Below are 57671 nucleotides of genomic sequence, written 5' to 3'. Positions count from 1 at the left end.
ACTCTAATTGCCAACCGTGCTCTTTAGCAGCAATAGCCATTAGCTGGAAGCCTTGCGCATAAGCACAAATTTTAGAGCAGTATAAGGCTTGCTCTAATTTATTGATGATGTCTTCTTTTTGCTCATCAGAATGAACCACAGGTTCGGGGCCTGAAAGCACTTTACTTGCTGCCACACGCTCATCTTTCAAGCTAGAAATGCTGCGCGCAAATACGGCGGACGTAATGGTTTGCGCTGGGCTACCGACTTGTAATGCACTCACCGCAGTCCAAAGGCCAGTTCCTTTTTGCCCTGCTCTATCTAAAATCACGTCAACAAGAGGCTGCTTGGTGTCTGGGTCAAGTTGGTCGAGCACTTCGGCGCTGATTTCCATTAAGTAGCTGTTTAGCTTACCTTCATTCCAACGTTTAAATACCGCTGCAATGTCAGAAGGCGACATTTGCAATGCTTCACGCATCACGTGATAGGTTTCACAAATTAGCTGCATATCAGCGTATTCAATACCATTGTGCACCATTTTTACGTAATGGCCTGCGCCAACAGGGCCAATATAGGTAGCACATGGCTCACCTTCTAAAATAGGCTTTCCTGGCACGAAACTCTCCAGAGGTTTACCTGTTTCAGGATCTACCTTAGCGGCAATTGCTTTAAGTACAGGCTCAATACGGGTCCATGCATAAGGGTTGCCCGATGGCATTAACGATGGCCCGAAGCGTGCCCCTACTTCACCACCCGACACGGCGGTAGAAAAGAAAATAAACTTGCCTTTGTATTGCTCTTCGCGTGCAACTGAGTCCGTCCATAAGCTATTACCGGTATCAACGACGATATCGTCGGCATGAATACCCGCATCAATAAGATGATTACATACATGGTCGACAGGGTCGCCGGCAGGAACAGAAAGAATAATAAGATGAGGGGCTTTTAGTTTGCTGAGTAATTCGGTGTAAGAGCTACAACCTTCAACACGAGGTTCAGCGTTGGCATCACGCTCACTGGCGTCTTTTGCAAGAATAGCATCGACCTTTTGCTGATCTAAATCGAAACATGCTACTCGATAACCGTGGTCTACCAAGTTCATTGTAAGGTTATTACCCATTACGCCTAAACCGATAAAACCAATATCACACGCTGTTGTGGCGTGCTTATTTCCACCTTCATTTTGCATAGAAAAACCCTCACATTCAGATGGGAGAGCATAATACCACCTGTAACAATAAAGAACAGCATACCGTGCCGATATCCGTTCGGTATGCTATTTTTTTCGTCAGAGGTAAAGCTTACGAGGTAAATTCGTTAAAACTAAACAAGGTAAGGGACTTACCCGCTTGTAAAAATACCTTTTGAATACAAATTTTAGGTTGCTCGCTTAATGAAGCGTAACGAGTATCTAAATGCAAAGTCCACCCCCCGTTCGGTGATAAACTTGGTAAATTGAACCTCACGTCGTTGTCACTGGCATTGACACACAAAAACCAATGTTCTGGGGTTTGCTCACCCACCGCACACCCTCTAATTTCTACACCAAAGGCTTTATTGTGTGCCACGTTCCAATCTTCAGAGGCTTTATCGGTGCCGTCAGGTTTGAACCAATTAATTTGGCTGACATTTTTCGATAAGGAGTAAGGGTCGTCCTCTAGTTTTATCTCGCTTAACAAGGTTGAGCCTTGTTTAAGGCGAATAACATACTGACAAAAACTAAGAAAATCCTGTTGACGCTTGTTCATTTCCCATTGCGTCCAACTGATTGGATTATCTTGGCAATAGGCGTTGTTATTCCCGTTTTGAGTGCGACTTAGTTCGTCGCCTCCTAAAATATGCGGCGTGCCTTGAGAGAAAATAAGCGTGGCAAATAAATTGCGCTTTTGCCGTTCACGCAAGGCCAATATGTTTTTATCCTGAGTTTCACCTTCAGCGCCGTAATTAGCCGATAAGTTATGCCCGTGACCATCACGATTTTCTTCTAGGTTAGCTAGGTTATGGCGATCGGCATAACTCACTAAATCATGCAGGGTAAAACCATCGTGGTAAGTGATGTTATTCACCGATGTGGAAATATGACGATAGCCTTTGTGAAATAAGTCGCGAGACCCCATAAAGCGAGTAGCGAAATCGGCCGCTAAACCTTCGTCACCGCGCCAAAACGCCCGCGCCGTGTCTCGGTACTTATCGTTCACTTCTAGCCAAGGCGTGGGGAAGTTACCCACTTGATACCCACCAAGCCCGATGTCCCAGGGTTCGGCCAGCAAAACCGTTTGCTTTAATACCGGATCTTGTCCGATGGCGCGAATTAGCCCAGCATATTTATTGTACGCTTGAGGCTCGCGCCCTAGGGTTACCGCTAAGTCAAAACGAAAGCCATCTACGCCGATAGTGGTCGCCCAAAAACGCATGGCGTCTAAGATGAGCGTCATCATGTAAGGATGAGACGTGTGTACTGTATTACCGCAGCCAGAGTGATTCGAATAAACCAACTCTCCCCGCTTAGTTTGTTCTAACAGATACGCTTGATAAGGGCAGAAACCTTTATATGACAAAATAGGGCCGCCTTTACCGCCCTCTGCCGTGTGGTTGTATACCACATCTATAATCACCTCAAGCCCCGCTTTATGGTATTCATCAACCATATGCTTAATTTCAGACAACGCATCTTTGCTGGCATAGCGAGGTTCAGGCGCGAAAAAGTTAACAGGGTTATACCCCCAGTAGTTAGTTAATCCTTTTTCCGTAATGTAAGGCTCTGGCATAAATGAGCACATTGGCATGAACTGAACCGTGGTAATGCCTAGCGCTTTTAGGTGGGCAATAACCGCGGGGTGGCTCGCACCAAGGTACTTACCTCTGTGTTCTTTTGGCACATCGGGGTGTAACTTTGTTAACCCTTTCACGTGCGCTTCATAAACAATACGTTTATGTTTTGGAATATCGACCTTGCGGATTGCGCTTTGAGGGTAATCGGCATCTGCCACCACTACACACTTAGGCACCATAAATTGCGAGTCAAATTTATATTGCCTTGCATCCCAATGAATGGGTCTGCTTAGTTTTTTCGCATAAGGGTCGATAAGTAGTTTATCGGTGGGCACGCCGTGAAGCTGCCCTTCGCCGCGTTCTACTCTATAGCCATATAAATGGCCTGCTTTTACATTGGGAAAGAAACCATGCCAGACATCGCCGCTTTTTTCAGGCAGCAATATTTCGTCCATAGGCTCTTCGGTATCGTTGTGAAAGAGGCATAACGCCACCGCTTTCGCATCTGGCGCATAAACGGCGAAGTTACAGCCATCATCATAGGGCGTAGCACCTAATGGAAACGCTTCACCCAATAAAACATGGCTTGCCTTTGTGACGTTCTGTTTCGCGTCCAACGTAATTCCTATTTCGTGATGTAAAATACAGTAGATAAAGGGGGTAAATTAATACTAATCGAGTGATCTCGGTTATTCCATGCTACCGGCGTAGGCGTGACATGGCTGTCCACCGGATAATCGCTGCCCCAAAATACCTGACTATCAGTATTTAGTGCAAGCGACAGCTCACCCGCCCCATCAACACCTACGCGGTAATGTTCTCTGGGGATAGGCGTAAAGTTACAAATGACATATACCTTTTGCTTACCATCTAAAGACGTGCGAACAAAAGACACCACGCTTTGGTCGGCATTTTCATGGTCAATCCATGCAAAACCGGTGTGAGTATGATCTTGTTCGTACATCGCAGGGGTATGGGTATAAAACTGATTTAAGGCTTTATACAAACTTTGAATACCCTTGTGCTTTTTATGCTCCAAAAGGTGCCAATTGAGGCTTGTGTCATGGTTCCATTCTTTGCTTTGAGCAAATTCATTGCCCATGAAGCTTAATTTCTTACCTGGGTGACCGAACATAAAGCCAGTATAACAACGTAAATTAGCGGCCTGCTGCCATTCATCACCAGGCATTTTGTGTAATAAGCTGCCTTTACCGTGTACTACTTCATCGTGAGATATTGGCAAAACAAAGTTTTCATCAAAAGCGTAAACCATACTGAAGGTAATTTCGCCGTGATGATAATTACGGTAAGCAGGGTCTTTTGCGATATAGGTTAAAGAATCGTGCATCCACCCCATATTCCACTTAAAACCAAAACCTAACCCACCTTCAAACACTGGCCGTGATACTTTCGGAAAAGACGTGGATTCTTCGGCGATTGTCATTACGTCAGGATAGTGCTTATACACTTCTTCATTCATCCAACGCAGCAAGCTGATGGCTTCGTAATTCTCGTTTCCACCGTCAATATTCGGTATCCACTCGCCTTCATTGCGGGAGTAATCGAGATAAAGCATAGAAGCAACCGCATCGACTCGTAATCCATCCACATGAAACTTGTCTAACCAGAATAATGCATTGGCAACCAGAAACTGGCGAACGGTTTGTTTGCCAAAATCATAGATGCACGAATTCCAATCTGGATGCCAGCCTCGTCTTGGATCTTCATATTCATAAACATGGCTTCCATCGAAGCGCGCAAGACCATGGCCGTCTTCTGGGAAGTGTGCGGGTACCCAATCAATAATTACCCCTAAACCTGCTTGGTGGCACTTATCGACAAAGTATTTAAATGCATCAGGGTTACCAAAACGGCTCGTTGGCGCAAACATGCCCACTGGCTGATATCCCCACGACCCATCAAACGGAAATTCTGAAACTGGTAATAGCTCAAGGTGGGTATAGCCCATCTCCTTTGCGTAAGGAATTAGGTCGTCGGCCAATTCTTCGTAAGTTAAATAACGCTGCCCACTGTCTGCATCAGGACGCTTCCACGAGCCTAAGTGCACTTCGTAAATACTCATAGCATTCGCGTATTTATTTTGTTTACGGGATGCAAGCCACGCATCGTCGTGCCACTGGTACTTATCGTGGTTAAATATTTTTGACGCATGAGAAGGATACTGCTCAGCGCTAAAACCTAAAGGGTCTGTTTTATGCGGTAACTCATGCCCGTGGGCATCTTTTACTTGGTATTTGTAACGTTCGCCTTCGCCCAAGTCAGGGACAACTAACACCCAGTACCCCAATGAGGTTTTTTCCATTGGATGTAAGCGTCCGTCCCATTGATTAAAGTCACCAATTAATGAAACTGACGAAGCGTTTGGCGCGTAAACGCAAAAACGGGTGGCAGCCAGTGCCTCACCCTCTTCAGGCGTAACGGTAATGAGTTGAGCACCGGCTTGGTGATACAAATTCTCTGGTTTGCTGTCTATATAGTGCACAGCGTGGTAAGCATTATCAGCGAATTGATACGGGTCGCAATAGGTATAGCTACCAGCTTTATTGGTGATAGTCACCGAATAAATCTGTGTGCATTGTGCTTTTGTGATTTCGCCTTCAAATAAACCAGCTTCAATGAGCGGTTTTAGCATAACCTTTTGTAATGCGGTATCTGGCCAACTTATTTCGATAGATGAAGCGTCTGGACGCCATACTCGAATCTTAGTTTTACTTCCTATTTCAATTGGCCCAAGAACGGAAAACGGCTGAGAACATGTTGCATGTTCTAATTGCTGCGCTATCTGTTTTATCCGCGTTACCTGCATCTGCTACTCCTATTAAAAACCCGCAAGAAAACGCGGGTTTACTGCCCTTATATTAGGCAAAGGCGTGCATAATTGCACGCCAACATGTTCACGTTAGAAAATGAAAATTATAATTTAAGCACTGGCTTGTTTGCGTGCTTGCGTTAATTGTGCTGCCAACTCTGTTATATCATGAGTCTCGAAAATAGCCTCAACATTCCTGGTCAGCTTTCTACGCCAGTTAGGGTACTCATTAAACGTACCTGGAATATTCACGGGCTTGTCCATTTGTAACCAATCTTCTAACTGCAAACTTAGCAACGCACTAGAACCGCCAGCCATGTGCACTTGCATACCTTGGCTAAGTTCTGCTGTCATGCCTGTAGAGTTCACATCTCTACCTACATTATCCGCTACCGAGAGATGTCCATGTAGTGAGTCCAATATAGACTGCTTATTCGCGTGACGGTCAGTATAAAGGGTTTGCAGAATTTCATCTGTAGGATAAAGGCCAATGTCTTTACCTAGCGCCAAGTCTAAACAATGCCAGTAACCTATAAGCGTAGGCATGTCGTGTGTAGTAAGCGTAGACATAGACTGCACGGGGTAATGGCTTGGCGAGAAGAAACCGCCGTCCTCTGCTTGTTCAAAGAAAAATACACGGTATGAATACACACCATTGTCTGCCAACTTGCTACGAATTTCTTCTGGTACAGTACCTAAATCTTCGCCTATGACGAGGCTTTGGTTACGATGGCTTTCAAGGGCTAAGATGCCCAACAAATCATCAACAGGGTAATACACGTACCCCCCCTCTTTCGCGTCATCACCTTTGACAACCCACCACAATCGTAGCAATGCCATTACGTGATCAATACGGAGGGAGCCCGACGACGCCATATTGGCTGCAAATAAGTCAATGATTGGCTGGTAAGCCTGTTCGTAGAGCTTACGAGGATCCATCGGAGGAAGCCCCCAGTTCTGCCCCAAAGGCCCTAAGATATCAGGTGGAGCACCCACGCTGGCATCGGTGCAGTACAAATCTTTGTTACCCCAAATTTCAGCGCTACCTTCACTCACCCCAACCGCAAGGTCTCGATATAAACCAATTGTCATACCGCAGTCAGAGGCTTTGCTACTTGCCGCTTCTAACTGTTGCGCCGCTACCCATTGTAAGAACAAATAGAACTTTACTTCGCTGGCATTGGCTTTTTTGAATTTCGCAACAGCAGGGTTATGGTAGTCTTTGTATTCTTCAGGAAATACAGGCCATCCCCAACAGTCTTTTCCTTTCGCTTTTAAATGAGATTGAAGCGCATCGTATACCGCCAGCATGTCTAAGCTTTCGCCACCTTGTGCAATAAACGCCTTGAATGCTTTATTTTGCTTGGTATTTTTTCTGAGGTGGCGAGCATCGTAGACATCAAATACCGCTTTTAACGCCGCCAATTTAATATGTGCGACAGCTTCATAATCTACATGCTCAGTTGCACGAGCATGACTCAGCGTTTTTTGAAAATCTTCAGCATTCACCACGGCTTGAACACTGTCATCATCAAAACCTTCAACAGCAGAAGCATCAATATACAAGTAATTTAGCCAACGACGAGAGCTCGGCCCATAAGGAGAACACGCGTCAGGATTTGCTGGATAAAGTGCATGAATAGGGTTAAGGCCGATAAAATCAGCTCCTACCCCTGCGGCTTTTTCAATTAGTGTTGCAAGATCGGAGAAATCACCTATCCCCCAGTTCTTTTCACTACGTACACAATAAAGCTGCACACTTAATCCCCAAATCTTTTTACCGGCCGCTATAGGCTCAGGGGTGTAGCAGGCTTTAGGCGCAACAATGATGCGAGACTCGGCAAACTGATCGTCGTCAGCACTTAACGCTATAGTGTGATAACCAAGCGGTAAGGTAAGTGGCAACGACACCATGTATTCATGGAACTCCACCTCATCGATGTGTGCCATCGTCGTCATTTCTTGGTCTACCGGTGTAAACGTATGTTTTTCAATTTCTCCGTTTTCACACTGAACTGTAATGACATGTTCATCGTTTACAAGTTCTATAGGTAGGCGCACAACGACAACAATAGCTTCATCGTTACGAACCACTTGAACAGGGTTCAGAGGAGATAACCACACTGAGCTAATGTCGTCTATAATTTGCGACTGAATCTTTTCTTCACTGGCGGTGTCATAACCCAGCACGTTAAGTAATTTGGCTTTACTTGACTCTGCGATGGTTGCTGGTTTGCCCCATGCGTCGACATATTGAGTCTCTATTCCACGCATTTCAACCAGTTGTTGCAGAAGATCTTGTGTCATCGTAACTTGTTCCTGTATTCCTGTGAGAGGCACGCTTAATTTGCACAAAGCAAATTTGCTTATACGTACAAAATATTAACATTATTCTAGAAACAGTCGCGCTATGAAAACTGAATACGATTGCATAAGCTGTTGTTCGTAACTTTCCAACAGTTTAGCGTTTTTGTTTTGCCAATTATGGCATTTTGATCCATACTTTACGTAATTTATTTTCATATTCAAAAATAATCGAGGTACGTCATGACAATTCGCATCGGTATTAACGGTTTTGGTCGCATTGGTCGCTTAGTAATGCGCGCGGCTGCTGCCCGTGAAGACATCGAAGTAGTTGCTATTAACGACTTATTAGATACAGATTACATTGCCTACTTGTTAAAATACGATTCAACGCACGGTTTATTCGACGGTGAAGTTAAAGTAGACAACAACGCCTTAGTTGTAAACGGCAAAACCATTCGCATCACCTCTGAAAGAGATCCTTCAGACCTTAAATGGAATGAAGTAGATGTAGACGTGGTAGTTGAATCGACTGGTTTGTTCCTTACTAAAGAAACTGCTGCTAAGCACATCGAGGCAGGTGCTAAGAAAGTGGTTATGTCTGCACCTTCTAAAGACGACACGCCTATGTTCGTTATGGGTGTTAACGATGAAAGCTACGCGGGTGAAACTATTGTCTCAAACGCATCGTGCACCACTAACTGTCTAGCGCCTCTAGCAAAAGTACTTAACGATAAGTTCGGTATTGTAGATGGCCTAATGACCACAGTACACGCGACTACAGCTACACAGAAAACCGTTGACGGTCCTTCTATGAAAGACTGGCGTGGCGGTCGTGGTGCTGGCCAAAACATCATTCCTTCGTCTACTGGTGCCGCTAAAGCAGTAGGTAAAGTTATTCCTGCGCTTAACGGAAAACTAACAGGTATGGCTTTCCGCGTACCTACACCAAACGTTTCAGTGGTTGACCTTACTGTTAACCTAGCCACACCAACTAGCTACGACGCTATTTGTGCGGCAATGAAAGAAGCGTCTGAAGGCGAGCTTAAAGGTATCATGAGCTATACTGAAGACGCGGTAGTATCAAATGACTTTATCGGCAACGCCAATACGTCAATTTTTGATGCAACAGCAGGTATTGCACTTACTGACACATTCGTAAAAGTTATCTCTTGGTACGACAACGAATGGGGCTATTCAAACAAAGTTCTAGACTTGGTTGCTCACATTTCTAAGTAATCACGTTTATCAATAACGGCAACACTATTGGTCAGTTATTGAAGACATTGTTAATAGACTGAAAAAAGGTGCGAATAATATTCGCACCTTTTTTGTTTTCATTGCACAATGAGCCATTATTAAATGGTAATGCGGGACCTTGTGGAAATCTCGACAACGGTACAATCAACACGTTGCTTCATGGAGGATTTATGTCAACAGAATCATTGCAAGTAAGCGAATCAAACGGATTGACGTTTTTAGAGGTAGATAACCACCTCGCTTCAGCAAAAATCAGTTTATTTGGTGGACATGTTTTATCTTTTATTCCCAAAAAAGATGAACAAGAACGCTTATGGGTGAGCCCCCATGCCTACCTTAACGGTGAACGCCCCATTCGTGGCGGAATACCTGTCTGCTGGCCATGGTTTAGTGATGACCATGGTAAAGCGAAAGGTGAGCTACCTTCCCATGGTTTTTTGCGCACACAAGTGTGGCAATTAACATCATCTAGTGAAGATGAAACTGGCACGCATATTACGCTTACCCCTTCCTTCACAAGAGCAGAAGGGTTTGAACATGACTGTGCGGTTACCCTATCAATTACGATAGGTGATACCCTCACCGTGTCGTTAATAACGGAAAACACAGGCGTAGTGCCATTTACCTACAACTGTGCGTTACACAGTTACTTCCATGTTGATCATATTCAAGCGGTTCGCCTTTTAGGCTTAACCGGCGACTATAAAGATAAACTGGATGACTGGACGATAAAACCCACACCTGAGAACTATACCTTTACGGCAGAGACTGACCGTATTCATATGAGTGCGGTAGAGAAAGCGTCTATTGTGGTAAAAGATACACCATTTACCGATGTAGGTTCAAAAGGCCACGACTCATTGGTGGTTTGGAACCCATGGCAGGGCGCTGCGTCAATTTCTGATATGGATCCGTTTGGCTACAAACATATGCTTTGTGTAGAGTCGTCTATCACGCAGGGCAAGACACTACAGCCAAGTGAGTCTCACGCCATGGTGCAAACGATAACGCCTGTATAATGCTTTAGCGCGCCGTCTAACGGCATACTGCGTGCTTATTGGTAAATACAAATGTATACAAGTATGAACTCGCCAGCACAAGTGCTTCCCACTAATGCCGCATTTAGCCCGATTTATTCGTCATAACAGGTAAATCGTCTTTAATAAAAAAGCCCCGATAATAAGTGACATCATACCAGTCATTATTATCGGGGCTTTTATAAAGCATTTTTATTAGCTGATGTTGGCACCCGCAACGGCTTCTTTGGCAAGTTGCGTAATACGATCCCAATCACCAGACTCAATGGCATCGTCTGGCGCTAACCACGAGCCACCAACACAAACAACATTCTTAAGGGCAAGGTAATCATTGTAGTTACCTGGGCCAATGCCACCTGTTGGGCAGAACGTAAACTCGGGGAATGGGCCACTGATCGCTTTTATCGCTTTCACTCCACCAGACGCTTCAGCTGGGAAGAATTTCATATGGGTGTAACCCGCGTCTTTCCCTTTCATTAGTTCAGACGTTGATGAAATACCTGGGATAAGTGGAATTTCTGCTTCCATACCCGCTTTTAGCAAATCAGCTGTCATGCCAGGGCTAATTGCAAATTTAGCACCCGCTTCAATAACCGCTTTAAGCTGCTGTGCATTTGTTACTGTTCCAGCACCGATAAGCGAATCAGGCACTTCGTCAGCAATACGTTTAATTACGTCAATGGCAGCTGGCGTACGAAGGGTTACTTCCAATACTTTAATACCGCCGGCCATTAGCGCTTTTGCTAGCGGAACTGCTTTTTCCACATCGTTGATAACCAATACAGGTACAACAGGGCCAGCAGCAAAGATATCAGCTGGCGAATATTTCCATTTACTTGTCATAAATCAGCTCGCAGTATGTTGTTGAAGATAAGCAGCTGCACCTAATAAGCCGTGATCAGGCTCTGCTATCAAATAAGTAGGAATATCTTTCACATAGTGCTTCATTTGCCCTTTCGCTTCGAAACGAGCTCTAAAGTCACTATTTTGAATGAATTTAGGGAAACGGTTAGCTATACCACCGCCGATAAAAACGCCACCTGTTGTGGCCATATTTAACGCCAAATTACCGGCAAAGCTGCCCATAATTCTGCAGAACTGCGTTAACGTGGCAGCAGCAATATCACAGGTACCTGCTAATGCGGCTTCGGTAATTTGAGCAGGTTCAGCGAATGTAGCCTCTTTACCTGCATCTTGTGCTAGTGCGGTATAGATATTATGTAATCCCCTGCCTGACATTACTTCTTCGGCAGAAGCGCGGCCAAAACTCTTTTGCAGGTGACGCCACACCACAACATCGGTTTCATCAACGGGAGAGAAGTCAACATGACCACCCTCGCCGTCTAGGGTTTGCCACCCAGAAGAGGTCATAGTGATATGCTCTACACCCAAGCCAGTACCCGGGCCAAATACCGCAATATTGCCACCGGCTTTCGCCGTGCCATCACCAATTTGGACAACCTGTGACTCATTCAATACCGGTAATGAATGTGCTACTGCGGTAAAGTCGTTGATCACAAACAGTGAGTCTAATTTTAACTGTGAGCGTAGCGCATTTTGCGAAAACGCCCAGCTATGGTTAGTCATCACCACTTGGTCGCCCAAGACTGGGCAGGCAATACCAATGCACCCTTCGGTGAATTGGTATTCAGGCATATCGGTAAAATACTGTGAAATTGCCAAGTCGATACTGGCAAAATCATTACACATATATTTCTTTATATCGGCTACGCCTGTTTCGGTAACCCGAGCAACGCGAATGTTAGTGCCCCCTACATCGGCCACAAACTTCTGGCTCATAGCGCCTGCTCCTGGTTGTAGAACAACGAGCATGCACCTTCTTCAGCACCGGTAAGGATGGCACGCATGCCGCCGAACATTTCACGGCCCATACCAATATGGTGGTGACCAATATCGGCAGGTTTCGCTTCACGGGCTTCAAGGGTAGCTTCATCAACGTGCAACGTTAATGCGCCTGTTTCTGTATTAAGCTCAATCAAGTCACCCGCTTCTACTTTTGCAAGTAAGCCGCCTTTATAGGCTTCTGGGGTAACATGGATTGCGGCTGGAACTTTACCTGAGGCACCAGACATACGCCCGTCAGTAACCAAGGCCACTTTGAAGCCTTTGTCTTGTAACACGCCAAGAGGTGGTGTTAAGCGGTGCAGTTCTGGCATACCAATAGCCGAAGGCCCTTGGAAACGAACGACTACAATGCAATCTTTGTCTAAGTCGCCCGCTTTAAATGCTGCGTCTAAGTCAAACTGATCTTCAAACACAACTGCTGGCGCCTTGATAGTGCAATGTGGGGTGCGAAGCGCTGATGTTTTAATGACACCGCGACCAAGGTTACCCTCTAGTACACTTAATCCACCATCTGGTTTAAACGGCGTTTCTACCGTGGCAAGTACTTCTTTGTCTAAAGACTCAGTAGGACCATCACGCCATTCAAGCTCACCGTCTTTCAACATTGGCTCTTTGGTGTAGAAGTCTAGCCCTTCACCACAAATTGTATTAACGTCGTTATGTAACAACCCGGCATCTAGCAGTTGCTTGATAAGCAATGACATACCGCCAGCAGCAACAAAGTGGTTAATGTCAGCAGAGCCATTAGGGTAAATACGAGTAAGCAATGGCACAGCATTAGAAATGTCTGAGAAATCATCCCAGTTAATGATGTAACCCGCTGAACGTGCAACGGCGATTAAGTGCATGGTGTGGTTCGTTGAACCACCGGTTGCTAGCAAGCCTACTAAACCGTTAACAATGGCTTTTGCGTCAACGATATTTCCGATTGGGCGGTATGTATCGCCTAAATCAGTAATACGTGTCGCTTGGATAGAAGCCGCTTTCGTTAGGGCATCACGAAGCTCTGTACCTGGGTTTACAAACGAAGAACCTGGTAAGTGGAGGCCCATCATCTCTACCACTAACTGGTTAGAGTTTGCCGTACCATAGAAAGTACATGTACCCGCAGAATGATAAGACTGAGATTCAGCTTCAAGTAGCGCATCACGCCCTACTTTACCTTCTGCGTATTCTTGGCGAACACGCGCTTTTTCTTTATTCGGTAAGCCAGAAGGCATAGGACCCGCGGGCACAAAGACCGTTGGCAAGTGACCAAAGCTTAACGCACCCATTAATAATCCAGGTACGATTTTATCGCAAATACCTAGCATAAGGTTTGAGTCGAACATATTGTGCGAAAGCGCAATAGCAGCCCCTTGGGCAATGTTGTCACGGCTCATTAAGCTCAAATCCATACCGGTTTGACCTTGAGTCACACCATCACACATAGCGGGAACACCGCCAGCAAACTGAGCCACGCTACCTACGCTTTTTACTGCATCGCGAATTATCGCTGGATAAGTTTCGTATGGCTGGTGCGCCGAAAGCATGTCGTTGTAAGCAGATACAATCGCCACGTTCGCTTTGGTCATCGAGCGCAGATCAGATTTTTCTTCTGTTCCACAGGCTGCAAAACCGTGCGCTAGGTTACCGCAAGAAAGCACACCACGGTGAGGGCCTTGGCGGCGCGCGTGTTCAATTTTTTCTAAGTAGGCCTTACGGCTGTCTTTGCTACGCTCTATAATACGCTGCGTAACTTCTGCAATTCTTGAATCCATCATTGTCTCCTATGGCGCCCACATCAAGGTTACCGGGGCTCTGTTTACCACGGCCGTGATGGGCTTTTGCGCTTCGGTAGCATTATCCAGTGCATCAAGCAGTACGTGCTTTTTCTTATCACCGGTTAAATGCAGAAAAATATGTCGACTATTTAGCAACGCCGGCAACGTAAGTGAAATACGTTGATGGGGTGCAGTTGTAGGTTGTACAGCAATACACGTGCGACCGCTGTTCATGCTCAAGCCATCGTTGACTTGCTCAGAACAAGGGAATAGCGACGCAGTATGACCGTCTTCACCCATGCCTAAAATAAGCGCATCAAAAGGCTGGGACATACTAGCAATCGCGGTTTCAGCAGCATTTACGCCTTCACTGGCATCGTCGACATCACTTTTTAATTCAACGAAATGTGCTGCACTTGCTTTATTTTGAATAAGGTTCGCTTTTACTAAGCTGGTATTACTGGCTTCATGGCCTTCTTCCACCCAACGTTCGTCGGCAAGGGTAATGTCTACCTTGTCCCACTCTATGTCGGTTTCGCTCAATTGCTTGAACAAAGCAAGCGGCGTTCTGCCACCGCTCACCACGAGTGATGCACGTCCGCGGGTTTTAATGCCCGTGTTAAGAATACTCACTAGGTCTTCAGCAAATGCTGAGGTAAGTGCATCGGGTGTTTCGAATGAAAGGGTTGTTAATGCCATATTATTTCTTCTTCCTTGCCGTTTTACTCTCGTACCAACTGCGATTGGCTCGAGCCAATAGGCCAATTGAATCTACCGGTCCCCACGTGCCCGCTTGATAAGGCTCTGGTGGTTCATTAGACGATTTCCATGCTTCTAGAATTGAATCAACCCATGTCCAGGCTTGTTCTATTTCATCGCGGCGAACAAACAGCGCCTGATTACCTAACATCACTTCAAGAAGTAGCTTTTCGTAAGCATCAGGGATGCGATCGTCGGCAAAGGCTTCAGAGAAGCTCAAGTTCAATTTAGATTTTTGTAAATCCATAGAACCAGAACTGGTTAAGCCAGGCACTTTGTTCATTACCGTAATTTCAACGCCTTCATCTGGCTGAAGACGAATAACCAATTTATTCGGCGGTAAGTTCTTGAAGCTATCGCCAAACAGGTTGTGAGGCTGACGCTTGAAGTAAATAACGACTTCACTGACTTTCGACGGCATACGCTTACCGGTGCGAAGGTAGAAAGGAACCCCTGCCCAGCGCCAGTTGTCTATTTCAGCCTTAATCGCAATAAAGGTTTCCGTTCTACTTTGGGTGTTTGCACCCTCTTCTTCCAAGTAGCCTGGTACTTCTTCACCTTTGACGAAACCTGCGGTGTACTGACCACGAACCGTGCTTTCGCTAATATTGCTTGAGTTGATCGGACGTAATGCTTTAAGTACTTTAAGCTTTTCATCACGAATGCTATCTGCATCAAGCGTGGTAGGCGGTTCCATGGCCACTAGGCTTAAAATTTGAAGTAAGTGGTTTTGCACCATATCGCGCATTTGACCAGCATCATCAAAATATCCCCAACGCCCTTCAATACCGACCGATTCTGCTACTGATATCTGGACATGATCAATACAGTTATGATCCCAATTAGTCGCGAAAATAGAGTTAGCGAAACGAAGTGCAACGAGGTTAAGTACCGTTTCTTTACCTAAGTAATGGTCGATACGGTAAATTTGTTTCTCGTCGAAGTATTCGGCAACTTGTTCGTTGATTACCTTTGAAGATTCAAGGTCGTGACCAATCGGCTTTTCAAGCACCACACGCACACTTGAATCAATAATTTTGCAGCCGTGCAAACCACGACAGATATCGCCATAGATAGAAGGTGGTGTTGCTAAGTAACACACCATAGTACGAGTCGGATCAACATGGTCTTCTAAAACGCAGTAGCTAGCGATATCTTTCATATCGACACACGCATAATGAAGACGCGCTTTCATACGCTCCCACGTTTCTTCACAAAGCGCTTTATCACCAAACTTCACTAAGTTGGCATGCACTTCGGCGATATAGTCTTCTAACTCCATTGCATGGCGGGCTACACCTACAATCGTAGTGTCTGGGTGGATGAGCTCTGCTTTCTCAAGCTGATATAATGACGGCAGTAATTTGCGTCGTGAAAGATCACCCAATGTGCCAAATAGCACGAAATCACAGGGTTCGTAGGAATTTTCCAATACCATTTTCGTCGACCTTTTAAATGTATGTGTGAAACTAACGTGAGGTAGACGTACCTTCTAACGCCATCCACGTGTTATTAGCATATAGTTAACACTAAATGTAGTAAAATTACAACTTTTGGGAGCTATTGAATCTCATTTCTGTATATTAAAGGGTTAGTCCCCTATCTTGACCCCTTTTGTTACCTGTCAGCGATAAAAAATGTCAAAAAATTACATTTTTCTTGTCACTTCCGTCACATTGGGTACTATGAGTCGGGTAACCTACATCAATTTTCCCTTACTAATTGCTATTTCTGTATGAATATTTTAGAAAAAATTACACAAAATAAAGCGTCATTCAGCAAATCAGAACGAAAAGTGGCTGATGTGATCCTTGCGAATCCGCAGACAGCTATTCACTCGAGTATAGCAACCTTGGCTAAAATGTCGGATGTAAGTGAGCCGACTGTTAATCGCTTTTGTCGACGGTTAGATACCAAAGGCTTCCCAGACTTTAAACTTCACTTAGCACAAAGTCTCGCAAATGGAACGCCGTACGTAAACCGTCATGTTGATGAAAACGATGGGCCAGAGGATTATACCAACAAAATCTTCGAATCGACCATGGCTTCTCTTGAAGTTGCGCGACAGTCTGTAGACGTGCAAGTGGTTAATCGCGTTGTAGATTTGTTAACCCAAGCACAGAAAATTTCGTTTTTCGGACTTGGCGCATCTGCCTCTGTGGCACACGATGCACTAAACAAATTTTTCCGCTTCAACGTGCCTGTTGTCTACTTTGAGGATATTTTGATGCAGCGTATGAGTTGCATGAACTGTTCTACGGGTGATGTTGTGGTGCTTATCTCACATACCGGCCGTACAAAAAGCTTGGTAGAAATTGCACAGATTGCCCGCATGAACGATGCAACAGTAGTAGGTATAACATCAGCCGACAGCCCATTGTCACATGAGTGTACGTACGTTTTGTCGCTTGAAGTACCAGAAGACACCGATATGTATATGCCTATGGCGTCTCGAATTGCACAACTTACGCTTATTGACGTGCTGGCCACCGGGTTCACACTACGCCGCGGAAACAAATTCAGAGAGAATTTAAAGCGGGTGAAAGACACCTTACGCGGTTCACGCTACGAAAAGCGCAACGAATAGATACTTCTTGTTATTGCATTCGAGTTAGCGCCTGCACATTCTGCGCAGCCTAACTCGGATGGCTACATTTGTCGTGATTTGTTAAACGACTAGCGCCCTACCCTATACGGTAATTAACCACATTTTCTCACCATACCTGCTACCCTAGTTAAGTGAAACAAGCTTAACTATTGATTATTTAAAATACAGAAAAGGCAGTGAATGGCATTAGTACTCTTTATTGAGATGAATGACGTAACTGGTCGGCTCAGTTCTCATTTCTTCATCTTTCATTCACATTTATGTCAGATTCATCTACTATTCTGTAATAAAATTACGTAAAGCGATTACAGGTCAACCTTTGTACAATATGCATAGGCTAGCCATATATCTATTTGTGCTTCATCACTTAAAAATTGCGACGGACTCCTAATGACCAGAAGAACGAAAATTCTTGCTACGCTTGGCCCTGCCACTGATTCACTCGAAAAAATTCAAGAACTGATTGCCGCCGGTGCAAACACGGTTCGCATGAACTTTTCACACGGACAAGCAGAAGATCATATCGAGCGTGCGAAGCGCGTAAGAGAAGCAGCTAAAAACTTAGGTAAGTACGTTGCCATTTTAGGCGATTTGCAAGGGCCAAAAATTCGTGTTGCACGTTTTGCTGAAGGCGCGGTTCAGTTGTCTATTGGCGATAGTTTCACTCTTGATGCTGAATTAGATCGCGATGCCGGTGATGCTAAGCAAGTTGGTATCGACTATAAAGCACTACCTGATGATGTAAGTGCTGGCGACATTTTGTTACTCGATGATGGTCGTATTCAACTTAAAGTAACCGGCGTAGAAGGCCGCAAAGTGTTAACAGAAGTGACTGTTGGCGGTAAATTATCAAACAATAAAGGCATCAACCGTCAAGGCGGTGGTTTGTCTGCTGAAGCCCTTACAGAAAAAGATAAGAAAGATATTATTACTGCTGCTGAGATTGGTGTTGATTACCTTGCGGTTTCATTCCCTCGCAGTGGTGAAGATCTTAATTACGCAAGAAAGCTGGCCGAAGAAGCGGGTTGTTTTGCGAAAATCTGCGCCAAAGTTGAGCGTGCAGAAACCGTAGCCACTGATGAAGCCATTACTGACATTATCAGTGCGTCAGATGCTGTAATGGTTGCGCGTGGTGATTTAGGTGTAGAGATTGGTGATGCCGAGCTAGTGGGCGTTCAGAAGAAGCTTATTGCCCGTTCACGCCAACTTAATAAAATCGTTATTACTGCAACGCAAATGATGGAATCGATGATTGATAGCCCTATGCCTACGCGCGCAGAGGTTATGGACGTTGCTAACGCAGTACTAGATGGTACTGACGCGGTTATGCTTTCAGCTGAAACAGCGGCGGGTAGCTTTCCAATTGAAACTGTACAAGCAATGGCGCGGGTTTGTGAAGGTGCTGAGACGCACCCTAGCGTTAAAATTTCTAAGCATCGTATGGATGAGCTTTTCTCATCTACCAGCGAATCAATTGCTTTATCAGCAGTATACGCAGCAAACCACTTACCTAGCGTAAAAGCTATCGTAGGATTAACCGAAAGCGGCAATACGCCTAAGTTAATGTCGCGTATTACTACTTCTTTGCCTATTATCGCGATGTCTCGTCATGAAGGCACATTAAATACTATGGCATTGTTCCGAGGTGTTAAGCCGGTTTATTTCGATTCATCGAAAAGCGAGCCTGGTCAGTTGAAATATGACGTAGTTGCAGCACTAAAAGCCAAAGGTTTAGTGCAAAGCGGCGACAACATCATTTTAACTTATGGTGATGAAATGGAAAAAATTGGTGCAACCAATACGCTTAAGATTGTTGAAGTAGAATAAGCGTTATTCCTACTTAGCACTTTTTAAAAGGCAGCCAGGGGCTGCCTTTTTTATGCGCATCCTACACTCTGCATTCCCCCTCACTTACTGTCTATTCACATTGTAATTCACATAACGAACTGGTAGAAATGAAAGGCGCTTTTACTCGCAGTTTACTTACTCTTCTTACTTTAAACGGAATAACAATGAAAATAACCGCTCCACTTTTTTCCGCGTTTTTTGCGCTACTTTGCTTTAACAGCATGGCTGAATCTTCCATGAAGAGCGTAACCGTAACCTCTTCTGAAACCCCATTAGCGCCAATCATGATTCAAGGCCCAATGCCTATTGAAGCAGAATATTTCGCATCATTATTAACCGACGTACGAGTTGAACATTCAGGTAACGCCACATTCTATTTAGGGACGCTAAACGGTCACCCTATCGTAGTGGCTAAAACAGGAAAAGGTTTAGAGAACACTGCTGCGGCAACGGCCATAGGCATAAGTCGTTATCAGCCCAGAATTATTATTAACCAGGGCACATCGGGCGGACACGATCCTAAGCTTAAAGTCGGTGATATCGTATTGGGCGAAAAAAGCGTAAACGCGAGTAATTTCAAGACCCCTAAGCTAGAAGCGGGCGAAGGTTCGCGCCCTCTTACGTGGATCCCAATGGATTTAATGGCTTCAGAAGGCAGTGCAGGCGAAGGTGACAGTGCATCAGATGCTGAAAAGATTCGTTTTTATGCAGGTGATGAAATCTTACTTGAGCTCGCGATGTCCTTAAGCAAGGAACACAAAAGTGGAAACGTTGTGAAAGGCACCATCGGCAGCGGTAATTTTTGGAATAACGAAATTGACCGCATTGCATGGCTTCACAAAAATCTAGGTACCAGCGTAGAAGAAATGGAATCTGCGTCGGCAGCGCAAATTGCTCATGCTTATGGCGTACCTTTTCTTGGTATTCGTATTCTGTCGAACAACATTACCAATCATGGCGAGTATAACCCTAACACGGCAGAGGCTTGCCAAGTGTTCGTCAAAACCGTTGTTGAAGCATATATCGCGTCGTTGCAAAAGCCTTTATAAAAACCTTAGCGAGCGCATTTGAAAGATTAACCCCATTATTTGCCGCCACGTTATTTTACTTTTACGACGAATAACGTGGCACTCCCCCCTTAAGACAGATTGGCATTTATTTTATGAAATTAACCATGCTTCGTAAGCTTATACTCGTGCTCACCCTCGTTACACCATCGCTGATAGCAAAGGCTGTAAACACCAACGTCTCATCAAGTGACTTAACGGTTGTAAACCGTTTTGCGCAACTCGCTTTAGCCTGCGTTCATAAAGAGTACCCAAACATTATTAAACACATGATGACAGGGACAGAACATGTTAAGCCGCCTAAACAGCTGTACCCTGCGTTTTACGGCTGCTTTGATTGGCACTCTTCTGTACATGGCCATTGGTTATTAACCCGAATCGCCAGCCAATATCCAGAAACGCCACACTACCAAGACATTGTAAAACACCTCGATATCAGTTTTACCAAAGAAAACATTACTGGGGAAGTCGCCTACTTTAGCCGTGAGGGTACAGGCACAAGTTTTGAGCGTCCTTATGGGCTTGCATGGTTTTTACAACTAACTAGTGAACTACGTGAGTGGAATTCGCCCGAAGCTAAACAATGGTTAACCACCCTACTGCCACTTGAGCAAAAAATCGTGGCCAATGTAACAGATTGGCTCCCTAAACTTTCGTTTCCTATTCGTGTGGGCGAACATAGCCAAACTGCGTTTGCATTCGGCCTTATGTTAGATTGGAGCCGCACTGCTGGCGACGTTGCATTTGAAAATTTGCTCACCAAAACCATCACGCGATTATACGCAAATGATGTGAATTGCCCTTTGACTTATGAACCTTCAGGACAAGATTTCTTATCTCCGTGTATTGCAGAAGCTGACTTGATGCGCCGAGTGTATTCAACTGAAAATTACGCCAAGTGGCTATCTGCTTTTTTACCCAGCATTCCCATTGATGGCGAAGCTTCATGGATAAACGTAGCCACTGTAGTGGATAAAAGTGACGGTAAACTTGCGCACCTCGATGGCTTAAATTTAAGTCGTGCATGGATGCTTGAAGGTATCGCTTCTGCGCTACCTTCGGGTGATAAGCGTGTAGCAGCAATAAATAGTGCGGCACAAGCACATAAAGTTGCAGGAGTAGATGCGGTGATAAACGATATGCATTATATGGGAAGTCACTGGCTTGGTAGCTTTGCCACCTACTTAGAAACCCAACGTGGACTTTGAAAACTAATGTATGCCAACAGCATTGGATGAAGCCATTAGCGTGGGGGTGAACACCGTTAGCGCTTAATGAAGGCCTCAAGACTCCGACCTTATGGGTAACTTTTGCCTATTAAATAATAGTAGTGAGGATAGGGTTTAGAATAAGGATAAAATTAAGGGCACAAACCTTGAACCGTTAAAAAATAGAAAAATGAACGGCACAGAGTTGGCGAGCTTAGATGCTCGCAAACTCACTAGTCGCGACAGCATACTGTGTTTGATGGTGAACTAAAATATTCTTTGCGCGGCCAATTAAGTCATCACGCTTAAATGTCCAATTTCGTAGGTCTGCCTGCTTCGCCTCTGCAAGATAAAACTCGATACGAGTTTTACGTAATAAATCACGCTTTTGAGATACATCGAACTCGGTTTGAGCAAGTATGCGCTCTATTTTTACAATAGAGGCGTGATGGGATTTGTTTGAATCATCAGCGTTAGCTTTACCTACATAAGCCATGTTATTCGTTAACACACCTGCAAGCACAACCAGCAGAGAAATTAAGACACCTGAAACTAACCAATTTAATACTTTCATCATTCACTTCCTTTTACATCTAACTTGCGATTATCCATGTAAGAACGCGATGGTTCTAAATGACTACTGCACGTTGTAATTTAAAAAAATCAATTACAAGTTGTATTGCACATTGTGTTCCAAATTTCTTACTGCCACCTAATTACGGCGAGGAGTATACGCAGCAACGGATAGGAAGAAAACCCGACAAAGGTTGTAAGACAAAAGTTGTAAAGTAGATGGGAAAATACTACATATTGCCGCGAAAAAACGGGATATTCAAAAAAGACGTTAAATTCACTTCTTCACTCAATACAGAGTGTTATTGTAAAAATATAGCATTTACTAGACGTAAAAAAGGGGCCAATTGGCCCCTTTCACTTTACCGATAACGGCTTAGTTTTTCATTGCTGTTTCAGTAATGACCTGCAAATTATCTTCAACATTTTTCACATCTGACGCGTTTTTCGCTATTTCGACAGCTAGCTGACGCTCGGCATCTGAATCTACGTTACCTGTTAGCGTAACGTTGCCAGCTTCAACATCTACATCGATATCAAAACCAGAGATGTCGCTATCCATCAGCAGACGGGTTTTAATTACGGTAGCAATTTTGGCATCAGTAAGTGTACCTGTTTGCCCATCGTATTCTGACTCAGCGTCATCTGACATGTTGCTTGCCATTTCGTCCATGTCTTTCTCTTCAATAACAGAAAGCTGGTTATCTACTGACATAACACCGTCGATATTTGATACTAGCTCTTCCGCTAATTTCTTATCAACTGAATGATCTACTTTACCTGTTAGAACAACGTTTCCGTTGTTTACATCTGTATTGATATCGAATGAATCAAGGTTGCCGTTGAATAGTAACGTTGCTTCGGCTTTGCCGTCTATCCACGCATCCTTAGCGCCTTTTTCCCATTTGTTATCTGTCTCCATGTCACCAGCAAATGCTGCAGTTGTCATCGAGGTCGCTACAAGTATAGAAAGTAATGTACGTTTCATAACAGTTCTCCTTTGTTGAAACTCGTAGTAGGTAATGCGAAACCCGAGCCAACATAGCAAGCAACTGATTAATATAGATTTATATGAATTTTGTTCGAAAAACACTTATCAACATTCCTGCAAACTTTTCGGTCTATGAGCATTTTTTACCTACATCTTGCCTAACCGGAACGAAAATTGAATATTCATTAACCAATATACATATTATTAATCGAGCAATAGCTATGCTTGTCTTGTTTTAAGGGTTTGTGGGCAAGTCAATAACGCGAAAAACAAATTAGTCAGGAACGACAATGAATATTTTACTGAACACCATGGCGATATTTCTTATTGCTGTCACTTTAGCGCCATCACTACCATCGAAACATTGGCTCGTGAGGGTATGGGAATTTCCACGGCTTCAATTGCTAGGCTTGATGGTGATGGTAATAATTGCTCGAGGCGTTATGTATCCATCTGAGCTTTCTGGATTTAACACACTTATTACCGCCGTGCTTTATATCGGATTAATAGCCTGCGCTATTTACCAGGCTATTTGGATCTTGCCTTATACGCTCTTTTACAAAAAGGAAGTGGTTAAAGCATCTTCTCAAGATGCCGGTGAGAGTATCAGTATTTTGTCGAGCAATGTCTTTATGCCTAATGAAGATTACGACAAGCTACTGAAGCATGTACGTGACACCAATCCAGACTTTGTCGTTACCCTTGAATCTAATAAACGCTGGGAAATCGCTTTGTCTGCGTTAAACGAAACTCACCCTCACCAGCAGCATTGCCCGTTGGAAAACTTATATGGCATGCACCTTTACAGTAAATACCCACTGAAAACCGCCAAGCTGAACTACTTAGTTGAAGATGATGTGCCCTCCATGCTTGTCACCATCGATATGAAGGGACAAGATGTGATACTTTACTTTTTACATCCGAAGCCACCTAGCCCCACAGAAAACAAATCGGCTAAGCCCAGAGACGTAGAACTCACTATGGTAGGCGATGAAATAGCTAAAAAGCACGGGCCTATTATTGTTGCTGGAGACTTGAACGATGTGGCATGGTCGCCTACTACCCGAAAATTCAAAAAAATAAGCGGTATGCTGGACCCAAGAATTGGTCGCGCATTTTTCAATACGTTTCACGCCCATTACCCGCTGATTAAATGGCCACTGGATCACGTGTTTCATTCAAGTCACTTTATGCTGGAAGATATTAGAAAGCTGCCTGATATTGGCTCAGATCACTACCCGCTACTAACGCGATTGAAATTGAAGCCAAAAGCCTGATCACAGAAAGTAAAAAGCCGCTATAAAGCGGCTTAATATTGAAAAGCACTAGGCAAATACACGACTAGGTGGGCACATGATGTGCGGGAGCTGACCTCACCGCTTTCGTATTATGATTGACACACCACATTACGCTTTCACACGCCTCTTCACGACGTTTAAAGTGAGCGAGCCCAATAAGCTTATCTTCCCGCGGCCACACCGCTTGTTTCAAAATAGCGGTGTCAGTTTCGCTAAGTGCGCTGGTATCTAAACTCATTTCAACCGCTTTTTTATTGGGTTTGATCAGCGACGGTTGCGCATCGGTGATAATGCTTTTTTTGACGCACACATATTCACGCAGCACGGGATCTCTAACCACACCAATATATTCATCATCACAAATAATGGCCGGCCACCCTTCAGAGATTCGGCTTTGCCAGAACATAACCACAGTGAAGGCAACTAAAACAAACAAGGTTAAACCAATAAACTGACTGTCTAAATCCGGCGCAACAGACACAATTATTCCTACTAATGCAGCAAACAATATCCATCCACCAAATACCCTTCGCATGGCATTGGGCGAAATACCAGAAATAACACTAACCTGTTTTAACTGGCTTTTGTCATAGTTGCGAAGTTCAACTACCGATTCAGAGTTCACAACTCTCTCCACTTGATTTTTACTCACTTTATAAATATCTAATTACGCTCACAAGTGAACCATAGTTTATTATACTAATTACGATTTACGCTGACTTAGGAAGTTCCGTCGACAATTGACATATTTCAAAGTGCATTGAGTCTGCAAGGTTATCTTGCTGACGACGTAATTTTGCTAAGATTACAGCCGGCTCTGGCTCCCCAAAAAAGAACCATTCCGCAAAGCGCTTTCCAAGTCCCCCACTCCGTAGCTGATAAACATGCACTACATAGCGGTAGCCATTTACATAAGCATCTTGGTAAGCACGGCTTTCATCTACTGATGTCAAACCGCCTCTTGGGTGAATGGCAAAGCTTTTCACCCCCGCTCCTCGTTTCGTTAAAAACGATATTCCTGCTTCAGTCACGCGCTTGACCGCAGCCTGCTTAAGGGTCTCTAGCGAAATATGCAAATAAGGCACATCAATTTTACCAAACAGCCGACATGCATTTGGACACCCAGGCGCTAACCCCACAGAAAAAGCGGTGTGGTTACGTCCTTCCCAAGGGCGGATCCATACGTAAGGGCTAACGTGAACATAAAGTTCAATGCCATCACATTGGATGCTAAATACATCGGGAACCTCTGAATTTCTGGCGTTTACTAGCTCGTTAAGGCGCTCGTCACTGTATTGCATACACGGCCTCCAATAAGATGCTTTAAGCTAATGCGCGGTGAAAAAACGGATAAAAAAGCGCACTGTAAATACTAAGCTTAATAATTGAGGAGTATGACATATTTGGTATTTTTTTGTTAGAGCGTTCTGTAATAATAAAGCAAAAACTGGCGGTGTATATTCACACTGCCAGCTTACATTTTTAGACGGGTATAAAAATAATAGAGTGAGGAATTAACGCTGTTCGCGATGGTTTTCAGGAACCGCTACTAATTGATCCTCAATTAATTCGCAGGTACCTTCCACACTCTCACCACGACGGGTTTCAAAAGAGATTTTATCTCCCTCAGATTTATCTTCACATGCTTCAATAGCTTCGGGTGGTGGACCATTTGGACGCCCCTGTTGGGCGAATGCACTTAAACTTCCTGTGATAAGCGTGGCAACGAATACAAGCTTTAACAATTTCATGAATTTCCTAAGAAGATTAATTAACTCACATTCAGCATACGCGTCAAATGTGCAGATTCTGTGTAAGAAGCATGTAGAAGTAACGGAATTAAAGCAGAAACAATTGCTAGCAAGGCATTAGCATAGATATACTCAACATAATGAAACTATCCCATAAACTGCTTGTTATTCTTGTTGGCTTTACCTGTGTATCTTTGTCGCTTTCGCTAGCACTCGCACGTTGGAGCTTCGAGCAAGGCTTTAATGAATTTATTCAAAATCAGGAGCGAGAGCGTCTGAGGAGTTTGAGTCGCGTACTTATTGCAGAATACAGCAGCAATAATAACAGTTGGGATAACATTCAAATAGAGAGTGTAGCGCCTACTGGCATGCCCCATCGACGCCCTGGAATGCGACCTCGACCTGGTGGCTTCCCTCCCCCTAGACATCAAATTGAAGATGTATCTGTCGGTCCGCCCACACTACTTATTGATGCTTATGGAAACATTATATCAGGGCAAAGTTCGTATGCAGACGAAAACGAACGAAATGAAGTGAACGTAAAACTTGAATTGAACGGCGAGCTCATCGGTCAGCTCACCAGTTACCCGCCTAAGACACCTGATTCTGATGTGGCTCGCGCTTTTTCTGAACAACAGCTGCAAGCCATTATCCTTATAGGCCTACTGTCGCTTATTGCCTCGCTTATACTGGCATTAGGCGTTACGCCGCGCATGCTAAGCCCTTTTAAGGCAATATTACAAAGCGTTAAAGGCCTAACCGCCCATCAGTATAAAACCAACTTGCCAGAAAACCGTCCTGATGAATTTGGCGAGCTGATGCGGCACATAAATACATTGGGAAATACCCTTGAAGCGCACAAAAATACTAAAAGCCAATGGCTAGCTGATATCTCTCACGAACTCCGTACGCCTCTCACCATTTTATCGGGCGAAATTGAATTGATAAAAGCAGGAATTCGACCACTTGATCAGAAACAACTGGCCTCGTTTGACCAAGAGGTCACACGCTTGTCTTTATTGGTTGAAGATTTATACCAATTATCACTGTCTGATATTGGCGGGCTTTCTTATCATTTCTCGTCAGTGGATTTGAGCCAAGTAATCGTGCAACAAAGCGAAAGCCTTGCGCATATTTTTGATACAAAAGGACTTACCTTCACTTGTTCCTGCCCACCCAACATCACCATTAATGCCGACCACCAGCGCTTGAAACAGCTTATGCTCAACTTGTTAGTTAACGCATGTGAGTATACCGATGCACCAGGTACCGTGGAGGTAGTGGTTTCAGAACAACCTTCCTTTATCGTAATTATTGTCCAAGATTCAGCGCCAAGCATCGCGAAAGAAAATGCGGCGGCATTATTTGAACCTTTGTTTAGAGAAGATGCCTCACGTAGACGTCGAACACAAGGTGCTGGCCTTGGTCTATCAATTAGTAAACAAATTATTGAGGCCCATGGTGGCAAAATTAGCGCGTCAGTTTCGTCACTCGGCGGCGTTAAAATTACGGCAGAACTGCCCAAACATTTCACTACGGATAATAACTAATGACACCGCACAAACATGTACTCATTGTTGAAGATGAAGATAAAATTGCGCAAATTTTAGTTGAATTTCTTGCTTTGGAAGGATTCACATCTACCGTATTGAATGAAGGCACACATGTGGTTGATACGGTAAAAAAGGAAGTACCGGCAGCCATTATTTTAGATAGAATGTTGCCCGGAGTGGACGGACTCACCATTTGCAAATCGTTACGTAGTTTTTCTATGGTGCCCATTATCATGTTGACCGCCCGAGTCGATGAAATAGACCGACTTATTGGTTTAGAAGCAGGTGCTGACGACTATGTTTGCAAACCTTTTTCAGCCCGTGAAGTCGTAGCACGGATACAAGCGGTATTGCGGCGAGCCACGCAACAAAACCAAACCGAGTCGTCATCAGAAAAGCTCACTTTTCGCCATATCGAGTTGGATATGTCTCGATTTGAATGTGCCGTGGATGGCAACATTATTGAGCTTACACCGGTAGAATTTCGATTATTGAAAACCATGATGACAAAACCTGGCGTGGTCTACTCTCGAGACCAGCTAATGGAGCTAGGCTACGACGACGGCAGAGTGGTGAGTAACCGCACCATCGACAGCCATATGAAAAACCTTCGTCACAAGTTAGCGACGGCTGAACACACCAGCCCTATTCATGCGGTATACGGCATAGGCTACAAAGTACAGTAGCCTCTGATACATCTTCACTAAAGCCTCTTTAAACCTGCACAGAAACTGCACATTTTAGCGATAGCCTTTGATTTGGTATTTCGATAAGCATTCGAACATAAAACACAATTCTGAGGCTATATATGAAGACGTCATTCTACGCACTGCTCATGCTCGTGCTGCTGGGCGCATCAGCATGCTCTGATAGCGATAACTCCGACAACACTTCCACGACACAGGATAGTGATACGTCTACTGACTCAGATAGCGATAGCGACTCAAGCAATAGTATTGTTGGCGCAAACCCTGACTACTTTCTAGCTGCGGGTTTGGCCGAAACTATTACGACTACGTCTTGTACACTTACCGATGGAACCTCTACCGATTGCTACAAGGTTGTTATCAACGGCGCACCAGCAAATGCAGACATAGGGCCGTTCTGCCCGTCTACTATTACTGACGATGCAACCCAAGGCGGAATATGGTTCGATGGAAATGGCGAAGTGTACAACCTAGAGGGACAATTCTTTGTTGATGTAAAGACACTTTATGGCGATGACTGGGAATTATACGATGAAGATACTGGCGAAATTTTCGTTACAGATACTCAGGTAGCCTGTGAAGCTGCAGCCCGTCCCAACGTAGCCGAAGAATATCAAAATCACTGTGTAGAGTGTTCAATTAGCTATTATGACGGTGGAATGCAACAAACCATTTTAATTCCAGTCACGCCAGTACCTTTAACAAACCCCGAATCTTTAGGAGCTGACTTGGGCGTTTCTTTAAATGGGGTAGTGATAGCTGGCCCCGCCCCCGTCACTCAGATATTGGCTGCTAATACCATTGCCGCCTTTGATGATTGTGGTGGCCATGTGAACCCCGCCGAGGGGTATCATTATCATGCTTCACTTGGGTGCAGCGAAGTGGTAACCAGTATTGATGAGCATGCCAACCTCATGGGATATGCCCTTGATGGCTTCGGAATTTACGGTATGTTGAACGCCAATGGAGAAGAAGATTATGATCTTGATGAGTGCAGAGGCCATGAAGATGACACAAGAGGCTACCATTACCATGCAGCGAGTGCAGCCGAAAATATGTTCATCGGCTGCTATCAAGGCGCCCAAGGCAGTATAGAGGTAAATTAATGACGTCTATACGTGTAAAATTACCCAAGACATTACCCGAATCATTACCTTTACTAATATTGATAGCTTTACAAACAATGGCATGCTCGACGACAGTTTTGGCTCATAGCGGTCATATTCACAACGAGGCGTCCCAAGCCTGTATAGCAAAAACAAAAGGCGATAAATGCAGCTATCTTGTGGCCAATGCGCAGCGTTACACAGGCACTTGCCAAGTTTTTAACACAAAATCGGTATGTGTTCGAAATAAGCCCATTGAGTATTTGCAAGCAATACCAAATGAAGAGGTAGAATTTAGAACGTCTAGGGTAAGTATAGAACCCACTCAAACTTCTAAAGCCAATGTGATAAATTCAGCCACCACCCTTTCTAAGTGAATAACTCCCCCTTTCCCAAATGTGCCGCCAGGCCCCTTTTTGTCACTATGAAATAGATTCACACTGAGTGAATTCTTTGCAGGCGTGAGCATTGGCCACTTCCATGAAAAGAAATAATCTCTAAACTATTCAATATATTAGACTAAGGTCTAATAATTGCTAGCTTACATACAAAATAAGCATAACAGCTAAGACAGTTAGTGCGGCGTTTGGTAACAGCCACTGAAGTTAAGTTATCAAATAATCACCAAAAGGAAATTAGGAGGTTCACATGCATTCACCAGTCAGTGTTGTCACGATAGTAAAAAGTCGTACAGAAAAACTCTGCAGACTCATTGAACAGCTTGAGTCGTGTAACCCACTACCCGATGAACTTGTCATTGTTTGGATGTGTTCTCCTTCAACGCTTTCATTAGCGAAAAGTGAGAAGTTTAATATCGTACATAAGTTTGTGGCTAACGGGGCGTTACCCATTGCTAGAGCACGCAATCGTGGCTTACAAGAAGCTAAAAGTAATCTTTTAGCTTACATAAATGTCGATGCCGTGGTGGATAAAAACTTCATTGCGAAGGGAATGAATGCATGGTGCCCAGGCTCAGTGGTATATACCAAAGTAACATTCGTTCCAGAGTCGCAATGGACCTTTCCCCACGACACATTATGCCACATTAAAAGCCAAGCATTACCAGACGAAGACAATAACGAAATTCCGTCAAGACAACAGGAAGATGATCATGGAAAGTTTAGTGACGATAGCATTTGTTCTACAGTGTTTTTTATTAGCAAGACAGATTTTAAGAAAACCGGCTGTTTCGATGAAGGTTACGACGGCTTCGGACTAAATGACGAAGACTTTTTTACCAATTGCCGTTCATTGGGCTTTTCTTTAAATCAAATCGAAATGCAGACTTTTGCGCCAGAGCGACCCAATTACCGTTGCCCGATTAACCACCTTCTAGATTTTGTCAGAAACGCTGAGCGTTACCACGCCAAGTGGGGTGTTAACCCATGTATCGATGTGCTAAATGCTTACGCAGAAGCCGGTTATATCAATAAAGATTTTGAAACTGCCGGTATTCATGTACTGCAATTGCCGAAGCGCGAAAAGCCGTCACCTGAAAAAGAAGTTTCATCGCAAGCGCATGATATCCCGCTGATAAAGCAAACTGCTTAAAAATCGTGGTAAGACTGTTCAAGGAGTGACTATGTCTATATTAAAACCTGACCTAGCGCAAAAAGTATCAGCTTTCATCAATCAAGCTGATTATCCCTGTGTAGGAGCCAAAACCGCTCTAAACAAGGGTAAGATTACTGTAAAGCAGTACGATAATTTTCGATGCGACATGAGTGACACCGACATCTTGACGGACATCTACGACTTCATTCATCGCTTTGAGCTAGAAAAAGACATGTATTCTTCTTTGGTACTCACGTTTGAACAACCAGAGATTTTAAGCGAGGTTGCTTTTGATAAATTGATGTGGCGCAAGCTTCAGCAACTTCATGACATCGATACCTGCATGCACGACTGGGATAACCAAGTAGACGAAAATCCGCATAGCCCTAATTTTAGTTTTAGTCTGGGCGGTAAAGCGTTTTTTATCATTGGCCTCCACCCAGGTGCGAAGCGAAAAAGCAGACGCTTTGAGCGCCCCGCGCTAGTGTTTAATCTGCATGAGCAATTCGAGCTACTTCGCGAGCAAGGAAAATTTGAAGATTTAAGGGACCACATTCGTCAGCAAGACGAAGCCTTCTGTGGCTCAAAAAATACCTTATTGCAAAATCATGGTGAGCAATCAGAAGCATATCAGTACAGTGGAAAGCAGCAACCTAAACGTTGGCAATGTCCTTTCCACGCGAGTCAAAACTAATCTAATCTACATTGATTCAAATAAAGAAAATAAAGGGGCAGCAATGCGACAAACCATTCAACCAAGAAGCGGCACGGCATTCACCATAAATAAAGGGGAACGACTTAAGGTTATTGATCCTGAAGGCGAACAAGTTGCCGATTTATATGCTTTTAATGCCCACGATAAATATGAGTTCATGTCGTCAGGCCGTTCGCTAGACTATAATGAAAGCACTCACTTTAAATCAGGATGTAAGCTTTATTCCAATGAAAGTCAGGTGATGTTTGACATTATTGAAGATACGGTGGAAGAACACGATTTTCTTTTAACCCCTTGCAGTGTGGATACCTTCAAACACTTTTATCCCAGTGAAACACCGGTACCTGGATGCCATGGGAACTTAGTGGCCGCATTCGCTGAGTTCGACATTCCTGCACATCATATTGGCACTACATTCAATACCTTTATGAACGTGGATGTAAGCCCCGAGGGGAAAATTGCCGTGCTACCGCCTACGAGTAAAGCCGGTGACTACACTATTTTTGAAGCAAAAATGGACATGATTGTAGGTCTTACTGCATGCTCTGCGGGCGAATCGAATAACTTTCGCTATAAACCTATTCAATTTGAAATTTTACCCGCTTTATAGGTAAGAATAAAAATGTCATTTCATGTGGGTCATGCCACAGTTTAGGAAGACTATACTAAAATGGACACCGCATAACGTACAAATTGCTGGCGATTGTAAAATCACCAGCAATTTCGAATTACATCACCTGTAGACCATGATTTAAGGCGCGAACCTTTTGACGCAGTAAAGTTTCAAAACTAGCCTTGGGGTTTTCATCCCCTTCTCTTGCCGGCCAGTACGCCATTATTTCATACTCGAACGTGGTAGTGGGTTTAAAAGTGATCAAATGATCGAACTCACCTTTAGCTACACCACTAACCTCATGTAGTTGATAAAACACAGCGAGGCCAAGCAAGTCATTGTCACTTAACACACTCTGCTCGCCCCATGTAGCAATAACGCCCCATTCGCCCTCTTCAAATGCGATCTTCGTCATACCGTCATGTGCTACTAATCCTGTAACTATATTTGATGTGGGAGATGACGTATTAACCGTTATACGGGTTGATGCATCCCCAGTATTAATCTTATAACGGGTTACCACATCAACCCCGTCCTCTGAGTCTTCACGTGTACGCCAATTACTGTAGCTAACATCGAAAGCCGCCGTTAAATGGGTGTTCTCAGTTAATACCCAATGGGTATCATCTACATGTTGAAAGTGCATAACCCCCTGTTCAACTTTTCTTCCTAATGCACCCAGCCCTAATGACTTCCCTACTTTCAACGCATCGCCGCCCCAATCTGCAAGTTTATGGTAAGCGTCATAACCGTCATTACCTACATGCGGCAATACCACTTCATCCTTCGTTTTTGCAAAAACGTCGATAGCATTTCGCCAGTCTAGGTAAAGCCGATAGCCTATCTGGTCGTTCTCCCAACCGGGCCCTTCATACTTTAAAAAATATGAGTGATCGGTTAGCTGTGAAGGTGCAGTAAAGGATTCTACAGGCTGAAATGCAAAACCATCTGCAGTATACACCGCGCCTTCCCATTGCCCCCCTGAGCGCACTGATAGCTCAGCGTGGGCGGAATCGGTTACCGCCTCTTTGGTTTGAACCAAAGAGAATGCTTTTTCCTCACCGGGGTTCATCTCGATGTACGCGTACAATGTAGCCTCACCATTGGCGTTCTCACGCCATTCCGATGCCACCTCTTTTAATAACCAACCACGGTACTTTTCTTCCAATGGTATTGAAACCTCTTGAGTGACGCCCCCTCCTTCTGCTGGGTTTTTAACCATCACACTCGGTATATTACTGTTTTTGTCTTTAGAACACGCCGTTAATATTATTGGTAAAATTAATGCTAAACCCATAATAAATCTCATAATTCCATCTCCTATGGCTGGTTAACAATACAATATTTCTTAAACAATATATTGACAAATGCCACCGGTGGCAATTATTTTATAAATTGTTAACTTAATGTGTCAATTTGGTTAGAGTATAAAATCAGATTTTCTGAGAATGAGAGGTAATGAATATGGTGAACTTTAGTTTAGAAGGGAAGACTGCCCTCGTTACCGGAGCGAGTCGAGGAATTGGTCGGGCACTGGCCTTATCGCTAGCTGGCGCTGGCGCCCACGTTATATGCTCAAGTTCGAAAGAAGGTGGATGTGAAAACACCCTTCACGAAATAGATGCAATAGGTGGTAGTGCACAGGCAATCAGTGCTGATTTAAGCGACCTCGACGCAGTAACCAATTTAGCGACGTCAGCCATCGAACATGGTAAACGAGTCGATATATTGGTCAATAACGGCGGAACCATATTTCGAGCTCCAGCGACAGAGTTTCCTTTAGACGCGTGGCAGAAAGTGATGAAAGTGAACCTTGACGCTTCATTTTTACTGAGCCAAGTCATTGGAAAGCATATGATTTCTCATGGCGGTGGCAAAATCATCAATATTGCTTCTATGCTGAGCTTTAGTGGTGGTGTAACAGTTCCGGCCTACACCGCTAGTAAACACGCTATCGCGGGTTTAACCAAAGCGCTTGCCAATGAATGGGGTACTTCAAATATTCAAGTTAACGCTATTGCACCAGGTTATATCAAAACCGATAACACCCAAGTCCTCCAAGACGACGCTAAACGCAGCGCAGAAATTCTCTCACGAATTCCCGCAGGGAGATGGGGCGAAGTTGACGATTTAGCTGGGGCTGTTGTTTTTCTAGCTAGCTCAGCAAGCAATTACGTAAGCGGCCACACCCTCGCAGTGGATGGCGGTTTTCTCGCAAGATAAATGAAGGAAAAGATGATGAATCCAGAAATTGATGTTCGCTATGCTATAGGAAAAAAAGAAGCAAACGCTTATAACACCGAAGAATTACGAGATGCTTTTTTAGCCTCTTCACTCATGTCGAAGGGAGAAGTGGTTTGGATTTACACCCATTATGAACGATTCATGCTGGGGAGCGCAGTACCAACCACCGATGCACTTACCCTTGATACTATTGAAGACCAGTTAAAAATGCCTTATTTCACTGCCCGCCGTGAAGTTGGCATTATCAACATTGGCGGTGCAGGCACGGTCACAGTCAATGGTACTGAGTACCACCTTGCTCCCGAAGAAGCCTTGTATATTGGTAAAGGAAATGAGCAGATTTCTTTTGCGTCTGACGATGCAAATAACCCCGCTAAATATTACATGAATTCAGCGCCTGCTCACCATGCCTACCCATGTAAAAAAGTAGGTAAGGACGATGCCAACGTGCTGCATTTGGGCAGCCAAGAAACTTCTAATGAGCGAGATATAAAGCAATTACTGATTAATACCGTTGTAGACACGTGTCAATTACAAATGGGCCTTACACGCCTTCACAATGGCAGTGTTTGGAACACAATGCCGGCACATCAGCATGATAGAAGGAATGAAGTATATTTCTATTTTGATATGAGCGAAGAAAATCGTGTATGTCATTTTATGGGTGAACCCCATGAAACACGCCATTTGTTCGTTGCAAATGAAGAAGCCATTATATCGCCACCCTGGTCAATTCACTGCGGCGTAGGTACAGGAAGCTATGCGTTCATATGGGGTATGGCGGGTGAAAATCTCGACTACGATGACATGGATAAGTTTCCTCCCTCAGCCTTACGTTAATAAATGGCATGGATAGTATTATGCAGTGTTTTAGCAAGTTTATGATCTTAGTGATGAGCGTATTTGCGCTATTTTCATGCTCTCAGCACGAAAATAGCGGCGAAATCACCGTACTGCGTTTAGGTCATACCCTAGACACTCAGCACTCGGTGCATAAAGCCATGGAGTTTTTGGGTGAACGCCTTGAATACTATTCAGACGGTAAGATGACAGTCATCATTTACCCCGGCAGCCAATTAGGTACTGAAAGGGAAATGATAGAGCTATTACAAATTGGTTCTTTGTCGATGACCAAGGTTTCGGCGAGCCCCCTTGAAGGCTTTTCACCTGACATGAAAATCTTCAGCATTCCGTATATTTTCAAAAACAATGACCATTTTTGGCGAGTGCTAAACAGTGAACTTGGTAGTGATCTATTAAGTGGCGTTGAAGATTTTCGTTTAAAAGGGTTGGGATATTACGATGCAGGAAGCCGAAGTTTTTATACCAACGATCGTCCTATTCGAACACCTAGCGATTTAAAAGGGATGAAAATTAGAGTACTCAATAGCCCTACCGCTGTGGCGACAGTAAGAGCTCTGGGCGGCGCAGCAACACCCGTTTCTTGGGGAGAGCTTTATACTGCACTTCAACAAGGCGTAGTAGATGGTGCAGAGAATAACCCGCCTAGTTATCACCTCTCGAGGCATTACGAAATCGCCAGATACTACAGCTTGGATGAACATACCAGCGTTCCCGACGTTATGCTGTGTTCACTCCACGTTTGGGAAGGCTTAAGCACACAACAACAAGAATGGTTAACCAAAGCAATGCAAGACTCAGTTCAGTTTCAGCGCCAGCTTTGGACAACCTCAACCACTGAGTCACTCGCACAAGTTGAAGCAGAAGGTGTAACCGTTATTCGCCCAGATAAGAAGCCATTCGTAGACGCAGTCGAACCCTTTCACGATAGTTTCACCGGCACCCACATTGGTAAGCTCATTACGCAAATAAAAGCGATGTAAGTTAATGATTATTAAAACGCTAGATAAGTTACTGGCTGGAACCTTAATTGTTGCGATGACAAGTATATTACTCACCGTAATTTGGCAGGTGATATCGCGATATATTTTACAAGATCCGGCGTCAGTGACAGAGGAACTCTCACGTTTCTTTCTCATATGGATAGGCATACTAGGTGCAGCTTATGCCTACCGCCAGCATGCTCACCTTGGGTTTAATTTACTCGTAGAGCGTCAATCCCCCCTAGTAAAGCGCGTTCTGTTAACCCTAGTTGAAGTATGCGTTATCACATTCTGTACGTTGGTAATGGGCTACGGTGGAACTGAATTAGTGATGTTAACACTAGAACTAGATCAAATTTCTGCTGCGTTAGGCATAAAGATGGGGTTGATTTATCTGGTACTGCCCCTTTCAGGCGGACTCATTGTTATTTACAGCATAGTGAATATTTTTGCGCTATGGCATTCACCTGAAAAGGAGCTTAACGAATGGAATTAACAGGCATAGTACTTTTGGTAGCCTTCTTTGTACTCTTACTATTGAATGTCCCCATCTCTATTAGTATAGGCCTAGCTACGCTCATCGCGATGCTGATGAGTATGGATTTGGCGCCAGCAACCATTACTATTGCACAGCGAATGGCTGGAGGGTTAAATAGCTTTGCTCTTTTGGCTATCCCTTTCTTCGTATTATCAGGCCTAATTATGGGACGAGGTGGCATTGCGAAGCGGCTAATCGAATGCGCTATGGCCCTTATTGGCGCCTTACCAGGCGGGTTGGCATTGGTTAACGTGGTGTCTTGTATGCTATTTGGCGCTATATCAGGCTCTGCGGTTGCAGCCACATCTGCTATTGGCAGCTTTATGCTGCCTGAAATGAAAAAAGCAGGTTACGAACCAAACTTCAGTGCTGCGGTAACCGCAGCCGCTTCAACTACAGGGATGCTGATCCCTCCTAGCAATATCCTTATTGTTTATGCTATTGCCAGTGGTGGTGTGTCGATTGCCGCTTTATTCATGGCAGGCTATGTACCGGGAATTATGGTGGGCCTAGCATTAATGATGGTGTGTTTTGGCTACGCCAAAGCCAAAGGTTATCCATTGTCTGCACGACTACCTTTATCAATTGTATTACAAAAAGTGGGAGCTGCCCTGCCCTCTTTGTTTCTCATTGTTTTAGTCATAGGTGGAATTGTGGGCGGTATCTTTACTGCCACAGAGGCAGGTGCGATTGCTGTGGTCTATGCCCTGTTACTTGCGGTCGTTTTTTATCGCGAAGTCGAGGTAAAAGCACTGCCTAGTATTTTATTGAAATCCGCAGAAACCACAGCGATTGTTATGTTATTGATTGCGGCATCTACCGCAATGAGTTGGTTACTGTCGTATGAAAATATTCCGCAAACCTTGAGCAATGCATTGCTGGCAATTAGCGACAACCCCATTCTAATTTTACTATTAATCAACTTATTGCTTATTGTCGTGGGTGCCTTTTTGGATATGACCCCAGCCGTGCTTATTTTTACCCCCATATTTTTACCCGTTGCCGTTCAACTGGGTATGTCTGAGCTACAGTTCGGTATAATGCTGGTGTTGAACTTGTCTATTGGGCTGTGTTCTCCGCCAGTAGGCGCTGTGCTTTTTATCACCTGTGCGATTGCGAAAACAAAATTAGAAAATATTATCAAGCCGTTACTGCCCCTCTACTTTGCCATGTTCGTTGTATTGATGTTAGTCACCTACGTTCCTTGGTTTAGTGAAGCCTTACCTAGGGCACTTGGCTTTTAAAATATGACAACGAACTGGTGTCAAATGGAATGACTTTATTTTATGGTACTATTCATTCAATAATGTTCAGTAAATTCAATACTCAAACTGCGGAAACATACCGATAATGAACAAACGCCCCACTATTAATGATGTAGCCCGCCTTGCTGGCGTATCGAAAAGAACGGTATCTCGGGTCATTAACGGCGCATCTAATGTGGGCAAAGCAACGCGCGAGAGAATTGATGCAGTAATAAAAGAAACTGGCTTTTCACCTGACAAGCAAGCCCGAGGGCTTGCGGCTAGTAGATCATTCCTTATTGGGCTTATTTACGATAACCCCGATGCACTGTATATCGATCAAGTTCAGCGCGGGGTACTAAGCGTTTGTTCAGAAAAAGGGTATGAGCTGGTCGTTCATCCTTGCAACTACAACACTGACGACTTTATCAGTAACTGTATTCAATTCGTTAGTCGCTCTCGAATAGATGGTGTCATTATACTGCCACCGGTATCTGAAGCTAAAGAGTTAGCTGAAACACTCAGAGAAAAGCAGATAAATTACGTTCGGATGGCCTCGGTGGACTTAGATGATCACAGTAACATTGTTGTCTCTGATGATCGGGCAGCCCTTCGAGACTTAGCCCGCTACATGGTGTCTTTAGGACATAGAGACATCGGTATTATTAGCGGTCCACAGCGCTATTACTCATCTAAAGAGCGACTTGAAGGCTTTTTAGAAACATTGAATGACCTGCACGTTGAAGTTCCCATCGACCGCATTATCGAAGGTAAAAACAGTTACGAAAGTGGTATTGAGTGCGCCAGAACCCTACTCATTCAATCTCCCCGTGTGAAAGCTATTTTCGCTAACAACGATGAAATGGCCGCTGGTGTACTCAAGGTCGCACATGAAATGGGCATTACTGTTCCTGATGAATTGTCGGTTGCTGGCTTTGATGACAACTTGCTGGCAGCACGAGTAATTCCTGCATTAACTACAGTACAAAGGCCTGTAGGCGATATGGCCGCGCTTGCAGCTCGAAAGATAATCGCTCAAATTGAAGGCACTGAAGTGAGCGAAACTGAGACCTACTTAGTAAAACCCCACCTTATTATTCGTGACTCTATAAAAAGAGTGTGATTTTTAGCCGCTTAAATTAATAAATAGTTGGTTTTGCTTTACTATGCCACCGGTGGCACGTATATTACAAAGTGTTAAAATCAACCAATCTGTTAAGTCCGTCCGTTAGCCCAAGTTTTTGGTGCTAGTAACGCAAAATCTGAGGGTACGCGATGAGTTTACAAACCTTATTAGTGAAAGTTCATGCCAGTGATAATGTTGCCGTGGCAACACAGGATATAGCCGCACGTACCTTCATTGAAAGTCATCAACTTTTCATCACCGAGCACATCCCTGCTGGCCACAAAGTGGCACTTCACAATATTGCGGTGAATACCCCAGTTGTTAAGTATGGATTTCAAATTGGCGCTGCCACGCAAAGTATTAAATTGGGAGGGCACGTTCATAGCCACAATCTAAAGACAAAACTTGATGGCAGTGAAGTATACGAATACACACCGACACGAGCAGCATTAGCGAAACCTGCCCATATCCCCACTTTTATGGGGTATCGCAGAGAGAACGGTAAAGTAGGTATCCGCAACGAAGTTTGGATCATTAATACGGTGGGCTGTGTCAATCGAACTGCCGAACGCATTGCGCAAGAATGTGAGCGTCGTTACTTTGGTGAATGTGATGGCTTTAGAGCATTCACCCACCCTTTCGGCTGTTCTCAGTTAGGCGACGATTTAGATGATACAAGAACGATACTCGCCTCGCTCGCCTCGCATCCCAATGCCGGAGCGGTTCTGGTTATTGGACTGGGGTGTGAAAACAATCAGCTTAAATCAATGTTACCTGAAATTGATAAGCCCGACTCGAGGCTACGTTTCTACAATGCACAGGAAGTGGAAGACGAGATTGAAGCTGGCGTAGATGCTGTTTATTCCCTATTGAAAACCCTTAACGAGGATAGACGAGAGCCTATTGGTGCAAATGAGTTAGTGCTAGGCATGAAGTGTGGCGGTAGCGATGCATTTAGCGGTATTACTGCAAACCCGACGGTGGGCCGAGTCACTGATTTAACCTGTCAATTAGGGGGCTCGGTTATTCTTACTGAGACACCAGAAATGTTTGGCGCCGAGCAACTCCTGATGAACCGCGCCAAAAACAAGGCTGTTTTTGATGATATAGAAACCTTAATTAACGAATTTAAACAGTATTTTATTGCACACAATCAACCTATTTACGAAAACCCATCGCCAGGTAATAAAGCTGGGGGCCTAACCACGTTAGAAGAGAAATCGTTAGGCGCGGTGCAAAAAGGTGGACAATCAACGGTACAGTCCGTGCTCAATTACGGTCAACCGAGAACAGTTAACGGTTTAAATTTACTACAAGCGCCAGGCAATGATGCAGTCAGTGCAACTGCATTGGCCGCATCTGGCGCACATATAGTTTTATTCACCACAGGTCGAGGTACTCCCCTCGGCTTCCCTGTACCCACAATAAAGATATCCTCAAATTCAGATATCGCTAATAAGAAGCCACATTGGATAGATTTTAACGCCGGTCAGGTGTTGGAAGGCATGTCTATCGATAAGTGTGCCAACGCGCTGCTCCAACAATGTCTTGCAGTAGCATCGGGTCAATTAACCTGCAACGAGAAAAATGGCAGCCATGAAATTGCTATTTGGAAACGTGGCGTCACGCTTTAAGAAGAGATTGTTATGGAATCAATTTTATTACATGAAGACAGACTATTCCCATCTGACTCAGCCACTAAAAAAGTAGCCCGTGCGCTTTACCAAGAAATACGAGATTTGCCAATTATCAGCCCCCATGGGCACACAGATCCGCGGTGGTTTGCACAAAATAAAAATTTTACTAACGCCACTGAGCTATTCATCACCCCTGACCATTATGTTTTCAGGATGTTGTATAGTCAGGGAATCTCACTAGAATCATTAGGCGTTCCTCGGTGGGATGGCGGCGCAACTGAGTCTGACCCGCGAAAAATTTGGCAAATCCTTGCAGACAATTATTATTTGTTTGCTGCTACCCCATCAAGAATGTGGCTAGATACCGTTTTTCATGACGTGTTTGGGCTTACCGACATGTTGTGCAGCAATAACGCCAGCGAATATTACGAGCATATTACCACCAAACTTCAAGACGTCAGTTTCAAACCACGCGCCTTAATGGACAGGTTCAACATAGAACTCATCGCAACCACCGAAGGGGCGCTTGATCAGCTTCCTCATCACGGAGCACTAAAAGGTACGGGGTGGGATAAGCGGGTTATTACCACATTTAGACCCGATGATGTGGTTGATGCTTCACGGGAAGACATCGTCGCCAATATCGAAAAATTAGGAGTGATGACCAACGAAGACACGCAAACTTGGCACGGTTACTTAAACGCTATTCGAGCCCGACGCGCTGTATTTAGAGACCACGGCGCCACAGCCACCGATCATGGTCACCCAACTGCTAATACCGCAGATTTAAGCACTAACGAGTGTATTGCTCTGTTCGATAAGGTTCGCACCGGACAAAGTAATAGCCAGGAACAAGAGCTATTTAGAGCTCAAATGCTAACGGAATTAGCAGGCATGAGCGTTGAAGATGGCATGGTTATGCAAATTCATCCAGGATCGTTTAGAAATCACAATGCTACACTGTTTAACCAGTTTGGTCGTGACAAAGGTCACGATATTCCCATGCAAACGGATTTCGTTCGCGCGCTTCGCCCTTTGCTCTCAAAGTATGGAAATGAGCCTAGCTTAAATATTATTTTATTTACCTTAGACGAAACCACTTATAGCCGTGAGTTAGCGCCGCTGGCCGGCCATTATCCGTGTTTAAAACTAGGGCCTGCTTGGTGGTTTCACGACAGCCCAGAAGGTATGTTACGTTTTCGTCACCAAGTTACTGAAACAGCTGGTTTTTTTAACACCGTAGGTTTCAACGATGATACTCGTGCATTCTTGTCTATTCCTGCCCGCCATGACGTTGCCCGCCGTATAGATTGTCGGTTCTTAGCAGAGTTAGTTGTTCAGCACCGCATCAGCGAAACGGAAGCCGCTAGTATCGCTAAAAAGGTCACATACGATTTCGCGAAACAAGCGTATAAGTTAGGATAAGCATGGAAAAGCAACTTAGTATTAAAACACTCGACCAGCTCAACAGTAATGTTGCCGTTCCAGAGTACGATTTGCTTAATTCACAATGCGGTATTGTACATATTGGCCCCGGCGCCTTTCACCGTGCACATCAAGCCTACTATACTGATTTAGCATTGGCCTATGGTGGAAATTGGCGCATTCACGGTGTATCGATGCGAAGCGATACGCTAAAAAAAGCGCTGGCCCCCCAAGATAACCTTTATTCCCTCGCTGTTGTCGATGATACGCCATCTTTACGAGTGATAGGTGCAATAAAGACCCTCTCAACGCTAAGTGAAGATAGAGATGTCATTACCGCGGCCTTATGTTCGCCAGCCACTAAGATAATCTCTTTAACCGTGACCGAAAAAGGGTATTGCTTAAATAACACCGGCTGTCTCGATGTTGAGAACCCTGATATCCAACACGATCTTGCCAACCCAGACTTGCCTATTAGTGCTGTAGGCCTTATTGCTCAAGCCTTAACAGCGCGGAAATATTCGGGCAATGCCGACGTTACCATCATAAGCTGTGATAACGTAACCGATAATGGCAAGAAACTAGCAAAAGCGGTCATTGATTTTACCTATCACCTTTCACCAGCGTTGGCTCAGTGGATTCAAGACAGCATCGCTTTCCCTTGTACTATGGTAGATAGCATTACCCCAGCGACTGATGATGAAGTAAAAGCTAACGTCAGTGCCAATCTAGGGATTCAAGATGATTGGCCTATACAGCGTGAAATGTTCACTCAATGGGTTATCGAAGACAATTTTTCAGGGCCTCGGCCACCTTGGGGGGAAGTAGGTGTTACCTTTACCAAAGACGTTTTGTTCTTTGAAAAAGCAAAATTGCGGATACTCAATGGTACCCATTCTGCACTGGCTTATGTAGGCCTGCTATTTGGCAAGGAAACTGTCTATGACGCCATTTCCACCCCTGCAATACAGGCGCTAATTAGCGCGCTCTTAGAGAGAGAAATAATACCGTCGATTGAAACCGATAACATTGAAACCCTAAATCAATATGCTGATGACATCGTCGCTCGCTATCACAACAAGCATATTCGTCACATGCTTTCCCAGATTGCGTGGGATGGCTCACAAAAGCTGCCTTTTCGGGTTTTAGACACCATTCGTGACAATCTACATGCCAACCGAGATATTAACTTGCTGTGCGTTCCTATTGCAGCATGGTGTTTGTTTGTTACTCGCAAGGCTAAATCGGGTGACGCCATTACCGACCCAAAAGCGCCCGCACTAATCGACATGGCCTCTCAACATGCCTTCGATCCCGTTGCAGTGACTAATACTTTACTCAATGAAGCCGCAATTTTTGCTGAACTCAGTACAAATTCGGTATTTCGCAGCCATGTATTAGCGCATGTAAAAACACTAAGTGAGTGCTCTTCACTAGGTGTTGATGAAACGTTAAACCCGATTTTGGGAGACCTGTAATGAAACATTCTACTGATAGCATTTGTGAGCTTTATGAGGCTTTAGTATGAAAAGACTAATTATATTTGGCGAGTGCATGGTTGAACTTCGCACTCAACACGGCGATACCATGGCGAAAAGTTTCGCCGGTGATACCTATAATACAGCGGTGTATTTCAAGCGTTGTTTACCCGTGTCATCGATAAGTTACTTAACCGCCATCGGTGCCGATTTTTTAAGTAACGAATTACTACTAAAGATGGGCGAGCACGAGATTAACACCGACCTTGTATTTCGCTCTACTGAGCGCAATTTGGGTTTGTATATGATTCGCAATGATAATCAGGGGGAACGCACTTTTGCGTATTGGCGCGCTCAGTCTGCCGCAACACAAACCATAAACCTCATGCCCGATGATAATATCAATGCCGACTGGTTCTATTTTAGTGGGATCTCTATCGCAATCTTAGACAATGCGCAGCGTGAAAATCTATTTAGTTTAATCAAAAAACTAAAATCACAAGGCTGTAAAATAGCCTTTGATCCCAACTATCGCCCTCGCCTGTGGGAAGATGAAAAAACCGCTCAATATTGGACTACTCAAGCGTACCAAGAAGCCGATTTAGCATTTCCTGGGGCAGATGACCATTTGATGTTGTTCCGCCACACGTGTGCCGATGATATTTTCGCCTATCTTGAGGATAAGAATATTACCGAGGTTGTTATGAAAAACGGCGCGATTGGTGTTCACATTCTTGCACAAAAAGAGCAGTGTATTGTGCCCGTTGAACACGTTAGCGCCGTGGTAGATACGACAGCTGCAGGAGATGCTTTTAATGCAGGCTTTATGGCAGCTCGTTTGTCAGGCAAGCCCGCCGTTGAAAGTGCAAGCTTTGGGGCAAAAGTCGCCGCAACGGTGATTACCTACCCTGGCGCGATTATTCCTTCAGGTATATTTTCAAGTCATATACCGCCACTTAAGTAATAGCCTTTGCCGAATAATCTGATTCCCCACCGCTGCGCTCAATTGAGCGCTTTAAAGGCTATCTCTATAAAAGTAGTTGCTTAGAGGGTGCGCTAACGCTTCCAATTCTCTTACAAAAAACTGGGCGACTTTGGCTGCGCCCACTACATTCAAATGTGTATTATCAACCTTGCCCTGTGGGTATCGCCCATACAAATCGGGCGGAACCTGAATGAAGTATTGTTGGCTTTCAGCCTCGCCTATATTTGCAAAAAAATGACAGGTACGGTGATTCATGGGCACAAATAAAACCTCTTTTTCACGCGCGATACGCTGTGCAGCCGCGGCATAGTCGGTTAACGTTCTTTTAAGCACACCGGCATCCGTGTAATGACGCCGGCAAATAGAACTGGCAATGATGGCGTTGGCGCCTTTGCTTTCCACATCATCAATAAACTGACTTAAGTAGTTGGCATAATCTGTATCAGCACTGGCAAAGCGTGCAGGGTCTTCGCGTTTCTGATCATTGTGCCCAAATTGAATAAGTACATAATCGTTCGCAGATAATGAAGAGAGCACACTATTCCACCTACCCTCATCAACAAAACGTTTTGTGCTGCGGCCATTCGCTGCGTGGTTCTTAATCCTAAGCTGAGGCAACCCAAATTCAGGTAAAATTTGCCCCCAACCTCGTTCGGGATAAGCTACGTTAGGTTTATCCGACATGGTAGAGTCGCCCACCAGATGAAGACTAATTGATGACAGCTGTGTTTCAGCCGTTGCACTGGCCATTCCAATTAACAGCAAAAACGCAATCGTTCGTTTTCGTCTCATGATTTTTACTCTATTTTGTTAGCGTTGCCTTTATTAAAAAAAAGGCCATCAAAATGATGGCCAGGACACAACCGCAGTTAGCGGTTTACACACACTAGGCTAAAGGGAGTAACGCGCCCCTAAGAAAAACTGTCTACCCGTATGGTTGTACTCGCGTACAAGATTCAGTGAGCCATCACCTGTGGTGAACAATCGCTCATATTCATCAGTAAGATTAATCACTTCAAAGGTGAAAGTTAACGCTTCATTGAGGTTATAGAACGATGAGAAGTCTACTTGGGTAGGACCAGTCGTGCCATGAGCGACGTTTCCATTACTTCCTGTAAAATCAGTTAGATAGTCATCTCGCTTATTGACCGACACACGAGCACCGTAAACATCTGTTTCATAATAAAGCGTGAAGTTGTAAGACGTCTCACTCATTCCTTCAATATCATCGGCATTCACATGGGTATAGTTAGACACCACCCCCATATTTTCAAACATGCCAGGTAAGAAGCTTAAGGGTTGCTGATAAATAAGTTCGTAACCACTGATACTGCGCTCTTCTGCATTATTAGGGCTGCTGTGCTCATACGCCACCTCACGAGGATCTAACGCTATTTGCGGGTCGTACTGAGCATCATTATCGATAAAGTCGAAGTAAGCAGGGTCGACAAACCGCTCTTCCGATGCACGCACTATCCAGTTGTCAATGTCTTTATAGAAAACCGTAGCGGCTAATAACGCCTCATCGTCAAAGTACCACTCAACACCGAAATCCACGTTGTTTGATGTAAATGGGTCTAAGAAAGGGTTACCTACCGATACTGAGCCATTTATATAGTCGAAACTCGGATTACCTGGGTTCAACGAGTTTAGGCTAGGACGCGTCATCGACTGGGTTACTGCAAGTCGAACCACTACATCATCGGTGGCTTCTAGCGCTAAATTTACAGCAGGAAGGAAATTGCTGTAGTCATTCTCAATTTGAACGGTTTCTCCCTGAATAAACCCTTCAGACGTTGTAGTCGTTTTTACGTATCGCACACCGTAATTGGCACGTAGTAACATATCTGAAATGTCGTAGCTTGTGTCCATTTCCAAATACAAAGCGCTAGTTTCTTCTCCTACTTGCCAACTTTGAGCTGAGCGAGGTGTCCAAACCACATCCAACAAATTGGCATTTATTGCATCAAAATCCGCAACAAGGAAAGGCTCAAGTGGACCATCAAAACCACTTCCAAAATCATCAACCGGCATCATTTCGGCGTAACCTACGGCTGAGTCTTGATCAGGGAAACCGTTGATTTGTTCTTCAGCATAGGTCACCACTCTATCGTTATACGCAAAACCCGTTTTAATGGTTACTTCATCACCAAGGTAGGAAACGTCAACTTTAAATGTGTCATTTTCGCGTTCAACATCAGTAGCCCGTAAGCGTCCATCACTGAGGTTATAGTTACTGGCATCGTTAACATCGTAACCATAAGTAATCTCTGGCGCATTAGCATTGTTAGTAAAATCGAAGCCATATGATGTGCTTTCTAACAATGTCATGTTGTACCGGTACTGCTCGGAGCGAGCATCTGACTCAGCGGTGCCAAACATCGCTTCTACGCGAAGATTATCAAGAGCAAACCACTCACCTGACAAAACAAACTGGCTAAAATCAGTCGTCGATTCTTGTAATCTACTTTCAATTCTTGATTTTATGCCCTCATAAGAACCTGCAAGTACTTGCTTGCCATTCGGGTGTACCGTAATTGCTGTAGGAGTGATTTCATCGAACGTACTTCTAAACATGTGGAAAAAGTTATACATCGTCCGCGTGTTTTCTAGCGATGACACCAAACCATCAAGCGTAAATGTTAAATCTTCACTTGGCGCCCATTGAATAGAGCCAGTAAATCCTACTCGCTCTTGTTCGTTGCCAAAGTAATCAGGACGAGGTAATCGTGGTGTCCATAAACAATTAAGTGGATCTACCGCTTCATCGTTATCTGTACAACTTCCTACATCGGGTGTACCTGAAACAACCGTATCAGACGTATCTGCATATAAACCGCCCCCGTCTCGAACTGGAGTAGTCCAACGAACAGTACCGAAGCCTTCTTGGCGAACAGTACGTTCAGACAGTGCAGCAGAAAAAAGCACACCAATTTTGTCGTCAGCGAATCGGTTTGAAACCATAAATGCTGCGCGAGGATCGGTTTCTTCGGTAATGCTGTTGTATCCACCTTGTACCGAAGTGACTAGTTTAAATCCTTCATAATCGAAAGGCTTGGCAGAATATAAATCGACAGTACCGGCAATCCCCCCCTCTTCCATTGAAGCTGTTGGAGATTTCTGAATATCGACTCGGTTAAATAGTTCAGAAGCAAATACGTTAAAATCGAACCCGCGACCACCATTAACACCGCCACCAGAATCGGTGCCATCTGTACTCGCGGGCACTTCCATCCCGTTTAATGTGGTGCGGGTAAATGAAGGGCTAAGGCCACGCAACGTTATTTGTCTTCCTTCTCCACCCTCTCTAGAAATAGCCACACCTGGAACGCGTTGAATAGACTCAGCGATATTCAAATCGGGAAACTTACCTATGTCTTCAGCAACGATAGATTCTTTATTATTAACTGAAGTACGCTTCTCCATAAGCGACTTATTCAGCGAGCCGCGAAATCCTGAAACTTCAATAATCTCTAGGTTTTCGTCCTGTAGTTTGGCGCCTTCGTTAGCGACTTGTTGAGCATTCACGTGAGCACCTGACAACGCTAACGCAACAAGTACAGCAAGCTGTTTTCTTCTAAGTACCATGGTTGTTTCTCCGGTTTTTATATTTTATTGAGGTGCAGGAATTACAACGTCATGCCGTGTGGCTCTTTCAAAAAATAGACACTGCCAGCCTTTTGCCACCGTGAAACATTTCATTTACAAACTGAGTAAATATACGGTAGCACAGACGACTTATCAATTATCTTCAAAGCCTTTAATCATTCCTGTTAACTTCACACCAATTAACTTCTAGTTTTAAACTTCCAGCATTCCTAACCCGATAAATTTTAGGGCCTGTAGGGCAATACAGTATGTATTTCTTAAATACACATACCTTCTCGGGGAAACATAAATCATGTATAAATAGCAACATGATTTACATTTGATTTACATCCTATATTCAAATGCTACCGGTGGCAACAATTTTTACTAAATTATCATTTCACTGTTAACATTTCAGCTACAGCCCTTTAAAAATGGGCGACGACTGCAATAGCGCCTGAAAGTAACCAAAATAACTATTATTCATTTTTTTCAATTAGTTAACTCATTTAAAACAGCAACAGCACTGCGTAAACAATCTGTTAAAAATGGGGTATTTTTTTCGTTGACAGAGTAATAAATGCGCCTCATTATGCTACCGGTAGCATTTATCGTTTCAACATTGTTTTAAGGTCATATTATGATTAAACGTATTGCCAAAGTGGTTTCGATGGCCACTGTATTACTTGTCTCTCCTCTTATTGTTGCGCAGCCTTCAGCCTTGGATAACACCAAACCATGGTCGCAACGGATGATTGAATCTGAAATGGTGCGTTTTCCAGAAGCGTGGCAAATAGATTGGGATGAATCAGCGCAGTGGGATTATGTTCATGGCCTGAACCTTCTAGCAGTCTCTAAGGTGTACCAGCATACGAAAGACCAACGCTATTTAGACTACATACTTGGCTACTACGACATGCTAGTGAATGACGATGGGAGTATTAATACTTACGATATAGAGAAATACAATATTGATATGGTCAATCCAGGAAAGGTATTGTTTTTCCTATACGAAGAAACTGGTCAACCTAAATATAAAAAAGCAGCTGATTTATTAAGAAAACAACTTGTTAGCCATCCAAGAACCAACGAAGGCGGTTTTTGGCACAAAAAGCGTTACCCAGAGCAAATGTGGTTAGATGGGCTTTATATGGGCGCTCCATTTTATGCTGAATATATCGTTCGATATGGCGACATGGCAGAACTTGACGATGTTTTTCTTCAATTCGAACTTATAGAAGCGAACTTATACGACGAAAAAACTGGATTACCTCGTCATGGGTGGGACTCATCAAGAGCCCAAAAGTGGGCGGATGAAACTACCGGTTTGTCGGCGCATCATTGGTCACGGGCGTTAGGGTGGTATGCCATGGCAATGGTTGATGTTTTAGAAATTGTGCCAGCAAAGCACCCTAAATCGGCATGGCTGAGATCAAAGTTCCACACCTTTATTGATGCAACTTTAGCCTATCAAGATACAACGGGCGCGTGGTATCAAGTTACCGATCTTGCAGAGCGAGAAGGGAATTATCTAGAAGCCTCTGGGACGTCGATGATCACCTACGCTATCGCAAAGGGTGTTGCGTTAAAACTGTTACCAGAACATTACCGAGACCACGCAGAAAAAGGATTTGCAGGACTTATTGATCAGATGATTTCCGTAAACCCATCGAATAATATCATCAGCTTAAACCAAGTTTGCGCTGTTGCAGGACTTGGCGGTAAACCTTATCGAGATGGCTCTTTTGATTACTATCTTAGCGAGCCTATTCGCGCTAATGACGCAAAAGGCGTAGGTCCATTTATTCTTGCTGCATTATACCTAGGCAAGTAATTCTGATCATTATGTTGTGTTGCCCCACGGAGTTTTTATGACATTAAATAAACACCGCCGTCATCTTTTGAGAGCTGGGTTGGCCGCTACGTTAGCCCCTGTTATCCCATTTTCAGCAGGCTGTTCTGTATCCGCCCCAAGTACGACAAGAAGCCAAGCACAATGGGATAAAGAGGCCCTGTTAATTAGAGACCGTATAGCCCGGCCCACCTTTGCAAATAATACCGTGCTTATTGAGCAGTTTGGCGCCTTACCCAATGCACTAAGTAGCGACAGCCTACCCGCTCTTAATGCGGCTATAGAGCATCTCGTATCAATAGGGGGTGGTATGGTTGTGGTGCCAAAAGGGGAATACTTTTGCAAAGGGCCTATTCACTTAAAATCCAATATTAATCTGCATATCGAAAAAGGAGCCACACTTCACTTTTCTACCGATAGTCAAGACTACAAGCCCTATGTACACACCCGTTGGGAAGGCATGGAATTAATGGGCTACTCCCCTTTAATTTACGCTTTCAAGCAGAAGAATATTGCCATTACTGGTGAAGGCACATTAGATGGAGGCGCTTCTGCCGATAATTGGTGGCCTTGGAAAGGAAAGTGGAAAACCTCTGAATGGGGCGATCATGCCGTTGAGAATCAAAAATACACCAGAGATATACTCCAAGCTATGGTTGAAGATGGCATTCCTGTTTCTGAACGAGTATTTGATGAGAACTATCTTCGCCCTCCTTTTATTCAACCTTACTTATGTGAAAACGTGCTCATCGAGGGAGTCACGATACTTCGCTCTCCCTTTTGGTTGGTTAACCCTGTGTTATGTAAAAATGTGACGGTAAGCAATATTTACTGCCAAAGTTTTGGCCCAAATTCAGACGGGTGTGATCCAGAAAGCTGTACTGATGTTCTCATACAATCTTGTGTCTTTGACACTGGTGATGATTGCATTGCCATCAAATCGGGACGAAATGCAGACGGCCGACGGCTAAATCAACCGAGTGAGAACATCATCATAGAAGATTGCGAAATGAAAGCCGGTCATGGCGGGATAGTCATTGGGAGTGAAATCTCCGGCGGGGTTCGCAACCTTTATGCACAGCACTGCGTGATGAGTAGCCCTAACTTAGACAGAGGTATACGAATTAAAACCAACAGTATACGAGGCGGCCATCTTAAAAATTTAAATTATCGGCATATCTCGATTGGCGATGTAAAAGACGCGATAGTAGTGAACTTCTTTTATGAAGAAGGGGATGCTGGGAATTTCCCACCGAAACTAGAGGGGATTACGGTAGAACATTTGACGGTAAAACGAGCAGACAGAGCTTTTATGTTAAGAGGTTATGACCATACTCCAATTACGGGGTTGTCCCTGCACGATATCTCTATTGCCTCTGTTGAACAGCCATCTATTATTGAGAACGTGAAGGCAATAGACACCTCTAATATTGTCATCGCAGGAAAGAAAGTGGGTTTACGTGATGCTTAAAAGGCTATGCGTTTTAATCGAAAGTGAATGGCAGGAGCGGATGTACATAGCATTCTTTATGGCTAGCTTTTTTTCACAAAGGCGGTTGGCCCTGCTTTGTTTATGCTTTATAAGTTGCGCTCAAGCAACGCAACAGCCCGACGCGAATGCGCTCGTTAGCCAAGTTACACTTAATTCCCACCTTCCCCAATACACACGTGTGACTGATGCACTTAACGCTATTCCTACTCAGCATTCTGGGACGTGGGTCATTGAAGTTCAGCCTGGCATTTATCAGGAATCGATAGTTATTCAAACACCCGACATCCACGTAAGAGGCGTAGACAGAAAAACGACTAAAATTGTCTTTTCGCGGTACGCTGGTCAAGCAATACACCCAGATACCGATGAAGTTTTTGGCACTCGAAGAACAGCCACCGTCGAGATAACCGCATCAAACGTTCATCTTTCGAACCTAAGCATACTGAATAGCTTTGACTATCCCGCCAATGAACTTCGCTCACAAGATGATCCTAATCGAGTATCAGGTACCCAAGCGGTCGCGTTAAAAACAGCAGTAACTGCAGATAAAACCTTTTTAGATAATATTGCGCTTTGGGGCTATCAAGATACGCTTTATCTCAAAGGAAACAGAGCCTACATAAAAGGAGGCTTAGTGGCGGGCCATATCGATTTTATCTTCGGCGGTGGCACCGCTTTTTTCGATGGCGTAGATGTTGTCTCGCGAAAACGACATACAGGGAATGGCATTACAGGCTATATCACGGCGCCAAGTACACTTAACACTCGACCATTTGGCTTTGTGTTCTTTAATTGCACCTTAGCTCGCGAAGCCGGCGTACCCAACCATTCCGTTGCCCTTGGGCGCCCTTGGCATCCTACTACCACCTTTTCCGATGGAAAGTATGCGTCGCCTTACGCTATTGGACACTCACTTTATATCAACACCTATATGGATACCCACATTGCAACAAACGGTTGGAGTAGCATGTCGGGTAAGACAAAAGAAGGTGATAAAAAATTCTTTAATCCGCTTACCGATGCTAGGTTTGCTGAATTTAAAAGCCATGGCCCTGGCGCAATTGAAAACGAAGCTCGCCCTACCCTTACTAACGTAGAAATTCTTTTTTATAGTAAAGCAGCCATTTTACAAGACTGGCACCCCATGTAAGCACAACATCTACTACTTGTGGCTAATTCAGAAGATCTTAAATTGCGTAAATGCTTGGTATCAATTATCTTTTAGATACTCTAAGAAAAACGTTATTTTTATGTCCATTCGCATACGGTACACGCTAGCGCTGCTTCTCATTGCCTGTCTTGTTACGGCATCTGTATTCACAATGCGAACACTGCTGATCGGTCAGCGTCTTGATGCTGAAATTATCAATATTGCGGGGCAGCAGCGAATGCTCTCTCAACGCATTGCCCTACTCGTACAAAAAATAAATGCCTGTGGTGAAGACAGCGCATCGTCTACCGACATATTTGAAACGGCCATTAATACCTTTTCAAGTAATCATCAAAAACTAATCTCTTTGCCCTCTTTACCAGACTCTATCTCCAATATGTATTTCGGTACTAGCCAGCTTGATGCAAAGGTTAATCAATATATTGCACAAGCAAGGGCACTTGTGAATTCACCCCAATGTTCTTCTTCAATTGTTATTACTATAGAACAAGCCACCAGGCTGCTAAAGCAACTTAATAGTGTGGTTTATATGTTCGAACAAGAGGCGAAAAATCATGTTGATAAGGTCTCGTCTCTTGAATTCTATTTGTGGCTTGCCACTATATTCTTACTAGGGGTTGAAGCTTTTTTCATTTTCGCGCCCATGGATAGAAAAATAAAAAATACAATACAGCATCTATATGAAGCCTCTGAAAAAGCAGAAACAGAAGCGCAAAAGGCACAGGAAGCCAATAGAGCTAAATCCGAGTTTCTATCGAGTATGAGTCACGAATTACGAACACCAATGAATGGGTTGTTTGGCATGATTGAACTTGCGATGGATAACCCAAGCAAGAGTGAAAATTACTTAAGAAAGGCCAAAACCGCTGGACGGCAACTGCTTACCCTTATTAACGACATTCTCGATTTATCAAAAATCGAAGCGGGAAAAATTGTCGTTGAAAAAGGCCCTGTCGACTTGCTCCAACTGCTTGATGAGGTGGTATCTATACAGCGTATTTATTGCCAGAACAAAGGCTTAGATTTTTATTATAATAAACAGCAAACGCTAGCGCCCATTATTCAAGGTGACATCACCCGTATTGCACAAATCTTACATAACCTATTAAGTAACGCCATTAAGTTCACCGAGTCAGGTAGCGTAACCTTATCGGTTAGCCAGGCTGCCACGGCGAGTGGCAATACCTTGCTATTTTCGGTTAAAGATACCGGTATTGGTATTGATTCCGATAAATTGTCGTCCATCTTTCAAAAATTTGAGCAAGCGGATCAATCTACCACCCGCCATTATGGAGGCACTGGGCTAGGGCTAAGTATTGCCAAAGAATTAGCACAATTAATGGACGGTAATATTTTAGCCACCTCAACCTTAGGCGCGGGTAGTGAATTTACGCTAACCCTTCCAGTGATTGAAGAGTCTCTGCCTTCCATCAAGGTTAAAACTGATGCCACATTGCGCTGCGCTATTGTGGACGACTTGCTTACAAGCCGAGAATATCTAGAACACGTGGTTGCCGCAATGTCGCTTATTCCAACGTCGTATTCAAGCGCAAAGGACTTTCTGGAAGATACGCCCAACAATTACGATGTTATTATTCTCGATTTAGCGATGCCAGAGATGAGCGGCGTTGATTTGTTACGAGAATTAGTAAAATCAGATATCTCGCCATTTCCAAAAATCATTTTGATTTCAGCAGAGCTTGAACGATTAGATTGTGAAGAGGCCGTGAAAGACCTTATTTGGCGCTCACATGCAAAGCCGATCATCCGCAAAGATTTAGAGCTCGATTTACAAAACCTAGTGTCCCAAGCGAGCAAGCCAATCGGCTTCCCCAATAAAGCAGCGCCTAGGTTGCGCATTCTTATTGCAGAAGATAATGATATTAACGCCGAAATTGTAAAGGCAATGCTTGAAGGCGAAGGTTTTAAAATTGTGCATGTGAAAGATGGAGAGCAAGCCGTTGCAGCCTGCGCCAAAAACTTGTTCGACTTCATATTGATGGACTGCAACATGCCTGTAATGGACGGCATTATGGCCGCTAACATCATTCGAAACGAATTAAAGGTACACACCCCTATCGCCGCTCTTACTGCCAACGCCTTCCCTGAAGATAAAGAAGAATGTTTAAATGCAGGCATGAATGATTTTCTTACCAAGCCATTAGATAAAGAGCTTCTGCTTTCTAGTATTAAGCAATTTACGCAAAAGTGGTAACGCACGTATAAGCGACCGACATACCTGCCGTTAGAGAAAACCCTTTTACTGGTAGCGTTTTTCCTCGCCACTATACCCAGGCGCAATGGCAAGGTTATCGGTGTTTTCCAGTGTTTCTTGATTGCGTAACCATAGCTGGTACTCACCCGTTCGCAGGCTAGCATGTTTAGTACAATCTACATTCCACCGGCGCAGTAAATAGCCTGCCATAGCAGCGCGCACTTCAAGGTGAAGTACCCCCTCCTCCATACCATAATCGAGCTCAATGGCAGTCGGATGGTTTATGTTCTTCGGATGCGGTACGACTTCCAAAGCTATTTTTCGCTGCCATGCTTCATCAGCAAGGCTCTGTTCGCTGAGTGCAGGATCGGCCTTTAACGTAACTTTACTAATACGGGTTAGCACGAAGTCTCTGAAGCTTCCCGTCTTTCTATCAAACGCGCGTACGTGCCAACGTTGACCATTATCCACAATACTGTGAGGCACCAGTTCTCGTGCTCCCGAACCACTTGAAAGCGATGTATAAATAACACTGACAGCTTTATTGTTAACAATGGCTTGCACTAATTTTGCTACCACATAAATGTCGGGTACATTCAATGAAGACGCACTTTCAACTGGAAAGTGAATGTCGCCGATAGCATCGAAGCCATCAGAAATATCGTTTGCCAACTTCACCAAGGTTCTTCGAGGGTCGTGCTCGAACAAAGGTACGAAAGTATCGGTTTGGAAATAACGCTTGTCTCGCGCGTCGTAGGTAAGATTTTTGGGTGCCAGCACTTTATACAGGCTGAAATCTCGAGATCCCGCAGACAAGCCCACTTCGAAGCGACCTATAAGATCTTGGCGATAAATCGCCCCTTTAAACAACAAACAAAAATCGATATAAGCCAACCGCTGGCGCTGAGCAAAGCTGATAGTATCAAGACTTACGTTTTCTGAAGGTGAAGCATCGCTAAGGCCGAAATCTCGCCCTTCATTACCTAGCATTTGGGTGGCAGACATAACATTTCCATTTAACTGTATTTTTAGCCAGTGTGGTTCATTTTAAGCACACTGTAAATAAAAATTTTTGTCGTATTCTTTGTGGGTGTTTTCTATGAGAAGTCTTAAATGCTTTAGCGAGTGTAAAATATAAAAAACCCAGCAGATGCTGGGTTTTTATTAACATGCTTAGTAATAAGCGTGTTGGGTTACATTGCTACGATATCTCGATTAGCGACGCGACTTAACCCGTGATACCGCCATACCGAAGCAAGCAAGTAATGCCAAAACTCCAGTACTTGGCGCTGGGACTGAGGTCGCTTCAACCGAAAAACTCGCAGATTGTGTTGTTACACTAGGAATTTCATCGCCGAAAAAATCGGTTAGCATTGCAATGGGAGAATTGCTAACAACATCTAAAATTCCGCTTCCTACATTGGTCGCCGTGAACTGTAAAGAGAACAGCATGAACTCTCCAAAATCAGGTTGTAATGTGGCTAAATCAGCGAAGATGTCAGCAGCTTGAGATACGTTAGCGACGCCAGCGAAAGCAAGTACAGGAAAAGAAAAAGCCACAACCCCTAACCCAGTTCCGTACGACTCAGAACCACTAATGAATGACAATAGCGAATCGTCGAATGTGAAGTTCAAGTCATATCCACTGACCAGTGTTTCTCCAAAACCAATTGCCGAGTCTGGTAATTCATCGACGTTAAGCATTACAGTAGCTAGTATTGTATCACCAACATTATAAGTTGCCTGATCGGTACTAACATTAATTATTGCAGCGTTTACATTAGCTGTAAAAGCCATGATTAAGATTAAAGCTAACTTTTTCATTATTAAAATTCCTATTAATTTACTGCACAACCAGCGCGGCTGCATAACGTCATAAGGGCACGTATATCGTAAGCACTCACCACGCCATCATTATTAAAATCATACTGTAAGTCACTAGCACCACCTGATAAGAACAAGCCGTAGAACGCCATAATGTCGTCATAATCTACGTCGTTGTCACCATCAAAATCGCCAGGTTGAACCGCATCTGGGAAGTTAAGCACTACCAATACTGGGTCGTGATCTGAAGAGCGGTATGCATCAGCGCCGTAATAATCCGTGATTTGCGCGTCAGTTTTATACTCTTCGTTGTAATCAAACACACGAGGCTCATCTGAGTTAATGTGCCAAACCGTCGCATCAACCACATATTCAGTTAGACTTGGGCTTGATAATGCGTGATCTAGGTAACCTAGTTCGCCGCCAAAGGTGTATGAGTATGCCGAGTCGCCACCAAAGGTGTTAACCAGGTTGGTATAGCCAGCACTTTCAAGGGCCAAAATAGGCTCTTCTGCTGCATACGCGTTTAAGTCACCCATAATTAATAAGCGGTCAGATAAGGTATCGCTATTGTTTTCTACAATAGCAACCAAACCGTTTGCTGCATCGGTACGCAATGCGTTCCAACAACCTTGGCCATCACCTGAATCGGCATTATCACCGGTAGCACTGGAACAACTTCCTTTCGATTTAAAGTGGTTTACGGCAAGGGTGAATGCTTCACCGTTGGCGTTCACTGTAAATGATTGAAGAAGCGGCTGACGGTTACCATAGTCAAACGGTGACTCAGACGATGTAACAGCGTTACCAAATGGTGTTACTACTGCAGGCTTGTAAATCATGCCT

The 57671-nt window shown here is 44.1% G+C and carries 47 protein-coding genes (2 of these 47 only partly in view); 27 read left to right on the top strand and 20 right to left on the bottom strand.

Annotated elements, in window-relative coordinates; translation table 11 throughout:
- From gndA to malQ, 4 genes are all read right to left on the bottom strand, one after another.
- Nucleotides 1-1168: the 5' portion of an NADP-dependent phosphogluconate dehydrogenase gene (gndA, locus tag KYS23_RS09480; RefSeq protein ID WP_159531593.1), read on the bottom strand. 386 nt of this gene lie to the left of the window's left edge; 1168 of the gene's 1554 nt are visible here — the first part of the coding sequence; it begins with the start codon at nucleotides 1166-1168; its stop codon lies off the left edge, out of view.
- 112 nt (nucleotides 1169-1280) lie between these two features.
- Nucleotides 1281-3368, bottom strand: coding sequence for a glycogen debranching protein GlgX (gene glgX, locus KYS23_RS09475; protein ID WP_218396723.1), 2088 nt, complete (start codon nucleotides 3366-3368; stop codon nucleotides 1281-1283).
- An 8-nt stretch (nucleotides 3369-3376) separates the two neighbouring features.
- A complete protein-coding gene (glgB, locus tag KYS23_RS09470) occupies nucleotides 3377-5578 on the bottom strand; it encodes a 1,4-alpha-glucan branching protein GlgB (protein ID WP_218418460.1) in 2202 nt (733 codons plus the stop codon).
- A 114-nt stretch (nucleotides 5579-5692) separates the two neighbouring features.
- Nucleotides 5693-7888, bottom strand: coding sequence for a 4-alpha-glucanotransferase (gene malQ, locus KYS23_RS09465; RefSeq protein ID WP_159531599.1), 2196 nt, complete (start codon nucleotides 7886-7888; stop codon nucleotides 5693-5695).
- A 240-nt stretch (nucleotides 7889-8128) separates the two neighbouring features.
- Between malQ and gap the strand changes: the two genes are divergently transcribed.
- Nucleotides 8129-9124 carry a type I glyceraldehyde-3-phosphate dehydrogenase gene (gene gap, locus KYS23_RS09460; protein ID WP_159531601.1) on the top strand — a complete coding sequence of 332 codons (996 nt, stop codon included), beginning with the start codon at nucleotides 8129-8131 and terminating at the stop codon, nucleotides 9122-9124.
- Nucleotides 9125-9315: 191 nt separating this feature from the next.
- Nucleotides 9316-10164, top strand: a complete 849-nt coding sequence (locus KYS23_RS09455; RefSeq protein WP_159531603.1) for a D-hexose-6-phosphate mutarotase — start codon at nucleotides 9316-9318, stop codon at nucleotides 10162-10164.
- A gap of 213 nt (nucleotides 10165-10377) precedes the next feature.
- On the opposite strand, the gene KYS23_RS09450 is transcribed toward KYS23_RS09455, so the two are convergent.
- From KYS23_RS09450 to zwf, 5 genes are read right to left on the bottom strand one after another with little or no spacing between them, the layout of a single operon-like run.
- On the bottom strand, nucleotides 10378-11025 hold the full coding sequence (locus KYS23_RS09450) for a bifunctional 4-hydroxy-2-oxoglutarate aldolase/2-dehydro-3-deoxy-phosphogluconate aldolase (protein WP_129739037.1): 648 nt from the start codon (nucleotides 11023-11025) through the stop codon (nucleotides 10378-10380).
- A 3-nt stretch (nucleotides 11026-11028) separates the two neighbouring features.
- Nucleotides 11029-11982, bottom strand: coding sequence for a glucokinase (locus KYS23_RS09445; RefSeq protein WP_159531605.1), 954 nt, complete (start codon nucleotides 11980-11982; stop codon nucleotides 11029-11031).
- Complete coding sequence (gene edd / locus KYS23_RS09440; protein WP_218418459.1) at nucleotides 11979-13808, bottom strand: phosphogluconate dehydratase; 1830 nt, start codon at nucleotides 13806-13808, stop codon at nucleotides 11979-11981. The genes KYS23_RS09445 and edd overlap by 4 nt, the downstream gene beginning before the upstream one ends.
- Before the next feature lie 9 nt (nucleotides 13809-13817).
- Complete coding sequence (gene pgl / locus KYS23_RS09435) at nucleotides 13818-14510, bottom strand: 6-phosphogluconolactonase (protein WP_159531609.1); 693 nt, start codon at nucleotides 14508-14510, stop codon at nucleotides 13818-13820.
- A 1-nt stretch (nucleotide 14511) separates the two neighbouring features.
- Complete coding sequence (zwf, locus tag KYS23_RS09430; protein WP_159531611.1) at nucleotides 14512-16008, bottom strand: glucose-6-phosphate dehydrogenase; 1497 nt, start codon at nucleotides 16006-16008, stop codon at nucleotides 14512-14514.
- A gap of 297 nt (nucleotides 16009-16305) precedes the next feature.
- Here zwf and KYS23_RS09425 point away from each other — a divergent pair, with 297 nt between their 5' ends.
- The 4 genes from KYS23_RS09425 (at nucleotide 16306) to KYS23_RS09410 (ending at nucleotide 21301) form a co-directional block, all read left to right on the top strand.
- Nucleotides 16306-17157, top strand: coding sequence for a MurR/RpiR family transcriptional regulator (locus KYS23_RS09425; protein WP_126873424.1), 852 nt, complete (start codon nucleotides 16306-16308; stop codon nucleotides 17155-17157).
- Nucleotides 17158-17568: 411 nt separating this feature from the next.
- Nucleotides 17569-19005: a pyruvate kinase gene (gene pyk / locus KYS23_RS09420; RefSeq protein WP_159531613.1), complete on the top strand. Its 1437-nt coding sequence runs from the start codon at nucleotides 17569-17571 to the stop codon at nucleotides 19003-19005.
- 185 nt (nucleotides 19006-19190) lie between these two features.
- Complete coding sequence (locus KYS23_RS09415) at nucleotides 19191-20075, top strand: 5'-methylthioadenosine/S-adenosylhomocysteine nucleosidase (protein ID WP_159531615.1); 885 nt, start codon at nucleotides 19191-19193, stop codon at nucleotides 20073-20075.
- A gap of 113 nt (nucleotides 20076-20188) precedes the next feature.
- Entirely contained in the window at nucleotides 20189-21301 is a 1113-nt protein-coding gene (locus tag KYS23_RS09410) for a DUF2891 domain-containing protein (RefSeq protein ID WP_218418458.1), read from the top strand.
- Between the two features lie 214 nt (nucleotides 21302-21515).
- Here KYS23_RS09410 and KYS23_RS09405 read toward each other — a convergent pair whose 3' ends face one another.
- Together KYS23_RS09405 and KYS23_RS09400 are read right to left on the bottom strand one after the other, a co-directional pair.
- Nucleotides 21516-21878 (bottom strand): hypothetical protein, encoded by a 363-nt coding sequence (locus KYS23_RS09405; RefSeq protein ID WP_232370639.1) that lies wholly within the window; start codon nucleotides 21876-21878, stop codon nucleotides 21516-21518.
- A gap of 372 nt (nucleotides 21879-22250) precedes the next feature.
- A complete protein-coding gene (locus KYS23_RS09400; protein ID WP_218418457.1) occupies nucleotides 22251-22862 on the bottom strand; it encodes a BON domain-containing protein in 612 nt (203 codons plus the stop codon).
- A gap of 293 nt (nucleotides 22863-23155) precedes the next feature.
- On the opposite strand from KYS23_RS09400, the gene KYS23_RS09395 reads away from it, so the two are divergent.
- Entirely contained in the window at nucleotides 23156-24142 is a 987-nt protein-coding gene (locus tag KYS23_RS09395; RefSeq protein WP_159531621.1) for an endonuclease/exonuclease/phosphatase family protein, read from the top strand.
- A gap of 64 nt (nucleotides 24143-24206) precedes the next feature.
- On the opposite strand, the gene KYS23_RS09390 is transcribed toward KYS23_RS09395, so the two are convergent.
- The 3 genes from KYS23_RS09390 to KYS23_RS09380 all read right to left on the bottom strand — a co-directional run bounded on the left by KYS23_RS09390 (nucleotide 24207) and on the right by KYS23_RS09380 (nucleotide 25914).
- On the bottom strand, nucleotides 24207-24788 hold the full coding sequence (locus KYS23_RS09390) for a hypothetical protein (RefSeq protein ID WP_159531623.1): 582 nt from the start codon (nucleotides 24786-24788) through the stop codon (nucleotides 24207-24209).
- An 85-nt stretch (nucleotides 24789-24873) separates the two neighbouring features.
- Nucleotides 24874-25464, bottom strand: a complete 591-nt coding sequence (locus KYS23_RS09385; RefSeq protein ID WP_218396713.1) for a hypothetical protein — start codon at nucleotides 25462-25464, stop codon at nucleotides 24874-24876.
- 213 nt (nucleotides 25465-25677) lie between these two features.
- Complete coding sequence (locus KYS23_RS09380; RefSeq protein WP_159531627.1) at nucleotides 25678-25914, bottom strand: hypothetical protein; 237 nt, start codon at nucleotides 25912-25914, stop codon at nucleotides 25678-25680.
- 140 nt (nucleotides 25915-26054) lie between these two features.
- Here KYS23_RS09380 and KYS23_RS09375 point away from each other — a divergent pair, with 140 nt between their 5' ends.
- From KYS23_RS09375 to KYS23_RS09350, 6 genes are all read left to right on the top strand, one after another.
- Nucleotides 26055-27464 carry an ATP-binding protein gene (locus KYS23_RS09375; RefSeq protein ID WP_218418456.1) on the top strand — a complete coding sequence of 470 codons (1410 nt, stop codon included), beginning with the start codon at nucleotides 26055-26057 and terminating at the stop codon, nucleotides 27462-27464.
- Complete coding sequence (locus tag KYS23_RS09370; RefSeq protein WP_013783629.1) at nucleotides 27464-28153, top strand: response regulator; 690 nt, start codon at nucleotides 27464-27466, stop codon at nucleotides 28151-28153. The genes KYS23_RS09375 and KYS23_RS09370 overlap by 1 nt, the downstream gene beginning before the upstream one ends.
- A 122-nt stretch (nucleotides 28154-28275) precedes the next feature.
- A complete protein-coding gene (locus tag KYS23_RS09365; protein ID WP_218418455.1) occupies nucleotides 28276-29280 on the top strand; it encodes a YHYH protein in 1005 nt (334 codons plus the stop codon).
- Between the two features lie 648 nt (nucleotides 29281-29928).
- A complete protein-coding gene (locus tag KYS23_RS09360; RefSeq protein WP_218418454.1) occupies nucleotides 29929-30831 on the top strand; it encodes a glycosyltransferase family 2 protein in 903 nt (300 codons plus the stop codon).
- A 31-nt stretch (nucleotides 30832-30862) separates the two neighbouring features.
- A complete protein-coding gene (gntA, locus tag KYS23_RS09355; protein ID WP_159531637.1) occupies nucleotides 30863-31528 on the top strand; it encodes a guanitoxin biosynthesis heme-dependent pre-guanitoxin N-hydroxylase GntA in 666 nt (221 codons plus the stop codon).
- Between the two features lie 43 nt (nucleotides 31529-31571).
- Nucleotides 31572-32159 (top strand): DUF1989 domain-containing protein, encoded by a 588-nt coding sequence (locus KYS23_RS09350; RefSeq protein ID WP_218418453.1) that lies wholly within the window; start codon nucleotides 31572-31574, stop codon nucleotides 32157-32159.
- A gap of 118 nt (nucleotides 32160-32277) precedes the next feature.
- Here the strand turns inward: KYS23_RS09350 and KYS23_RS09345 are convergent, their stop codons facing one another.
- The gene (locus KYS23_RS09345; protein WP_159531641.1) at nucleotides 32278-33471 is read right to left on the bottom strand and encodes a DUF4861 family protein; all 1194 of its coding nucleotides are present in this window, start codon (nucleotides 33469-33471) and stop codon (nucleotides 32278-32280) included.
- 155 nt (nucleotides 33472-33626) lie between these two features.
- Between KYS23_RS09345 and kduD the strand changes: the two genes are divergently transcribed.
- The 10 genes from kduD (at nucleotide 33627) to KYS23_RS09295 (ending at nucleotide 44662) form a co-directional block, all read left to right on the top strand.
- Complete coding sequence (gene kduD / locus KYS23_RS09340) at nucleotides 33627-34385, top strand: 2-dehydro-3-deoxy-D-gluconate 5-dehydrogenase KduD (protein ID WP_218418452.1); 759 nt, start codon at nucleotides 33627-33629, stop codon at nucleotides 34383-34385.
- A 15-nt stretch (nucleotides 34386-34400) separates the two neighbouring features.
- A complete protein-coding gene (kduI, locus tag KYS23_RS09335; RefSeq protein WP_218418451.1) occupies nucleotides 34401-35246 on the top strand; it encodes a 5-dehydro-4-deoxy-D-glucuronate isomerase in 846 nt (281 codons plus the stop codon).
- 20 nt (nucleotides 35247-35266) lie between these two features.
- Nucleotides 35267-36250, top strand: coding sequence for a TRAP transporter substrate-binding protein (locus KYS23_RS09330; RefSeq protein WP_159531647.1), 984 nt, complete (start codon nucleotides 35267-35269; stop codon nucleotides 36248-36250).
- 4 nt (nucleotides 36251-36254) lie between these two features.
- Nucleotides 36255-36746 carry a TRAP transporter small permease gene (locus KYS23_RS09325; RefSeq protein WP_159531649.1) on the top strand — a complete coding sequence of 164 codons (492 nt, stop codon included), beginning with the start codon at nucleotides 36255-36257 and terminating at the stop codon, nucleotides 36744-36746.
- On the top strand, nucleotides 36737-38032 hold the full coding sequence (locus KYS23_RS09320; RefSeq protein WP_218396699.1) for a TRAP transporter large permease: 1296 nt from the start codon (nucleotides 36737-36739) through the stop codon (nucleotides 38030-38032). Before KYS23_RS09325 ends, KYS23_RS09320 begins: the two co-directional genes overlap by 10 nt.
- 106 nt (nucleotides 38033-38138) lie before the next feature.
- Nucleotides 38139-39155: a LacI family DNA-binding transcriptional regulator gene (locus KYS23_RS09315; RefSeq protein WP_159531653.1), complete on the top strand. Its 1017-nt coding sequence runs from the start codon at nucleotides 38139-38141 to the stop codon at nucleotides 39153-39155.
- Nucleotides 39156-39307: 152 nt separating this feature from the next.
- On the top strand, nucleotides 39308-40792 hold the full coding sequence (locus tag KYS23_RS09310) for a UxaA family hydrolase (RefSeq protein ID WP_159531655.1): 1485 nt from the start codon (nucleotides 39308-39310) through the stop codon (nucleotides 40790-40792).
- Between the two features lie 12 nt (nucleotides 40793-40804).
- Entirely contained in the window at nucleotides 40805-42220 is a 1416-nt protein-coding gene (uxaC, locus tag KYS23_RS09305) for a glucuronate isomerase (RefSeq protein ID WP_159531657.1), read from the top strand.
- Nucleotides 42221-42222: 2 nt separating this feature from the next.
- Complete coding sequence (locus tag KYS23_RS09300; protein ID WP_218418450.1) at nucleotides 42223-43698, top strand: mannitol dehydrogenase family protein; 1476 nt, start codon at nucleotides 42223-42225, stop codon at nucleotides 43696-43698.
- A 46-nt stretch (nucleotides 43699-43744) separates the two neighbouring features.
- Nucleotides 43745-44662 carry a sugar kinase gene (locus KYS23_RS09295; RefSeq protein WP_159531661.1) on the top strand — a complete coding sequence of 306 codons (918 nt, stop codon included), beginning with the start codon at nucleotides 43745-43747 and terminating at the stop codon, nucleotides 44660-44662.
- Nucleotides 44663-44713: 51 nt separating this feature from the next.
- Here the strand turns inward: KYS23_RS09295 and KYS23_RS09290 are convergent, their stop codons facing one another.
- Complete coding sequence (locus KYS23_RS09290) at nucleotides 44714-45433, bottom strand: rhamnogalacturonan acetylesterase (protein WP_373996591.1); 720 nt, start codon at nucleotides 45431-45433, stop codon at nucleotides 44714-44716.
- Between the two features lie 141 nt (nucleotides 45434-45574).
- Nucleotides 45575-48271 carry a TonB-dependent receptor gene (locus tag KYS23_RS09285; protein WP_218396695.1) on the bottom strand — a complete coding sequence of 899 codons (2697 nt, stop codon included), beginning with the start codon at nucleotides 48269-48271 and terminating at the stop codon, nucleotides 45575-45577.
- A gap of 640 nt (nucleotides 48272-48911) precedes the next feature.
- Here KYS23_RS09285 and KYS23_RS09280 point away from each other — a divergent pair.
- The 4 genes from KYS23_RS09280 (at nucleotide 48912) to KYS23_RS09265 (ending at nucleotide 55001) form a co-directional block, all read left to right on the top strand.
- Nucleotides 48912-50105 (top strand): glycoside hydrolase family 88/105 protein, encoded by a 1194-nt coding sequence (locus KYS23_RS09280; protein ID WP_159531667.1) that lies wholly within the window; start codon nucleotides 48912-48914, stop codon nucleotides 50103-50105.
- Nucleotides 50106-50142: 37 nt separating this feature from the next.
- On the top strand, nucleotides 50143-51594 hold the full coding sequence (locus tag KYS23_RS09275; protein WP_159531669.1) for a glycoside hydrolase family 28 protein: 1452 nt from the start codon (nucleotides 50143-50145) through the stop codon (nucleotides 51592-51594).
- Nucleotides 51595-51634: 40 nt separating this feature from the next.
- Nucleotides 51635-52765, top strand: coding sequence for a pectinesterase family protein (locus KYS23_RS09270; protein WP_218418449.1), 1131 nt, complete (start codon nucleotides 51635-51637; stop codon nucleotides 52763-52765).
- A gap of 100 nt (nucleotides 52766-52865) precedes the next feature.
- Complete coding sequence (locus KYS23_RS09265) at nucleotides 52866-55001, top strand: response regulator (RefSeq protein WP_218418448.1); 2136 nt, start codon at nucleotides 52866-52868, stop codon at nucleotides 54999-55001.
- Between the two features lie 45 nt (nucleotides 55002-55046).
- On the opposite strand, the gene KYS23_RS09260 is transcribed toward KYS23_RS09265, so the two are convergent.
- From KYS23_RS09260 to KYS23_RS09250, 3 genes are all read right to left on the bottom strand, one after another.
- A complete protein-coding gene (locus KYS23_RS09260; RefSeq protein WP_232370640.1) occupies nucleotides 55047-56006 on the bottom strand; it encodes a WYL domain-containing transcriptional regulator in 960 nt (319 codons plus the stop codon).
- 210 nt (nucleotides 56007-56216) lie between these two features.
- The gene (locus KYS23_RS09255) at nucleotides 56217-56825 is read right to left on the bottom strand and encodes a hypothetical protein (RefSeq protein ID WP_218396690.1); all 609 of its coding nucleotides are present in this window, start codon (nucleotides 56823-56825) and stop codon (nucleotides 56217-56219) included.
- 14 nt (nucleotides 56826-56839) lie between these two features.
- Nucleotides 56840-57671: the 3' portion of an ExeM/NucH family extracellular endonuclease gene (locus KYS23_RS09250; protein WP_218418447.1), read on the bottom strand. Its footprint extends 3173 nt past the window's final position; 832 of the gene's 4005 nt are visible here — the last part of the coding sequence; the start codon falls outside the window, past its right edge; the stop codon is at nucleotides 56840-56842.

The sequence above is a fragment of the Alteromonas lipotrueae genome, assembly GCF_019249255.1.
Lineage (GTDB): Bacteria > Pseudomonadota > Gammaproteobacteria > Enterobacterales > Alteromonadaceae > Alteromonas > Alteromonas lipotrueae.
This window is presented reverse-complemented; position numbering and strand designations above follow the sequence as displayed.

What these genes read in the sequence shown, in the direction of transcription:
- KYS23_RS09285 (WP_218396695.1), bottom strand. Translation starts at nt 48,271, where the DNA reads ATGGTACTTAGAAGAAAACAGCTTGCTGTACTTGTTGCGTTAGCGTTG.
- KYS23_RS09425 (WP_126873424.1), top strand. Translation starts at nt 16,306, where the DNA reads ATGAATATTTTAGAAAAAATTACACAAAATAAAGCGTCATTCAGCAAA.
- KYS23_RS09325 (WP_159531649.1), top strand. Translation starts at nt 36,255, where the DNA reads ATGATTATTAAAACGCTAGATAAGTTACTGGCTGGAACCTTAATTGTT.
- KYS23_RS09280 (WP_159531667.1), top strand. Translation starts at nt 48,912, where the DNA reads ATGATTAAACGTATTGCCAAAGTGGTTTCGATGGCCACTGTATTACTT.
- KYS23_RS09270 (WP_218418449.1), top strand. Translation starts at nt 51,635, where the DNA reads ATGTACATAGCATTCTTTATGGCTAGCTTTTTTTCACAAAGGCGGTTG.
- KYS23_RS09370 (WP_013783629.1), top strand. Translation starts at nt 27,464, where the DNA reads ATGACACCGCACAAACATGTACTCATTGTTGAAGATGAAGATAAAATT.
- KYS23_RS09275 (WP_159531669.1), top strand. Translation starts at nt 50,143, where the DNA reads ATGACATTAAATAAACACCGCCGTCATCTTTTGAGAGCTGGGTTGGCC.
- KYS23_RS09400 (WP_218418457.1), bottom strand. Translation starts at nt 22,862, where the DNA reads ATGAAACGTACATTACTTTCTATACTTGTAGCGACCTCGATGACAACT.
- malQ (WP_159531599.1), bottom strand. Translation starts at nt 7,888, where the DNA reads ATGACACAAGATCTTCTGCAACAACTGGTTGAAATGCGTGGAATAGAG.
- KYS23_RS09255 (WP_218396690.1), bottom strand. Translation starts at nt 56,825, where the DNA reads ATGAAAAAGTTAGCTTTAATCTTAATCATGGCTTTTACAGCTAATGTA.
- KYS23_RS09265 (WP_218418448.1), top strand. Translation starts at nt 52,866, where the DNA reads ATGTCCATTCGCATACGGTACACGCTAGCGCTGCTTCTCATTGCCTGT.
- KYS23_RS09315 (WP_159531653.1), top strand. Translation starts at nt 38,139, where the DNA reads ATGAACAAACGCCCCACTATTAATGATGTAGCCCGCCTTGCTGGCGTA.
- KYS23_RS09260 (WP_232370640.1), bottom strand. Translation starts at nt 56,006, where the DNA reads ATGTCTGCCACCCAAATGCTAGGTAATGAAGGGCGAGATTTCGGCCTT.
- KYS23_RS09415 (WP_159531615.1), top strand. Translation starts at nt 19,191, where the DNA reads ATGAAAATAACCGCTCCACTTTTTTCCGCGTTTTTTGCGCTACTTTGC.
- glgB (WP_218418460.1), bottom strand. Translation starts at nt 5,578, where the DNA reads ATGCAGGTAACGCGGATAAAACAGATAGCGCAGCAATTAGAACATGCA.
- KYS23_RS09385 (WP_218396713.1), bottom strand. Translation starts at nt 25,464, where the DNA reads ATGCAATACAGTGACGAGCGCCTTAACGAGCTAGTAAACGCCAGAAAT.
- KYS23_RS09360 (WP_218418454.1), top strand. Translation starts at nt 29,929, where the DNA reads ATGCATTCACCAGTCAGTGTTGTCACGATAGTAAAAAGTCGTACAGAA.
- kduI (WP_218418451.1), top strand. Translation starts at nt 34,401, where the DNA reads ATGAATCCAGAAATTGATGTTCGCTATGCTATAGGAAAAAAAGAAGCA.
- KYS23_RS09290 (WP_373996591.1), bottom strand. Translation starts at nt 45,433, where the DNA reads ATGGCCAGTGCAACGGCTGAAACACAGCTGTCATCAATTAGTCTTCAT.
- KYS23_RS09395 (WP_159531621.1), top strand. Translation starts at nt 23,156, where the DNA reads ATGAATATTTTACTGAACACCATGGCGATATTTCTTATTGCTGTCACT.
- KYS23_RS09295 (WP_159531661.1), top strand. Translation starts at nt 43,745, where the DNA reads ATGAAAAGACTAATTATATTTGGCGAGTGCATGGTTGAACTTCGCACT.
- KYS23_RS09455 (WP_159531603.1), top strand. Translation starts at nt 9,316, where the DNA reads ATGTCAACAGAATCATTGCAAGTAAGCGAATCAAACGGATTGACGTTT.
- pgl (WP_159531609.1), bottom strand. Translation starts at nt 14,510, where the DNA reads ATGGCATTAACAACCCTTTCATTCGAAACACCCGATGCACTTACCTCA.
- gap (WP_159531601.1), top strand. Translation starts at nt 8,129, where the DNA reads ATGACAATTCGCATCGGTATTAACGGTTTTGGTCGCATTGGTCGCTTA.
- KYS23_RS09350 (WP_218418453.1), top strand. Translation starts at nt 31,572, where the DNA reads ATGCGACAAACCATTCAACCAAGAAGCGGCACGGCATTCACCATAAAT.
- KYS23_RS09380 (WP_159531627.1), bottom strand. Translation starts at nt 25,914, where the DNA reads ATGAAATTGTTAAAGCTTGTATTCGTTGCCACGCTTATCACAGGAAGT.
- KYS23_RS09330 (WP_159531647.1), top strand. Translation starts at nt 35,267, where the DNA reads ATGCAGTGTTTTAGCAAGTTTATGATCTTAGTGATGAGCGTATTTGCG.
- uxaC (WP_159531657.1), top strand. Translation starts at nt 40,805, where the DNA reads ATGGAATCAATTTTATTACATGAAGACAGACTATTCCCATCTGACTCA.
- zwf (WP_159531611.1), bottom strand. Translation starts at nt 16,008, where the DNA reads ATGGTATTGGAAAATTCCTACGAACCCTGTGATTTCGTGCTATTTGGC.
- KYS23_RS09445 (WP_159531605.1), bottom strand. Translation starts at nt 11,982, where the DNA reads ATGAGCCAGAAGTTTGTGGCCGATGTAGGGGGCACTAACATTCGCGTT.
- KYS23_RS09300 (WP_218418450.1), top strand. Translation starts at nt 42,223, where the DNA reads ATGGAAAAGCAACTTAGTATTAAAACACTCGACCAGCTCAACAGTAAT.
- KYS23_RS09450 (WP_129739037.1), bottom strand. Translation starts at nt 11,025, where the DNA reads ATGACAAGTAAATGGAAATATTCGCCAGCTGATATCTTTGCTGCTGGC.
- gntA (WP_159531637.1), top strand. Translation starts at nt 30,863, where the DNA reads ATGTCTATATTAAAACCTGACCTAGCGCAAAAAGTATCAGCTTTCATC.
- KYS23_RS09365 (WP_218418455.1), top strand. Translation starts at nt 28,276, where the DNA reads ATGAAGACGTCATTCTACGCACTGCTCATGCTCGTGCTGCTGGGCGCA.
- KYS23_RS09345 (WP_159531641.1), bottom strand. Translation starts at nt 33,471, where the DNA reads ATGAGATTTATTATGGGTTTAGCATTAATTTTACCAATAATATTAACG.
- kduD (WP_218418452.1), top strand. Translation starts at nt 33,627, where the DNA reads ATGGTGAACTTTAGTTTAGAAGGGAAGACTGCCCTCGTTACCGGAGCG.
- pyk (WP_159531613.1), top strand. Translation starts at nt 17,569, where the DNA reads ATGACCAGAAGAACGAAAATTCTTGCTACGCTTGGCCCTGCCACTGAT.
- KYS23_RS09310 (WP_159531655.1), top strand. Translation starts at nt 39,308, where the DNA reads ATGAGTTTACAAACCTTATTAGTGAAAGTTCATGCCAGTGATAATGTT.
- KYS23_RS09320 (WP_218396699.1), top strand. Translation starts at nt 36,737, where the DNA reads ATGGAATTAACAGGCATAGTACTTTTGGTAGCCTTCTTTGTACTCTTA.
- edd (WP_218418459.1), bottom strand. Translation starts at nt 13,808, where the DNA reads ATGGATTCAAGAATTGCAGAAGTTACGCAGCGTATTATAGAGCGTAGC.
- KYS23_RS09375 (WP_218418456.1), top strand. Translation starts at nt 26,055, where the DNA reads ATGAAACTATCCCATAAACTGCTTGTTATTCTTGTTGGCTTTACCTGT.
- KYS23_RS09405 (WP_232370639.1), bottom strand. Translation starts at nt 21,878, where the DNA reads ATGATGAAAGTATTAAATTGGTTAGTTTCAGGTGTCTTAATTTCTCTG.
- KYS23_RS09410 (WP_218418458.1), top strand. Translation starts at nt 20,189, where the DNA reads ATGAAATTAACCATGCTTCGTAAGCTTATACTCGTGCTCACCCTCGTT.